Source organism: Spirulina sp. CCY15215, from assembly GCF_016888125.1.
Taxonomy (GTDB): domain Bacteria; phylum Cyanobacteriota; class Cyanobacteriia; order Cyanobacteriales; family Spirulinaceae; genus CCY15215.
Genome location: NZ_JACSWA010000426.1, coordinates 1 through 53378 on the forward strand (window position 1 = coordinate 1; position 53378 = coordinate 53378).

Here is a 53378-nt window from a genome sequence, read left to right on the forward strand (position 1 = left end):
TGTTAAAAGTGCAATACAAAAGCACCCTAATTAAACAACTCCAAGGCGGTAGCGAAACTAATATAAAGCCGTCCTTATAGGACGGGGTTTCTACCCAATTTTTCTGATGAATTCTACCAATAAAAAAGTTAAAATCGTCGAACCTGCTGGGATTTTAGATGGAACAAAAGCCAGCCAATTTCGCAACGAGATCGGTGAAAGCGTCAAAAATGGAGGTGCCGAGATAATTTTGATCGATTTTAAGGATGTCACCTTTATGGACAGTTCAGGACTGGGTGCTTTAGTTCTCGCTCTTAAAACTGTGAGAGCAGCAAGTGCTTCTCTTTGTATTTGCTCCATTAACGAACAAATTTCTATGTTGTTTGAGTTAACTAGCATGGATCGAGTATTTAATATTTTTCCCGATCGCAAAGCGTTTGAAGCAAAATTACCAAATTTGTAAAGTAGCACTAATAAGACTACCGATTTTAAAAAGAGTCATTTTACAAGGAGTCAGATCGCAAAATCCTCTCTCGATCGTTCGGGAGAGGATTTTATTTTATAGACTACTCCAACAGCCAGCCAAATAGTGCCTCTACCGTGAGTTTAAAGTCCTTAGCAAAGGGAAGTACGGGAAGAACTTGGTGAGGTTCGTCAAAGAGTTTAACTTGTTGCTGGGGGCGATAAACTAAGACTGTTTCCTCTCTCGGATCGATTAGCCAACTCATTTGGGTTTGATGCTGCAAACAATAGAGAATATTTTTAATGACCCTAGTTTGACTTTGATCGGGAGAGAGAATTTCTATTGTCCAATCTGGAGATGCTCGAAAAACATTGGCAATTGTACCATCCTCATCGCGAGGAATTCTCTCCCAAACAAATATGCAACTATCTGGAACGATCGATCGCCCGCCAAAAGTACAGCGTAGTTCAGTAAAAACTCTGGCAACTTTAGCGGGCTTAAGAATAGCATTAATTGCGGCGGAGAGTTCACCTTGAATTACACTGTGTTTTCCTTGTGGCATTGGTTTTTGTATAATTGTCCCGTCGATGTATTCCCTAGCGGGTTTTGTTTCTGGGAGTTTGAGAAATTCTGCCAATGTTAGAGACTTGGGAATAGCTTGTACCATAAAGATAAATCTCCAATGCGATCGCGCTCTATGAACTATTCTAATTATAAATCAAAGTAAAACAAATTCTCAATATAAATATTAATGACAATTAACGAGCTTCTCAACCCTTGGCAAAAATTCGGTATTAATTTAGGATTAGAACGCATTGAATTTCTTCTAAATCGTTTAGGAAATCCCCATCATTGCGTCCCGATCGCCCATATTGCAGGAACAAATGGCAAAGGTTCAGTTTGTGCTTATTTATCTGCAACTTTAACCGTTGCTGGCTATAAAGTTGGTCGTTATACTTCTCCTCATTTAGTTAGTTGGACAGAACGAATCTGTATTAATGAACGAGAAATTGAGTCTCAACAATTAGAAGCAATAGTAAAAGAAGTCATTGCCGCGATCGCGCCAGAATTTCCCCCCACTCAATTTGAAATATTTACCGCCGCTACATGGCTTTATTTCGCCCGAGAAAATGTTGATATTGCCATCATGGAAGTCGGTTTAGGAGGGCGATTGGATGCAACCAATGTTTGTGATTCCCCTCTCGTTACTATCATTACATCTCTCAGTCGAGAACATTGGCAAATTTTAGGGGATACTGTAGCTGAAATTGCCAGAGAAAAAGCAGGAATTTTGAAACCAAATTGTCCGGCAATTATAGGTCAATTACCAAGAGAAGCAGAACCCGTTATTAAAGAAAGAATACAAACTTTAAATTGTCCGAGTATCTGGGTTAAACCCGCAGAGAGAATTGCAGAAAATCGAGCCAAATCTAACAAGATTGAATATGAATTACCTTTGCTGGGAGATGTCCAATTAATGAACTCCGCGATCGCGATCGCCGCACTCCAAGTCCTGCAACAAAAAGGCTGGCATATCTCTCAAGCATCCATCCAAATTGGCATCGCTCAAACACGCTGGTTAGGTCGCTTACAATGGACGCAATGGAAACAACAGAAAATCCTCATAGATGGCGCACATAACCCCGCAGCCGCTCAAATGCTACGTCAATATGTGGAAACATTGAATACTCCGATCGCCTGGGTTATTGGCATTTTAGCCAGCAAAGATCAAAAAGGAATTTTAGCCGCATTACTACGACCAGGCGATCGCCTATATCTCGTTCCCGTTCCCCATCAAGACTATACTGAACCCAAGCAATTAGAAACATTAGCAAAACAAATTTGCCCAGAATTACTGTTTTGTCAAACCTACTTCGACCTTTTTCCCGCACTGAATGAAGCAATAACTACAGATTATGGGGTGGTTTTAGGAGGCTCCTTATATTTAGTTGGCTATTATTTGCAGAAAATGCGATCGCACCGAGACGCTTCTAGCATAAATACTTACTAGATTGCGATCGAATCTTGAAGAAAGTCCGAAAAAATGAGAAAACTCGCAGAAAATCGAACAATTTCCGTAATTTGCCATATACTGAGTATCAAAACGAACTGTTATCCTTTTTAAAAATCATTTATTCCTTCTCAATTTTGGAGTGTCGGTCATGTCGTCTACCTTTCAATTCCGTCAAATCGGGACTCAATTCCGCAAATCTTTAACAAAAGTCAAAACAATCGGGCAAAGTTGCGCGATCGGTATTAGTGCCGGGCTGATCTTCGGGGGAATGCCCGCCGCAGCCACAGACATCATCAATATTAAATATCAAGAAACCGAAATTACCATTCCTACTGGCTTTCTAGTCAATTTTGCTCAAACGGGAGAACTTCCTTCTGAGGTTAACAGCTTTTTAGAGAATATCAGTGAGGATATACCCTCAATCTTAAAGAATTTCCTAACTCTAGAAATTCGCCTCAGCCCGACTTTTGTTCAGGATGTCCTCGGAAGTTCTATTGGTGACTTTGTTCTTTTACAGGTCAATAAAGCCGTTAACACGGGTCAAGTTGATGATAATCTTGTCGGTCTGAAGGATGCGATCGAACTCTCTCTCGCAGGAGATAACCGCATTTCCCTCTTAGAATTGGTGCAACGTTATCCTGTCGATACTCTCAATCTTGACTTGAGCGGGATGCAAACAGTTTACAATCAGGTTAGCAATTTTATGGTTCAGATCGAACCTGCTTTAAATATAGCAAGAAATCTACTTGAACCTTTGATTTGTGACTGCGATAAATTGGCAGTTGATTCAGAAGGAAATGTTATTTCCGTCGAAAGTGGTGCGACTCTCGTTTCCGCAGAAACGGTCGAGAATTGCCGTGATGCTATGACAAACCTGTTGGAAAAAGATTCCCAAACCACAACAGATAATACCCAAGCCGATCGCGACGATGCAGACGACGCAATTGTTACCGTCGAGACTCAAGCCAACATCGCCGAATAAGACAAACTCTAAACAAGATGGGACGCGATCGCCCTTTCGCGTCCCGATATTAAACCAGCACCTACCTGAATGCTAAAGGAAATTGCACCCATGTCTTTGTTATCGCGATCGCCACTAAAATCCCTAGCTCAAAAACTAGGTCAAAAAACAGTTAAAGTCTTCTCTGTGGGAGGGATGTGCCTCTTAGGAGCAGGAGCGAGCTTTCTCCTCGGTACTCCTCCCACCGAAGCCGCAGAACAAATTGTCGTTAGCTACGGTCCCATTCAGCAAAGTTTTAAGGTTAAAAACTTAGAAGCCTTTGTTGAAACTGGAGAAATTGCTCGAGACGTAAAAATGCTCGTTCGCTATTCCGGTCAAGACCCAGAAACATTACGACGGCTGATGTCCTCAGAACTCAGTGTTGACTTTCTCTTTTTGTACGATCTTTTAAGTACCCTACCCGCAGAATACGCACTTTTTGAGTTAGGAAATATCATTCACACAAAATCTCACCGTGCCAATATTCAGGCTCTACGTTCCGCGATCGTTATGTCTGCACGAGATGATAACAAAATTAGTCTTTTGGACTTTTTCCAAAACTATCCCCTCGAGTATATGTACATTGACGGACAAAACTTAGCTCGCGTAGCTTCAGATGTTAACGGTATTATCAAGAGTGTGAGCGAATTTCTTGAAGTTCCTGTCGCTGTTATGCGGGATCTTTTAGGACCTTTGCTCTGTGAATGCGATCGCTCAAGAGTTGGACAATAAAAAAGAAGAAAAAAAGAGAGGGAGAGAAGAGATGAAAATGCTTTTCCCCTCCCATCTTCCTTTTTTAGCGCTTTTGACGTGCCATCTTCAGGAAAGAATCCATACTGGCTCCCGGACGGCGCTTGGCTTGAGTTTTGGTATAAAGTAAATAATCGGGAGCAAAAGTTGAGCCTTCCTCTTCACTGTCTGCTTGGGCTAGAGTGGTCGGTTTTTCAACTGCTGCCTTAATCAGTTCGAGCGTATCGGATGTACTTGGGTAAACTGCTGCCGGTGCTTCGGGTTGAACGGTTTCTTCTAGAGCCACAGCCTTTTTTTTGCCCTTTTTCTGACTAGATTTTTTCGTTCCACCTTTACTGGTTTCAGCTTCTACCGCAGGAACATCTTCCGATTTTTCAGCTTCGGCTTCAACAGGTTCTGGCTTTTCTTCTGTAGGGGGAGCGGAAACAGTTGGTTCGTTAGCAGAAGATGGCGAGGACTCTTCTAAATAATAAGACTTTCCTTGCAGCATTTTTTTGATATAGCCAATCATGGTGAATTTCTCCTTGTTTATAAGTCTCGAACAACAGACAAATTAAGGCTTTTCCTCGAGGTGAGACGCTGGGAATCAGTAATTTACCCTCATCGTGCTTCTCAACGCTAAAAATTCAAAAAACGCAATAAATCTTATAGTGAGTTTCATTTCAGCGCGATCGCCGCGATCGAAGTTACTTCTAGCCCAAAAATCTCTTTAAATAAAGGTTTTGAGATATTTTTCCCGCATCTTCCAGGGGGCATTCCTTTAGACTTCGTTCATATTAATTAATATTCTATATGAAAATTAGTAATATTTTGTAAACTTTTGTAAAAGTATTTATACCTATTGAGAGAGGACAAAAAGAGATGACAAAATTAGTTTAATTGCTCCCGAAGTAAAGATTTAACCAAACTTACGGGTATCTCTTGGCGCTGTAGGTGTCGGGTATAGTCAGCACTCAGGTAAGATTCATACTGAGAATCCCCCGCAATGTAAGCGCCGAAAAATGCTAAACCGAGGGCTTTCATATAATCGCGAGCGATCGCCGGATCGGGACCGATGACACGAGGAGGCAGGGCAATGTCATCAGAAGAGATACCCAGGGTCGAAAAGTGAGTGCCACCTTTTAACAAAATAAGATATTTATGGAGTGTAACGAGAGCCGTAAAAGGTAAAATTTGTTCGGCTAATGCAGGAGCAACAGTATCAGCACTTCCCGTTACGATCGCCGTAGGAATTTGGATCGATCCCATACCTGCATCCCCAAAAACACTGCTGGTAATGGGATTAATCGCCATAACTGCCGCGATGCGATCGTCGTGCAAGGTGTATTTTTTACCTGCAAGAGTCTGTGCCGGACATTGCAGTAAAAGAGACAAATTCAGAGAATAATTCTTTAATTGACATTGTACCTCCAGTTGCGGAAAGTTTAACTCGGCTCCAGCGAGAGCCAGTGCCGTATAACCGCCAAAAGATTGACCGAGAACCCCGACGCGCTGTGAGTCCAGACGATGACCGTATTTTTCTGCCAGCCGATCGAGTAAAAATCGAATATCGAGGGGGCGATCGATGAATTCCCGAGGAGGACTGATATCTTGAACCAAGCCTTTTGCTAAGTTTTGTAACTGTTGAGAATTACTGCCGGAATGTTCGGGGACAGCAACGGCAAAACCATGAGAGGCAAGGTGTTGAGCGAGATAAGAGTATGTTTCGCGATCGGAGCCTAAACCGTGGGAAATAATAATTAAAGGGGAGAGTTCGAGATTGTTGCGATCAGGAAGATAGAGATCCGCAGGAAAAGCCCGATCGCGATCGCGATCGTTAAGAATAAGAGTTATTTTCTTGTAAGTAATCTCCCCAACTACTTGCAAATCTAGGGGGAAATCTCCCTGCACTGCATCGGTATTGGACACTTCCGACTCGATCGCCGCGATCGCCTTTTGAGTCATTTGAATAGATCGACTCGCTTGGTTCAGCAGATCGAAAGCAGAAGCAGAATTGAGCAAAATTTCAGAGGTGGGAAACTTTTTGATGATATTTAAAGGGGTAAGCCCTTTTTCATCAGCAGAGGCTAAAATTAGCGCCGATCGCAGAGCATAAAATCCCGACTCTCCCGATCGCGTTTGTACCACCTTGCCAAGGAGATTTAAAATGGCTTCTCCTTGGGTGGAATAGAAGAATTGCGACACCGCAACCGTATCGATTTCGGCTTTGGCTGAGAGGACTTCCCTGAGTTGTTGTCGTTGATTTTTATCCAAGCGAGAGGTAAAGTCATCTAAATCTGGCGCGATCGTTCCTGCTTCGGCATAGCGTTCTAGGGATTCTCGCCTTAAGGTAAATTCCAGAGGACCGTAACGCAAAATAATTTTTTCGGCACTATAGGCTGGCATTGCCAAGGCGATCGCCAGATTAAAAGCCGTCAAACCCAAACTTGTCAAGCAAAAAGAAGTCGGCGATCGTTTTTCCATTTTCTCTAAAGTAATGGCTAAATTTGATACTTGTCGATCAGGCATTTACGGTTTACTCTTGACGGTTTAACGATTACTAATAAAAAAATGAGCGTTAAGAGTTTACAGGGAAGAGACTTACTCGAGTTAGCAGATTTGAGCGCTGCGGAACTGAAAAATTTACTCCAATTTGCCGCCGATCTCAAAAGTGGCATTAAAAAACCAACCTGCCGAAAAGTATTAGGATTGCTGTTCTACAAGGCTTCGACCCGCACTCGCGTTAGTTTTTCAACGGCTATCTATCAACTGGGGGGTCAAGTGATCGATCTCAACCCCAAAGTAACCCAGGTGGGACGCGGTGAACCCATTTCCGACACTGCCAGAGTTTTAGACCGCTATCTTGATATTTTAGCCGTTCGCACCTTCAAACAAGAAGATTTAGAAACCTTTGCCCATTACGCCAAAATCCCCGTTATTAACGCCCTGACAGATTTAGAGCATCCCTGTCAAATTCTAGCGGATCTGCTCACGATCCAAGAGTGTTTTGGCCAACTATCGGGAAAAACCATCGCCTACTTAGGAGATGGCAATAATGTCGTTCATTCTTTACTGTTGGGATGTGCCTTATCTGGGGTCAGTATTCGCATTGCTACTCCAGCCGATTATCAACCCGATCGCGCCATTGTTGAGAAAGGTAAAGCAATTGCTATTGATGGGGCAGAAATTATTGTCACCTCAGATCCCGTCGCTGCGGTTGAAGGGGTTCATGCTCTTTATACTGATGTTTGGGCGAGTATGGGACAGGAAGATTTGGCCGAAGAACGTATTCCCATCTTTCAACCCTACCAAATTAATTCCACTCTCTTGAGTCATGCCGATCCCGAGGCGATCGTCTTGCACTGTTTACCGGCACATCGCGGGGAAGAAATTACCGACGAGGCGATCGAAGGAAAACAGTCTCGAGTCTGGGATCAAGCTGAAAATCGGATGCACGCACAAAAAGCATTGATGGCCAGTTTATTGGGAACAGATTAGGCACAAAGGAAGAAGAATGAAGAAAGAATAAATAATTTTCCTTTCTTCCTTCCTTTCTTCTCCTATTACCGATTACCTAATCAAGTTTATCTTTCAAACTAACTGCTGTTTTTCCTGTTAATAACCACAAAAATGCTCGTCCCCCATCCCGCGCCGTTTTAGACAATGGTTCTGGTTTTCCTGCTGACTCCACAACTATTGGTTTGAGAATAATTCCTCGACTACCAAACACAATTTCTCCGACAATTCTGGCCCGGCGCATATGGTTTTTTGACGTGACTAAATAAACGCTTTTAACTCCTGCCATCTGTAATTGATCTACTGATGTCGTAAAATTGGTGACAGTATCCTGTGCCGTATAATCGAGGTGAATGCGATCGCCTTCTATTCCGGCTTTATCAAATACACCTCGCACATATCCTTCTGGACTTCCCGAAGATACCCAGATATCTAATTCGGGATTGTCTTTTGCTAATTCTGCGGCTTCCCACTCTCGTTTTTCCAGTCCTCCTAACACAAAAACATCATCGGGTTGTACCAAGACGCTTTGTAATTCTTTATAAGCAAAAAAAAGCGCAACAATTAAGGCAGGAAGTAACCAAAAAAACGATCGCCTTTTACCCTGTTGACAAGAAGTTGTACTGGGAAAAAACTGATGAGATGTAAACTTTAAAACCATTATCAGTTATCAGTTATCAGTGACTAATATTGATAAAAACAGGATTGATAAGAACAGGATTGATAAGAACGGGACTGGCCGGATTCGAACCGGCGACCTAGCGCTTCAGATTGGTGTGAGTTTCCCCACTCTCTGGACTATTCCTTCATCTTAGGTGTTTTTTCGCACCCTTAGATGGTAGCCGTTGTGTTGTAGGAGGTTTCAATTTTATAGAGCATACTGGGGTGAATATAAGGCCGAAGAAATGTACAAAATTGCTTTCCAGCTTTTGTTCCTAAGCGCAAACGATAAAAATTTCTCGTTTTACTTAATCCCCAGTGAATATCCCAAACTTCCGCAAAATAAGCTGTAATTATTTCACTTTCTATTTGAGATGTGCGGGTATTCAGGAAAATTTCTAAGGCACAAATGCGATCGCCTCTTCTTTTGAAAGATTTTGAGCCTTTATCCATGAACCAGATTGCTATTCCTTGAGGAGTCAAAAAATCAAGAAATTTGCGTGAAATTTTTTGACTTTGATTTTCTTCTCGGTACAGCCGTTTGATTAATATCCTCGTTAAAGGAATCAATTTAGGTTCGATGCGGAGGGCGATTTTTCCTGTTTTTAAGCTCTTGCGATCGCAAGATACAGGTTTCCGCGTAATGCCTTCGAGGAGACTTTTCTTAAACAGAAGATATTCCTCTTGTGGGAGAGAATGTTGAATGAAAAAATTATCGCCATTTTTTCTTCCCCATCCCAACAGCATTCCCGCTAAAATTCCCCGTTGCTCTTTTTTTGATGAGGCATTAAAGTCCATCTCCTTTAACTCTCTACAACCAGTCTCTGCACCTTCCGAAGAAATGAAGAATTTCCCCGACTTGGCTCAAGATTACCCTATTCCTTAAGGAACTTAGGCTTCCTTGAGTTTGACTACATTCACATCTGAAGTTTCCCTCAGACTGCCCGACAGTTCAGGAGGCGCTTGCTCTATCCTACTGAGCCACAGCCCCTTATCAGCGCGATCGCAACCCAAGGGGTGCAACCGCTTCTCCCAAAGTTCAGATTCATTGAGAGAATTAGTGCATATTCTAGCAGGACTTTTGGATTTTCTGTTAGAAATTCTTCGGAAAAATCGACGAAACCCTTGCCTTATGCTATGTTAAGGAAACAATAATCACGGCAAATCGACCATGTATGGAGCTAAAAAGCCACAACCTGATTCAGAGAATGAAGTTTGGAAATACCATCTCGATCGCTTTGCTGACGAGTATCGACATCAATTAGCTGCTTTGAGTTGGGGACTGCATTTACAAAACCCCGCCAGCAAGGAAACCTTGGGTTTAGATTTACAACCCACCCCGCATTTTGTCTTTTGTTCCCAGGAAGCGCTGGAAACCTTCAATCGCAATACAGACAACCAAATGCAGGAGGCGATCGGCTTGATTGATGCCCATAAACCCGAAACAGAGGTGCTGATTATCGCCATTGGTACGGGTCAAATTAAGCTCCTCTACTTTGAACCGGATATACCTCCTCCCATCTGTTTTGAGCGATCGCAGGAGACAACAGAGGCTCTTATCCCACAACTTGAGGAACATCTAAAAACTATACTGGAGAAAGCCGACTCTCCTTGAGAAAGAATTGTAGGCAGTTTATGGGGAATGCGATCGAGATCGCGACTAAAGGCGATCGAACTCTCAGACAAACCCTAGCTCTCTTGTTATCCTCCCTAAATTAGACTCGGTATAAATTCGGATAGTCTCGGTTTTATCGATATAATTAAACCAAAACCAACCTAAAATCTACCAAAAACCTTGATAGCAGAGATTGAAACTCGATACTGGTAGCAAGTTTTCCCAAATTATTCCTGACCTGACCTTGTTTGCCATGCAACTTGTAATTAGAGTATCCTAGCCCATCTCAATCGAGCGATCGCTGATCCCCAGCCAAGTCAAGTCACCCATTATTTGACCGTTTAACCCCCCATCAACATTACCTATGGCCAACCAATCCAATCGATTCACAATTAACTTTTGGGGAGTTCGCGGAAGCATTCCCTGTCCAGGTGTAGAAACTGTCCGTTATGGCGGTAATACCCCTTGTATTGAAATGGTCGTTGGCAGCGAACGCTTGATCTTTGATGGCGGTACGGGATTGCGAGTTTTGGGTCAATCGCTGCTGCGACAAATGCCCATAGAGGCACAGATCTTTTTTACCCATTCTCATTGGGATCACATTCAAGGATTTCCTTTTTTCACCCCTGCTTTTATTAAGGGAAATCGCTTTAATATTTATGGTGCTGTAGCCCCCAATGGTTCGACCATTAAGCAGCGCCATCACGACCAAATGTTACATCCTAATTTTCCTGTTCCCTTGCAAATCATGCAGGCAGAATTACAATTCTACGATTTGGATATTGGCGAAAAATTACTGATTGGGGAAGTGCTAGTTGAAAATGCTAAACTCAATCATCCAGGGGAGGCGATCGGATATCGCGTCAGTTGGCAAGGATTAACGGTAGCTTATGTCACCGATACGGAACATTTCCCCGATCGCCTTGATGAAAATGTACTGCACTTAGCTGAGAACGCTGATGTTCTCATTATTGATGCAACCTATACAGACGCAGAATACTACGATAAAAAGACGAGTAAAGTAGGTTGGGGACATTCAACTTGGCAAGAAGCTGTTAAAATTGCTCGTACTGCCAAAGTTAAGAAATTAGTCATCTTTCATCACGATCCCCTACACAATGATGATTTTTTAGATACTGTGAGCAAAGAGGTTGCAGCCGCTTATCCAGGGGCGATTTTAGCCCGGGAAGGCGAGTCCATTGAATTGATTCCCCTTGCCAAAAACCTACAGATGATTAGTTGATAGTTGATAGTTAATTAGATTACACTTATTTAATGATTTAATTGCCGCAATAGACAATCAAATCGATTTCTACGTCGCCCATTCCCGCTAAACCGACAACTCCTATTGTTGTTCGGCAGGGCATTTTTCCATCCTGAAAATAGGATGAATATATTTTATTAACGGTATCAAAATAGCGCATATCGGTAATAAAAACTCGCGCCATTACCGCTTTATCTAAACTTGTTCCTGCTTCCGCTAAAACTAACTTTAAATTTTCCATCACCTGTCTTACTTGCTCTGCGATCGCGTCAATCAACATCTCTCCCGTGTCTGGATCTTCTGAAAGTTGACCTGTCACAAACAGAAAATCTCCCGCGCGAATAGCATGGGGAAACGAGCCAAATAAAGGCAATTTTCCATCCTGAAGGATGATTCTCTCAAACATTATTCACATCTTCCTATTGACAATTATAATTAACATTACCATTCCCGTACCTCAGACAATTTTACGGCAATTCCCGTTTTATTGACCACAATGGCATCAGCGCGACCATTCCCAGTAATATCAGCAAAATCAGTACTGACGTTACCATAATAAATTCCTTGGATCCAGGTTTCATTCGGTGCAAATGCTGAACCGGTAGACCGTCTTATGGTTACGCCATCTCGATTAACCACAATAGCATCAGCCTTACCATCTCCCGTTACATCGGCAAAAAAAGCACCAATTTCACCAACATAAGCATTATCCGTCCAAGTTTCCTTCATGCCAAACCGATCGCCCCGCGATCGCTGCACACTAATGCCCGTATTCTTAACAATAATGGCATCGGCGCGACCATCTCCGGTTACATCTGCAAAATATATGCCGCGATCGCCAGCATATTCCCCCTCAACCCAAGTTTCATTGGCTAAAAATTTAGTTCCTGTCGATCGCCCCACACCAATGCCATTATCATTGACGACAATAGCATCGGCTTTACCATCTCCCGTTACATCCGCAAAAAATGTCCCTTTTGTGCCGTAATAAGGACTACCGACCCAAGTTTGAGGGGGGGCAAAATCTGATAATGTTGCTAGACTGACTCCAATGCCACTGTTATTGACAATAATGGCATCGGCGCGACCATCCCCCGTAACATCGGTAAAGAAATTTCCCTTTTCTCCTACATAAGCACGATTAAGCCAAGGTTCAACCTCGGCAAAACTATACCCAGTAGAACGCCTGATCGTAATACCCCTATCATTAACGGCGATCGCATCAGCACGACCATCCCCCGTAACATCGGCAAAAAAGATACCGCGTTCGCCATAATAAGGGCTATCCAACCAAGATTGTGTATTGCCAAATTGAGCGAGTTTTACTCCCAATATACTCAAAACGGCAACCCCAACAACAACAACGGCAGCAACTTTATAATTGATTTTCATGGGTCAAAGCCGTGCTACGAGAAAATATAGTACGAATGAATGCGAGGATGCAATTTTTCTGCAACGGGTTTGCCCTCGTGCAGATGTTGTTGGACAATGCGAGGTATATCTTCTGGGGAAAGGCGACAGTACCATGTTTCTTCGGGAATAATGCGGACATTAGGAGCCATATTACATTGTCCCAAACAATCCGACGCAACAACTTCAACATTATCAGGGAGATCCGCAGCTTGAAAGGCTTCTAACAATGCTTTTGCGCCTCGAGCCAGACAGGTACAATTCTGACAAACGAGAACAGTGCGTTGCTTTTGTGAGGAGTTCATTTTTGCTTAATTTAACAGTTTCCTTGTTCTTGTTCGCACGCTCCAATACTAACCCAACTGCTTGACCCATCTGCCCAATGCTCTTTTTTCCAAATGGGGGCATTATGTTTTAAAGTATCGATCGCATGACGACAAGCTGCAAAGGCTTCGGCACGATGAGGACAACCCACAGCAACTAAAACGCTTATTTCGCCTACTTTTAAGCGTCCGATGCGATGATGGATAACAATACGATTGGTATCCGGCCAAGTTTGGCGAATATCCGTAGCAATTTGTTGAAAAATTGCGATCGCCATTGGCTCATAAGCCTGATATTCTAGGAGCGTAACCGGTTGTCCGTCGGTGCGATCGCGCACTGTACCGCTCATGACGACAATGGCACCATTAGCAGCACTATCAGCCAAATGATAAACATTTTCGAGAGAGAGAGGGGCAAAAGTTATTTTTAAGCTATCTTCTGCGCGATCGCCCGCGATCGTCTGACTCGGGATAGACTGGGAATCAAAGACAAGACTCATAGCAAATGATCGTTGAGATGGGACTGATAACTTGTGCCTTGTTACGTTCTTCTATTCTAACAACGATCGAGAGATTAGATTCAATCAACAGCATTCAATGAATGGAGCAATGCAGCGTTATAAAACACTCAAAAAATTGGGAGAATGTCCCGATCAGAACACAGTTACATTTCTGGCATTAGATACCATTACCCAGAAAACAGTTGTTGTGAAAAAAATTAATTTATCAACAACAGAAGCAAACAACATTCTCATTAAACAATATCAGGACAGGGTTACAAGTTTACAAGAGCTAAAACATCCAGGGATTCCCCATTATCTTCATACTTATAAGGATGCAGATTCATTTTATGTTGTTCGAGAATACCTCGAACTCGGTTCTCTTGCTGAAATTGGAACGATCTCTTCGGATAACCTCAAAAAAATTATTCTTTCTCTCCTTGATATTTTAATTTATTTACAAAAGAAAGTTCCTCATGTTTTGCATCAAAACCTGAAACCGGAAAATATTTTTATCGATTCTCATTTTACGGTCTATCTCGTAGATTTTAAAATTACTGATCGCCTCCCTCATGAAATAGATGGGAATATTGGTTTTCTATCTCCGGAACAAAGAAGAGGACAAAAAAGTAGTAAATCAACAGATTTGTATAGTACTGGTGCTACAATCCTTTGTATTTTAACGAATACAAAATCCCAGAATATTACCCGACTTATTAATCAAGAAAATCGCTTTGTTTTCCGAGATAGATTGATTCATCTAAACTCAGATTTTTTGGATTGGCTTGAGAAAATGGTTAAGCTAAATCCCCAAGATCGCCATCTCTCAGCTATTAAAGCTAAAGCAATTTTCAAACAAATCTCCATTGAAAAAATACAAGAAGTTGTTTTGAAACATCCAGGCTTAATTTTTAAGTCTACAAAAATCAAAGAAAAACTAACTAAAACTCTCAGAGTTAAACGTTCACTTCCGACTTCAGTACAGGAAGGAATTTGGGAAGTTGCTCCCCATCCAGGGGATTTTGCAGCAACTCCTCGCGCTCATCCTTGGATTTCCATCACTCCTTCTCATTTTCATCGCTCTCAATCAAATTACAAGGTGATAATTGATACAAACTATTTGATTTTAGGACAACTTTACGAACGTTATCTAGTCTTACACACTTTTTCTCCTCAAGAAATAAAATATCTCATTCCTTTGCAAGTTAGAACCGCTAATATTGAGCAAGATTCTCGGCAAACGGCTGCACTTTTTCCTTCACCGAGACAGTTGTTTTTTCCAGCTTCAACAGCAAAACAAAAACAATCTTACGATCTCTCAGAAGACGAGATACAATTAGCACTGACTCGCTACGGGACTCCAACTTGGACAGAAGAAGATTTTCAAAACTTGCTGAAGAAATTGGGAGAAGCGGGATATGGTTGGTTGACCAGTGAAGGAATTTATCAACAATTGGAGAAGATGAAAGAGAGCTTTCCCTCTCATAATCCCTAAACAATAGGAACTTATTCTTTATTTCGCCAAATCCAGAGAAAATTGGTCAGCATATTAACAAAAACAGAAAAAGTTGTGGCAATAACTGGTGCAATAATAACTTCCCAAGTGTCGAGGATGAATGGCACTATCGTAATTTGCTCGATATCCACACCGTAAACGAGAAAATTGTAGATTCCAGTCCAAACAATAAAAGAACCGGCGATCGCGATATGATACTCCCCAAATCGCTTCCAAGTGGGACGAGGAAAACCAAATACCCAGCGATCGTTGATGAAAAAGCGCAAAATATTGGCAAACTCCGAAGTCGTCAAAGCAGCAAACCATGCGGGCAGATGAAACAGTTCGATCGCAAAATAGAGGAGAGGAATATTTAAACCCATAAAGGCCAAACCAACGATCCACCAGCGAACCATTGTATTATTTATCAGGGTTTTGGGGGAAAGGTTTTTCAGTTTGGCAAGCACGATCGCATAAAAGGTCAACAACTTAAAGTATCTTAATGGTTTGTGGGCAGTTTCCGATTTGGAGTAGCAATTGCAGCAATTCCTGCCACCTGAATTCCTTGCTCAACGAGGACTTTCGCCCCTGCTTTTAATGTATTTCCCGTGGTGCAAATATCATCCACCAGTAAAATCGGTAACTGGGGTCTTCTCTTTTGGAAGTCCTTCCCCAAGGCAAAGGCATCTTGCATCATTAATTCCCGCTCTTGAGGATTGAGGTCAAATAAGGGTTTTGTGTCTTTAATGCGTTGTAGACCTTGAGATTTTAACGAAAAACCCGTCTGACGGCAAAAACTGCGAGCGATTAATTCAGCCTGATCGAATCCTCTTTTTTGACGCTTTTCGGGGTTCATGGGTAGGGGAACAACGATCGCTTTGGGTAAAATAGAGGCACTATTGAGCCAAACTCGACCAAGTTCCTCTCCGAGAAGTTCCGCAATTTGAGGCTTATTTTCGTATTTCATGACGGCGATCGCCCTTTTGAGAACTCCCCCATAATGACCCCAAATAAAAAGCGGCGATTCTCCTTGCCAAGAGGCCGCGGGTTTGGCGACTTGACACCGTTGTAGTTGCCTGTGGCAGGCTTTACAAAGGATATCTTCTGCCGGGCGATCGCACAAAGGACAAGCATCTGCCAAAAATAAAGACCGGAAATTTTTCAACCAAGCAAAATGCACCTCGATCTCTCCCCTCGTACTGATGTATATGGAAAACCGCCTTGGGTTACAATGCTGAAGATAAAATATTGTTCGCTATTACACCATTAAACCCATGACTTCCGCAAATCCGGATAACAAGCACAAGGATAAAACACTTTCGGCAATGAAAAGTTTTTCAGAAAAATATGCTAAAAATACAGATACTTATTTTTGTATCGATCCGTCGGTAACAGCAGTAGTTATTGAAGGATTGGCAAAGCATAAAGATGAGTTGGGTTCCCCCTTGTGTCCCTGTCGTCACTACGAAGATAAGGAAGCAGAAGTCAAAGTAGCATTTTGGAATTGTCCCTGCGTACCCATGCGAGAACGCAAAGAATGCCATTGTATGTTATTCCTGAAACCAGAAGATGATTTTGTGGGGGATAAACAAGATATTGAGATAGAAGAGATTCTCAAAGTTCGGGAAAGTCTTACAGGGTCTTAATTAATCACCAGTTCTGAATTCTTAAATGACTCGTCAAGCATTTTTACAAGGGGTTGAGGAGTTCAATCGTCAAGAGTTTTATGCCTGTCACGATACCTTAGAAGCGCTTTGGATGGAAGCCTCGGAACCGTGCAGACAGTTTTATCAGGGAATTTTACAAATTGCTGTCGCTTGCTATCATTTGGAGAACTGTAACTGGCGAGGTGCAGTAACATTGTTAGGAGAGGGAACACGGCGTATTCGAGACTATCGACCAGACTACGAAGGAATCAATGTGACGCGACTGTTTGAGGAAAGCTGGGAACTCCTCAACAGTCTCCAACACATCTCTCCCGAGGCGATCGCCTCTTTTCGAGAAGAAGTCCTTCATTCTCAAGCCGACTCTCCCAGTTTTCCCAAAATTATCTCGATTTGAGCAACTCTAGGAAACTTGCCCGATTCCCCGAACGTCTCTTTTTCATGAGCAATGAATGATTATCAATTATCAATAACGTTATTTTCTTTATCTTCCCATGTTTGCCGTTATCAATCCCAAAAATCTTAACTCGCGCCGACTTTGGGGAATGGCGATCGCCCTTCCTCTCTTGGTTGTCGGAGGCAGTTTTTCCTTCGTGCAAAATGCGCGATCGGTAAAAGCACAGGAAGTCGGACGACAAATGGTCGTGCGATCGGATATTCAAGAAGCAAACCGTAGCACGGGAGTCATGACGGCTCGGGGTAATGTTCGCATTGATTATCCCGCTAGGCAAATGCAAGCAACTTCCGCTCAAGCACAATATTTTACCAATGACGGGGTAATCGTCCTCACAGGGAACGTTCACGTCCTCCAGGAAGGCAATAGTACGAGAGGAGAGGTTATTACCTATTACGTTGAAGAAGGGCGGGTTGTAGCGACTCCTCGAGCCGATAGCCAAGTTGAGTCAATTTATTACGTTTCCGATCCCGATGCTCCCACTTCTCCCGCTAAAGAACCCGCATTAGTTCCCTATAATCCTAAGCCTGCTTTCAAAGAACCCTACAGCAGTACGTCCAACAATGCGACGATTGCGCCCTCGTTACCCCCTCTAAACCCACCGAGAGACAATCAACCCGTAGAAGCAGTTGTTCCCGAGGACAGCTTATTTCCTCCTCCTCCCGTCGAAGAAATTATGCCGGAAGGCGATCGCTAATGGGAAATTGATAATTGATAATTGATAATTGAAATGATTCGATTAGAGAACGTACATAAGGCTTATGGCAAGCGATTAGTCGTCAATCGCGTTAATATTAGTGTTGCTCAAGGGGAAATTGTTGGCTTGCTCGGACCCAATGGCGCAGGCAAAACAACCACATTTTATATTGCTGTCGGCTTGGTTAAACCAAAACAAGGGACGGTTTGGCTCGAGGATCGCAATATTACTCGCCTAACCCTCAATGAGCGATCGCATCTCGGTATTGGTTATCTCACCCAACAAGCCAGCATTTTTCGAGATTTGACAGTGTGGGAAAATATTCAATTGGTACTCGAGCAAGGCAATGTTCCCCCAGAAGAGCATCCCAAGCGCCTACAAGAACTTTTAAGTGAGTTTCGTCTCCATAAAGTTGCCCGCACCAAAGGCAATCAAGTATCGGGAGGAGAAAGACGACGCACGGAAATTGCCCGCGCTTTAGCAACGGGACGCAACGGACCGAAATTTTTGCTTTTAGATGAACCTTTTGCGGGAGTCGATCCGATCGCCGTGACGGAAATTCAAAACCTTGTGGCCGGATTGCGCGATCGTAATATGGGAATCTTAATCACCGATCATAACGTGCGGGAAACCCTAGCCATTACCGATCGCGCCTACATCATGCGAGAAGGAGAAATTTTAGCCGCCGGCACAGCCGAGGAATTATACGACAATCGTTTAGTGCGAGAATATTATCTCGGAGAACAGTTTAAACTGTAATTTGCAAGAAAATTCTAAAACACAATGGTCGCAGGCAAATCCAAGTTTTCGTTTTATCGACTCCTTCATATTTCCGTGATGGATCGCTACATTGTTGGCGCAATTTTACCGCCCTTTTTCTTCGGGTTGGGAATGTTTTCCGCCTTGGGTATTGCAGTGGGAATTCTCTTTGATTTAGTGCGGCGAGTCACAGAATATGGCTTACCCAATTCCATCGCCTTTAAAGTCGCTCTTTTTAGTGTCCCGCAATTTATTTTATATTCTTTTCCTATGTCCATGCTCCTCGCGGCCTTGATGACCTACGGACAGTTATCAAGCGATAGCGAAATCGTGGCCATGCGGAGTGTCGGTGCCAGTGTTTATCGGATTGTCGTCCCCGCTCTGGCCCTAAGTTTAGTCATTACTGGGGTAACATTTATTTTTAATGATTGGATCGTCCCTTCTGCCAATTATCAAGCAGCAATTACCCTGGAAAAAGCACTCAATCAAGATAAACCCCTCTTTCAAGATAAGAATATTTTTTATCCTGAATATGCGACGGTGAAAGATGACTTTGGGAATCCCGAGAAGATTTTAAAACGTTTATTTTATGCAGAACGCTTTGATGGCCAAGAAATGCAGGGATTGACGGTGTTAGATCGCTCCGAAGGTAACGTTAGTCAAATTGTAACTTCCGAGGCTGCCACTTGGAATTTTCGGGAAAATAAATGGGACTTTTTCAATGGGGTGATGTACTTCATGTCCCCCGATGGCTCCATCGATAATTTTCTCCGTTTTAAGCGTCAACAAATTCAATTACCGCGAACTCCTTTAGATTTAGCTTCTCGGGTGCGGGATAATACAGAACTGAGCATTGCTCAAGCGCGATCGCAAATGAAATTTTTTCAACAGGCTGGAGACGATCGCGCGGTTCGCAAGCTAAGAGTTCGCATTCAACAAAAATTTTCTCTACCTTTTGCCTGTTTGGTATTTGGCTTGGTGGGAGCGGCTTTGGGGGTTCTGCCTCGCAATACAAGTAAATCTACCAGTTTTGGTTTGAGCGTGATTGTTATTTTCTGCTATTACACCCTCTTTACAGTCACGGGACAAATGGGGGTTTTGGGTTCGCTTTCTCCCCTTGTCGCGGCTTGGTTAGCAAATATTGTTGGTTTAACCGTCGGAGGAATTTTACTGCTGCGATCGGCAAGTTAACTGTCCAAAGTAAGGTGAAACAAACTATTCACGATATTATGTACTTTTGTGGAATTAGGATACCAATTTTCAAGATAAAGTGTTAAGATGGCGATCGAGAATAAAGAGCGGTGATAGACTTTTGTTTCAGTATTGACGGTTTTTCGATCTAGTATTGACAGGCTTCTCTCCGAAATCTTGGCTCACTTCATAATTGTGAATAACATTCTAAACAAAGGACAACACAGGTCATGTCGATTTATGTAGGCAATCTTGCCTATGAGGTCACTCAAGAGGATCTCACTTCAGTTTTCACTGAATATGGAACTGTTCAGCGCGTCCATATTCCCACCGACCGAGAAACTTCTCGTCCTCGGGGCTTTGCTTTTGTAGAAATGGGATCGGAAGCGGAAGAAGACAAAGCCATTGAAGCCCTTGATGAGGCAGAATGGATGGGTCGCGAACTCAAAGTTAACAAAGCGCGTCCTCGCAAGGAAAATGGTGGTGGTAGTCGCGGCAGCTTTGGCGGTGGCGGCGGTGGCGGCGGTCGCAGAAACAATCGTTTCTAAAACCGTTAATTACATTCTACATTTTTTCCCTGCAAACTTTTTATGTGTTTGGGGGGAATTTTTTGTGTTGCTTAAACTGGAGTAATATAAATTTAGATCGCCGACTTGATGCGCGATCGCCTTTTATCTTTTCGCGAAAAAAAGAGTGATATATGAAAATAGCTTTAAAATCTGCCTTTATCACCACACTTTTAGCAACAACGCTTTTGGGGTGCGGACAGTCCCCAGAAAGTACGGATACAAAATCTTCAGAAAGTAAAACAACCGAGAAATTTGTCGCTATTACCCAAATTGTCGAACATCCTGCCCTTGATGCAACCCGAGAGGGAGTTAAAGATGAATTAGCAGAGGCAGGATTAAAGGAGGGAGAAAACTTAAAATGGGAGTGGGAAAGCGCTCAAGGTAATCCTAGCACTGCTGCACAAATTGCCAGTAAATTTGTTGGCGATCGCCCTGATGTTATTGTGGCGATCGCGACTCCTTCCGCACAAGCTATCATTTCTGCAACAAAAGAAATCCCTGTTATTTTCACTGCTGTTACCGATCCCATCGGAGCAAAGTTGGTGGAAAATCTGGAAAAACCTGGAGAATTAGTAACAGGAGTTACGGATCTTTCTCCCATTGGCGAACAATTGGATTTAATCAAGGAAATTACACCGGAAGTAAAGCGCGTTGGTGTACTTTATAGTGCCGGAGAATCCAATTCTGTGAGCTTGGTAGAATTGTTAAAAAAAGAAGCAATATCTCGCAATTTAGAAATTGTTGAAGCAACTGCCGCACAATCGAGTAATGTAGCCACAGCAGCACAGAGTTTAATCGGGAAAGTAGATGTTATTTATGTTCCCACGGATAATACTATTGTTTCAGCTTTAGAGGCAGCAATTCAAGTCGCGACGGAGAACAAAATTCCTCTTTATGCAGGAGATACGGATTCCGTCGAACGAGGTGCGATCGCGGCACTGAGTTTCAACTATTATGATGTGGGCAGACAAACAGGAAAAATTGTTCTTGAAGTCTTAGAAGGTAAAAAACCGGGGGATATTCCCGTACAATCTGTAGAGAAACTACAATTATTTGTCAATCTCAAAGCAGCAGAAGCAATGGGAGTAGAAATTCCTGAAAGCGTTAAATCTAGAGCAGAGAAGGTGATACAATAAAGAAAATCTTGCAAGTTACAGAATCTAACTTGCAAGATTTATTTAGAGTTTATTGGGTTATGTTGAGTTTATTGGGTTATGTTGAGTTTATCCGTTAGCATCTATGCAGTAAGCGAGTTCCTCTTGATATTCAGAGGCAAGCTCGTCTACGTCTTCCTCAGTAATACTATCGAGTTCCTCTCCAGTCATAATAGCATCAAACCAACAAGCACAAGCTAATTCGCCTATTCCTTCTGCATCGCATCTGTCTAGCATTGCGCCATCAATTTCAATGGTACTTTCTTCTGCCCGAAGCGGAGAAGAAGTTAATGCCATCGCGCCAATACTAAACAATAAAACTGCGGCAAACGAGGTGGAGACTTTAAGATACCTTTCCATGGATTTCTCTCTTTTTTTGAGAAAATAATTTGTTTGTAGTCGATCGCTCCAATACTTGCTAAATACTGGATTGATTTGGGTTTAGTATTCTAAGCATGGCACAAGAAAAAAAAATTCGCTGAAATTTAATTCAAATCATTTAAAATTCAAATCAGTTTATAGTATTTATAAAGTTCAGATGAATATAATTGCGTTTTTTGGTGCAATTGAATTAGGTTTGCTCTACGCTTTAGTGGGCATTGGCGTATATTTATCTTTCCGTGTATTAGACTTTCCCGACTTAACAGTTGATGGTAGTTTTCCGTTAGGAGGTGCGGTTGCTGCGACTTTAATTGCTAATGGGATCGATCCTTATTTAGCGACAGGAGTGGCAATTTTTGCGGGAGGAATAGCGGGTTTGATTACGGCATTTCTCAACGTGCAGTTTAAGATACTGCACCTTCTCGCCAGTATTTTAACGGCGATCGCGCTTTACTCAATTAATTTACGCATTATGGGCAAACCCAATGTTTCTTTATTGGGACAGTCTACCGCGATCGCCCCTCTAGAAGAACTCTTGAATTTTATGCCTAGTTGGGTTGCAACACCCCTTATTTTATTGATTTTAGTATTATTAATTAAATTCTGCCTCGATTATTTTCTCAACTCAGAATTAGGTTTAGCAATGCGGGCAACTGGAACAAATTCAACAATGGCAAAAGCCCAAGGAATTTATACCGATCGCCTAATTCTTTTAGGCATAGCAATGAGTAATGCTTTAGTGGCTTTTGCAGGCGCTTTATTTGCTCAATTATATGGATTTGCGGATGTGACAATGGGGGTAGGAACGATTATTTTTGGCTTGGCTGCGGTCATTATTGGCGAGAGATTGATTACTAATTCTAGCGTGCAATGGGCAACATTTAGCGCAATTTTAGGAGCAATTTCCTATCGCATTGCTGTTGCGTTTGCCTTTAATTTAGATTTCCTCGGTTTTCAAACCCAAGACTTAAATTTAGTAACAGCAATTTTAGTGGGAATTGCCCTAATTTCCCCCAAATCTTTGCCCAAAAAGTTATCCTCAAAATAGAAAAATGATTCAATTAGAAAAGATTCAAGTTAAATTTAATCCCGATACACCTTTAGAAACCATCGCCTTAAAAGCAATTGATTTAACAATTCCAGAAGGTCAATTTGTCACCGTTATTGGCAGTAATGGGGCAGGAAAATCAACTTTATTAAATGTACTGAGTGGGGATATTATTCCCCAACAAGGGAGAGTTTTAATTGGCGATCGCGATGTCACCCACTGGCAAACTGCAAGGCGATCGCAATGGGTTGCAAGGGTGTTTCAAAACCCTTTAGCAGGAAGTTGTCCCGATCTAAGCGTAGAGGAGAATTTAGCATTAGCTTATCGTCGAGGTAAAGAAAGACGCTTACAACCGGCTTTGAATCATCGCTTACGAGAAATGTTTCGGGAAAAATTGGCAAGTTTGGGACTGGGGTTAGAGAAAAGATTGCGCGATCGCATGGGACTCTTATCGGGAGGTCAGCGTCAAGCCGTTAGTTTACTCATGTCCACTTTATCATCTCATCAAATTCTTTTACTTGACGAACATACCGCCGCCCTCGACCCAAAAACAGCCGCTTATATTCTACAATTAACCCAGCAAATTGTGGCAGAAAGAAACCTAACAACATTAATGGTAACTCATAGTATGGGGCAAGCGTTGGAGTTGGGAACTCGCACTCTCATGTTACACGAAGGAGAGATTATTTTTGACATTCAAGATAAAGCGCGATCGGGTTTAAAAGTAGGCGATTTACTCGATCTATTTCAGCAGCAACAACAAGAAAATTTAGCGGATGATGCCCTACTTTTGGGATAAACTTTACTAAAAAAAGAGATTTTAGTTCTAAAACTTTTTCCCGCGATCGCGTCGTGGAGTTTGTATTACTTTTTCGGAGTCATAAATTTTTGATAAGCCGTCATCTAGCGTGAATATTTCGACTTCAAAATTTCGTCTAGGAATGGAAGCAGAAATTGCGTACCTGCTTTTTTTTCTTCTTCTATTTTGCGATCGATTCTTTCTTGATTCCATTCACTCTCTTTTGAATGTTTCCCCGGAATTTCCAGCCATTCACAGAGAATTGAGGTATCGATGATTAATATTTTTTGCTTCATTTTGTCTCTCTAAAGTCTTTGCAAGCTATTTTCTAATAAACTTTCTCGAACAATTTCGCCTAACGATCCTGAAGAAATTAATTTAGCTAAATTATCCATATCTTCTAGAGGGATAATTTGACTTTCTCCAGTTTCCATATTGCGATACACAATCATAATAAAGGGCAGAAAATCTGGGATTAATTCATCGAGTAATGCGGGATTATGAGTAGTTAATAAAACATCAATCTGGCGTTTTTTTCCAATATCTCGTAACATCTCTAGAAGTAATCCGGCACGAGAAGGATGTAAACCATTTTCTACTTCTTCAATTACAACCAAACTATGTGCAGGTAGAGTGAGCATTGCTGTTAAAAGCGCCAAAAATTTTAAGATTCCATCAGACATTACTCTTGGGTAAATTTGAAGAGGTGATGCCTTTTCATTCAAAGTTTCCTCACAGTACAATATGGCATCTTCACCCCACGATCCAACAATTTCTACCCATACTTTTTGAATGTTGAATTCAGGGATTTGAGCAAGATAACGGCATAATTCATTTTCCAGACTCAATTTTTGATATTCGGGTAATGCTGCTATTACACCTGCTATATTTGAAGCATCCCGTTCTAAGTTTGGGGAAAGTTTAGAATAGTTTCTCATTTTAGAGGGAATCGGATTAAAAACAAAAATCTTTCGCAAGCGATCGAAGGTTTTTACATGAGCAACTTGAGCATTCTGGAGAGAATCAAAACCAGAACATAAAACTTTTTTTTCTACATATAGTGGATAAGATGGTTGTTCTGTCCACAATCTTTCATAAGTTTCGAGATGTTCTTGTCTAATTTCATAATAACTTGCATCAGGTAATAAAGAATTTATTTCAATTGGTTCGAGATGTTCTCTACTTTTTTCTGTAATCAAATTTATAGACTCGTGTTTTAAAGATAAACCTTTGTTTGTATCAATTGTTAAACTGTAAAGATAATCGGAATCTTGGTCTCCATCAATAACAACTTTCAAACTAAATTCATGTTCCGATTTTCGAGTTGCCCATTCAGATCCGCCTCTAATTTCTGATGTATTGCCGTTACCATTGAGTGCAGTTTCAAATGTTTCCTTTCTAGCAATGCGACTCAAAAAATCGAAAGCATCAATAATATTCGATTTTCCACTGGCATTTTTACCGATCAAAACAGTTATCGGATCGATATATAAATCGGCTTTTCGGAAACTTTTCCAATTTTCTAGAGTTAGTTTTTTAATCATGATAACCTTATAGCTTTATAAATAATTAATTGGTACAACTGAGAAGTAAACCAGTGAGAAAAAAGGGTTTGCACACGATCGCGGCAATAGCCAATAATCAGTCCCGCAAACCCAAGAATATTCCCTGCTAAAATTTCGCGTTTAGTCCTTTCTCTCCGTCATAAATCTAAATCGCAGAATTCAGATTTTAATTCGCGTTCCATCAAGGCTTGAACCGCTTCTTGAGGGGTAATGCGACCCCGTAGAAGACGATGAACTTGACGAGAAATGGGAACAGGAATGCCTTCGCGATCGGCAAGTTTCATCAAAACATTAGTCGTATTAACCCCCTCTGCGGTACCCACCAAATTTTCTAAAATTTCCTCTAAAGTTTTACCTTGAGAAAGGCCGTAACCTACCTGATAGTTCCGGGAAAGAGGACTATCGCAAGTTGCGAGTAAATCGCCCAAACCCGATAACCCGAAAAATGTTTCGGGATCGGCACCCAAATGCGCCCCTACGCGAATCATTTCCGGTAAAGCCCGCGTTAGTAAAGCAGCTTTGGCATTGGTTCCTAATTGCAGTCCATCGCAGACTCCCGAGGCGATCGCCATGACATTTTTTAAAGTTCCTCCCAATTCTGTGCCAATGGGGTCGCCATTCACATAAACTCGAAAACTATCACAGGAAAACAATTCTTGCACGATTTCTGCCGCTTGTTCGTTTTGGCTGGCTACAACCGTTGCAGCCGGCAATTCTTTCATAATTTCCTTAGAAAGATTCGGCCCCGATAAGACAACAATGGGATGATTGGGAAAGGCTTCTTGCCATATTTGTGAGGGAGTACAAGTAGTCAGAGGATCTAAGCCTTTGGTGGAGGTAACAAAGATAATATCCTCGGGAATTTCTAATTTTTGCAACTGTTCGACTACCGATCGCACTCCTTTCATCGAGACGGCTGACAGAATGACTTTCGCCCCGGCGATCGCCTTGTCCAAAGGTTCGGAACTACTGCGGGACCACAACCGCACGCGGTGATTGCTGCGTTCTGATACTTTAGCGAGAGCCGTTCCCCACGCCCCCGAACCAATCACAGTTAAGCGAGTCGGAAGATCGGGAGAAAAAGAAAGAAAATCAACTTGGTCTTGAGTTTCTCGGTTAGTGAGGGTTTCCAAGGCAGCAGAGTTTGTAGTCGCTGGATTAGTCATATAATTCTTTGAAATTCAACAAAAACCGAACCTGAATAAATTGTCTTCTGGGTAGAAGGATTGACGAGAGTTGCCAACAACATTACGATTGAGGTTTGGGCGTTGAAGTTGAAGATTTCAAGATAGACATCAAGAGAGATATCTAGATCGATCCTTAAACTCGCAACACAATCTTATGGTAGCGAATCCTCTCAGATTATTAAATTTAATCCATGACTTATCGCAATCCCATCCCGACAGTTGATATCATTATCGAATTAACCGATCGCCGCGATCGCCCCATTATTCTCATTGAACGGCAAAACCCTCCTTATGGTTGGGCTATTCCTGGAGGTTTTGTAGACTATGGGGAAACGATGGAAACAGCAGCCTTTCGAGAAGCCAAAGAGGAAATTAGCCTCGAGGTGGAACTTCTCGAACAATTTTACGTTTATTCCCACCCCGATCGCGATCCCCGCAAACATACTATAAGTGTTGTCTTTTTAGCCACAGCAACGGGAGAACCCAAAGCAGCAGACGATGCCAAAAACCTAGCCCTTTTCTCTCAATGGGAAATTCCTACAAATCTCTGTTTCGATCACGCGCAAATCCTGAAAGATTATTGGTACTATCGTAACTATGGAATACGCCCTCGTTTGATTATACGCTCTTAAATATACCAAAAAGATAATGGTAACGAAGAAAACAATTTCCTAAAGCCAGATTAGGAATATATAATAAATATGGTGGATTTGGAGAATTGCCGGATTTAGTTGTTTCCTCAACGAAATAAGTAGAAGAACGATTTACCTTATTTACAAATATAATATAGAGAGAAACTAAAAATGGATTCCGTTACAGAAAAAGCCAACAATTTGTTGATTGTTGATGATACACCTGCTAATCTCCGTTTGCTGTCTACCATGCTAGGGGGAAAAGGATATAAAGTTCGCAGCGTAATGAATGGACAAATGGCTATTAAAGCGGCACAAGCCAAGCCTCCTGATTTAGTTTTATTGGATATTAATATGCCGCAAATGAATGGCTATGAAGTTTGTACGCACTTGAAGGAGGATGAGAGGACGCGAGACATTCCTGTGATTTTTTTAAGTGCTTTAGATGATGTTTTGGATAAAATTAAAGCCTTTACCGTTGGGGGAGTGGATTATATTACTAAACCTTTTCATTTGGAAGAAGTATTAATCCGCGTACAAAATCATATTGCCCTCAAAGAAGCTAAAAATGAAATTGCCCGCAAGTCAGAGGTTTTAGAAGCCTTTAGCAATAATCTCAAAGCGTTACATCGTTTGGATACAACGGAGTATCAAGATTTTACCGCACAATTTGCAGATTATCTCGCGACGGGGTGTAAAATTCTCGGATTTCCAACGGGTGTTATCAGTAAGATTGAAGGAGATATTTATACTATTAAAGCCGCGCGATCGCCTTGGGATTTTCTTCAGCAAGATCGAGAATTTGCTTTAAAAGATACTTTTTGTATCGCAACCGTTAAAAGTAAGTCAACTAGCGCTTATGATAATATTAGTCAAATTCCTGAATTAGTCGATCATCCTTATTATACAAATTATACTTTGCAATCTTATCTCGGTACGCCAATTTGGGTCAATGGCAAAATTTACGGAACCCTGAATTTTTCTTCCCAGGAAATTCGCGTCCAAAAATTTGAGGTACAAGAAAAAGAAATTATTGAATTAATGGCGCAAAGTTTAGGGAAAGCGATCGCGGCAGATCAAATTGAAAATCAACGTCGGGAAGCCGTGAAAGCCTTACAAATAGAGCAGCAAAAATCCGAGACTTTGCTTTTAAATATTCTCCCACAAAAGATTGCTAAACGTCTCAAACAGGCACCAGAATCTATTGCTGAACAGTTTGATGAAGCAACAATTTTATTTGCTGATATTGTCGGATTTACTCAATTATCTACTCTGGTTAAACCTTTGGAATTGGTAAGTTTTCTCAATCAAATCTTTTCCGCTTTCGATAAATTAGCGTTAGAATTAGGAGTCGAGAAGATCAAAACAGTAGGAGATGCTTATATGTTAGCGGGAGGACTCCCCGTTGTGCGAGAAAATCATGTGGAAGCGATCGCCGATGCTGCCTTAGCAATGCTGGAAAAAATTAAAAACTTTCACTTATCCTTAACAGAGTTTGAGGGAAAACGCGATCGCCAATTTGAGATTCGCATCGGCATTCATCTAGGATCGGTGGTTGCTGGAGTTTTAGGAACGAGCAAATTTTCTTACGATCTTTGGGGCGATACTGTTAATGTAGCCTCTCGCATGGAGTCTACAGGAGAACCTGGTAAAATTCAAGTAACCGAAATTGTTTATGAAAAACTCAAAGATCTTTATCTGCTGGAAAAAAGAGGATTGGTCGAAATTAAAGGCAAGGGAGAAATGGTAACATACTGGTTATTAGGAAAAAATGTTGATAATAAACAATAACGAATTATGTTTCTAAGTATTGTTATTCCGACTTATAATCGCCAACCAATTTTAGCAAAGTGCTTAAGGGCATTAGAGTCTCAAGACTTGAGGTTTAATGGTATAATTGAAGGTTATGAAATTATAGTTGTTGATGATGGTTCAACGGATGGAACATTAGATTGGTTGCAAGCAGAAAAAACAGAATTTCCTCATGTTATAACTCGTTCCCAAAATCATCAGGGTCCCGCAGCAGCCCGTAATTTAGGGGTAGAAGTCTCTCGAGGTGATATAATTATTTTTATTGATAGCGATCTAGTAGTTACGGAAAAATTCTTACAATCTCATGCCGATCGCCTATTACAAGGAGAAAAAGAATATAATAGCGATCGCATTTTTACTTATGGTTGGGTGATTAATACTTGCAATTTCACAAATCCGACTTCAGAACCCTATAAAATTACTGATTTTTCTGCGGCTTATTTTGCGACGGGAAATGTGGCGATCGCCAAAAAATGGCTACTTGAAGCAGGTTTATTTGACACTCGATTTCAACTCTACGGTTGGGAAGATTTAGAATTAGGAGTACGTTTGAAAAAATTAGGTTTAAAGTTGCTTAAATGTCCCGAAGCCGTCGGTTATCATTGGCATCCTGCTTTTAGTTTAAAACAAATTCCTAGCCTGATCGATCGAGAAATTCAACGGGGACGCATGGGAGTTTTATTCTATGAAAAACATCCAACTTGGGAAGTCCGAATGATGATCCAAATGACATGGATTCATCGAATTTTATGGGGAATTCTTTCTTTAGGAGGATTGCTAAATGAAAAAACATTGGCTCCCTTTTTACAATGGCTTATCGATCGCGGTAAGCCTCAATTGGCGTTAGAAGTTGCTCGAATTTTCCTCAACTGGTATAACGTACAAGGCGTATATTCTGCTTATAATGAAAAGTAAATTTAAAGGTTTTATCGTTACAAAATCTGAAGATAATCAATTTATTGGTAACGTTGTCGAACAAGATTTCAGCGCACTTCCCGATGGGGATATTTTGATTCGAGTGCATTATTCTTCATTAAATTATAAAGATGCCCTTTCAGCCAGAGGAAACCGAGGAATCACGCGCAAATTTCCCCATTCCAGGGACAGATAAAGCCTTATTAAAAGCACGTTGGGCTGGTGCGATCGATACTGTCGGAGGAAACATTTTAGGTACGATCGCCAAATCCTTGCAATATGGAGGAATTGTCACCACTTGCGGTTTAGTCGCTGGCGATCGCATTACGACAACTATTTATCCTTTTATTTTACGAGGTGTGAGTTTAATTGGCATCGATTCAGTGCAATGTCCCCTATCTCTGCGTTTATTGATATGGGAAAAACTGGCCTCAGAATGGAAACCAGAAGGATTAGCAGAAATGGCTACCGCGATCGGGCTTTCTCAACTTCCCGAATATATTACCAAGATTCTGCAAGGACAAATAACCGGGCGAATTATAGTCGATGTTGTAAACTTGCAACTTTGAGATGCACCCGTTTTCTTTACTTTTTCTTTGATTTTTTCAACCATCCAAATACATCTCCCACAGTTAATTTTAAATCCTGAATTAATTCTGGAACCGGTAAAATTTGCTCCTCTTCATCTAATAGTTGGGGTTGCTGTTGTGGAGGATAAATTAAAATGGAATGTGCAGAAGGATCGATTAACCATCCCATTTGACTGCCATAATTGAGAGCGTGTAAAATTTTTCCTGTAACTTTAGTTTGGCTTTGGTCTGGAGAAAGGACTTCTACGATCAAATCCGGTATATCATTAAAAATATTGGCAATCTCATCATTTTCATCGACCGGTATTTTATCCCAAGCAAAAACCGTTACATCTGGCACGATCGCACGTCCTCCAAAAACACATCGCAATTCAGGAAAGGCTTGAGCAATTTCTGATTCTTCTACGAATTGATTAATTGTTGTGACTAACTTCGCTTGAATTTTACTATGCTTTCCTTGAGGCATCGGTTTTTGCAAAATTTGACCATTAATATATTCACTGGCAGGTCGAGTTTCAGGAAGTTTGAGAAACTCCTCTATACTTATCTTTTTAATGAGTGTTTGTACCATCGCTATTCTCCAAATTTAGGGTGCATCTCAGTTAAAAAAACACAGCAAGTGGGCAAGATTACCCGCACGACAAACTCCCTAGAGTTCTAAAACTAAACATTAAATCGGAACAATAATACATCTCCTTCTTTAACAATATACTCTTTTCCTTCACTGCGAACCAATCCTTTTTCCTTGGCTGCATTCATCGAACCAAAAGTAACAAGATCGTGATAACTAACCGTTTCAGCCCGAATAAAACCCCGTTCAAAATCCGTGTGAATAACTCCGGCTGCTTGGGGTGCCGTCATGCCAGCAATAATAGTCCAAGCGCGAGTTTCTTGTTCTCCCGTCGTTAAATAGGTCCGCAAGCCTAACAGATCGTAAGTGGCTTGAATTAAAGACTTTAAACCTCCTTCTTCAACTCCCAAAGCCTCCAAAAAATCCTTGCTTTCTTCTTCAGATAACTCAACTAATTCCGATTCAACTTGAGCCGAAACAACGACTACCTTAGCATTTTCTTTTGCCGCTACCTGCTCAACTTCTTTAACCCAATCGTTACCCGTAGCCAAGTCATCCTCCGAAACATTGGTGGCATAAATAATCGGTTTTAATGTTAATAAACCCAATTGTTTAATCAGTTCGCATTCCTCCTCAGTTAACCCGATTTGACGCGCCATTTTGCCAGCATCGAGGGCAGTTTGTAACTTTTCTAAAATCGTTAATTCTTCCTTCGCATCTTTATTCGTCTTTGCTTGTTTTCTCACGCGATCGATGCGTTTTTCAACCTGTGATAAATCTGATAATGCCAATTCTAAATCAATAGTTTCAATATCTCGCACCGGATCCACAGAACCCGCAATGTGAATAATATCTTCATTCTCAAAACAGCGTACCACATGAACGATCGCGTCAACTTCGCGAATATTGGCTAAAAATTGATTACCCAAACCTTCCCCTTTACTAGCCCCTTTCACCAACCCAGCAATATCGACAAACTCCATGCGAGTCGGTACAATTTGTTTCGACTTAGAAAGTTTTGCCAAAACCTTTAAACGCTCATCTGGAACCGCGACAACCCCTACATTGGGTTCAATGGTACAAAAGGGAAAATTTGCCGCATCTGCCTTAGCATTGGCAACGAGGGCATTAAATAGAGTTGATTTGCCTACATTGGGCAATCCGACAATTCCGGCTCTGAGCATAGGTGCGATCGCTAAAATAATATACCAATCTTCTATGATAACAGATTTCCATCTCAGAATTCCACTGGGTACCAGAAATTTTGAGTCGTCGGTCAATCTGTTTAACAGTAGATTCAAGTAGTTCTTTTGTTCAGCAGCTTTGACCTGCTACCCTTTTGCAATCTCCATTCTTACCGATTGTAAAAGGATCGGGTAAGATAGAAGATAAACCCATATTAATCAGTTTCCTTACCAAAATAGTAACAATGATAGATACACTACTTGACAAAATTGGGGATTGGAATCCGCAACTCTTACGAGAATTAAAAGGCCGATTGACACCGAAGAACATCATCATTTCTATAGGGATTTCTGCCATCGCGCAAATTTTATTATTCTATCTACATCTTGAAAGTAATTCTGATTTTCATGTCAGTGCTTTGTACCTGTTTATTACCTTAAGTATTGTTGGCATAATTAGCTTATTGGTCGTGGGAAGCTATTTACTGATTGAGGACTTATATCGAGAAGAAAAACAAGGAACTCTTAACTTTGTCCGCTTGAGTCCTCAAACCAGCAAAAGTATTTTACTGGGTAAACTTATTGGTGTTCCCATCTTGGTTTATTTGGCATTTTTCTTTGTGTTTCCCTTGCATTTTGGCTTAGGAATTTATACAGGAATACCTATACATCTTATCTTGGTTTTTTATAGTATTGTTGCTGTTAATTGTTTCTTGTTTTATAGCGCCGCTTTACTACTTGCTTTGGTTCAAGGTGAGATAAAATACTCCCCTGCATTTTTAGGAAGTATTTTGATGTTTGGCTTTTCGTTCATCTTTGCTCTAAAATTCTTATATGATACGAAGCCTTTACCCATTAGTGCTTTCAATTGGTTTGCTTTATTTTATCCAGGCTATATCCTGCCTTATTTAGTCAATCAAACACCCTATTCTTTCAGTCTTTTTGATGGTTTAAGTAACAACTATTTCTCAAATTTAACTTGGTTTGGTGTGTCTTTTTGGAGTAATCCAATAACGGCTTGTCTGTTTACTTTGATTAGCTACAGTTTGGTGATATCTTGGTTATGGCATGGACTCGATCGCCGCTTCCACAATCGCAGTATTTCTCCTTTAAGTAAAACACAGAGTTACTGGTTGAGTGGTAGCATTATTGTCATTTTGATTGGATTTTCTATCCCAAACCCTATAGATAGGGAGAATGGGTTGAAGTATTTGTTTGAAAATTTTTCAGCTATTTTAATTCTCCAATTCTGTCTATTCTGTGGATTAATGGGTGCTTTGAGTCCCCATCGCAAAACTCTACAAAATTGGTCGCGCTATCATCATCAAAAAACCAAGAAAAATTTACTTTGGGATTTAATTTGGGGAGAAGAAAGCCCCGCAACTCTGGCGATCGCGTTAAATTTGCTTTTGACTTCTACGATTTTCCTCATTACAATTTTTATCTTGCCTTTCGGTGAATATTATCGTCTGCAGCTTATAATTTCCGTGTTGATAAGTAGTGGCATTATTTTACTCTATAGCAGTCTTGTCCAATGGATATTACTGCAAAAATTCAAACATCGGGTAGTTGTGGCGATCGCCACGGTAACAGTTTTATGCTCTATCCCTGCATTATCGATAATCTCTATTTTACCAGAATTGTTTGTTCTAGAATCTGGTAAAACTTTATTATCTATTGTTGGTCAAAGTATTGCGATCGCGCTAATTAATCTACAAATAGCGCGACAATTACGCCATTTAGGAAAATCTGAGATGCAAGAACTACTATCAGAAAATTCTCGATCGAAGCAGTATTTATCTGGTATTGGTTAGAAAGACTAGAAAGAAAAGATATATGGTTAAGTGTAGCCTTAAACTACACTATACTCGCGATCGCCACACCCTAAATGTATATTATAAATATTGGCGATCGCGCTAAAGGGGTAAAATTAGAAACATTAATTAAAGCGAATTTTACTTTCGCTTTGACTTAAATGGGAAGTATCTCCTTCTAACTCCACAATCCATTTTTCAGAATCTTTAACAACCTTAAATAAACAACACAAAGGAACTCTAAAATCAGGACATTCCGGTACTAATCCTCGAATTGTTCCTAATACTGATGAACCATGACCAACTAATAAAATATCCTCAGAGAATTCTGAGACTAATTGTTGCACGGTGCGAGCAGTTCTGTCCATAACTTCTGCTTCATTTTCGGGAAATTCTGGAATGACTCGAGATTGGTAACGCAGATCGATTCTAGGATATTGTTGTGCTAATTCTTCTCGAGATAATATCTCAGGCATTTTTGACATCCAATCAGGATTTAACCACTCACCCAGTCCCGCTTCTAATTTAATCGGTAAATCGAGAAAATAGGCGATTTCATTGGCTGTTTGTACTGTGCGAAGAAAGGGAGAGGCAAAAATATGCACAATTTTCTCTAATTGTAAGCGTTTCCCTAACTCTTTTGCTTGTATGAATCCATCTTCTGATAAAGGGGGATCGTAGCGATGTTCTGCTGTTTCAAACCACTCAGGGTTAACAAAATCAAAACGGTTTGCGTGTCTTGCTATCCAAATAGTTTGTGTCATTTTTTCTCTTTTACCAAGTCTTAACGATTTGTTGCAATTCTACTATATCTAAATAATCCCAAGCAAAGGCTTTTCGTAAAAGATGATCAGGAATAAATTTATCATATTTTTGTCGCTGAGGGGAATCGATAAACGCAGTAATATCTTCTGAGGTCAAGTTTTGTTGACATAAATTTACAATTGTTTCCTGAATCGCGATCGCCTCAGTTTTCTCTCCTGATGTCAATAGTAAATAATAAGGAGATAAAGATTTCCTAATTTTTAGGTTCATAAAGTCCCCCATTACAAAGTATATCCATTTTTCCAAAGTATTAAAAGTTTTTGTTCCCATCCAAGGAAAAATGCAATAAAGATTGCGATCGAGAGGATGAATAATTTCGCGATCGAGATCGTAGCGTCGCGCTAAATTTCGCGCTTCAGTCAATCTTGTTTTTGCACCTGGTAATAAATAAGGATAATCATGTTCTGCAAATAAAATTGTTCTCATTTTCTGCAATATTTTCGTGTGAATTTTTCCCATACCGCAACCGCGCCAAGCAATATTAGCGATACCAGAAACAGGTTTAACCCAAATATTTCTTTTGCCATAATCGACATCAATAACTTGCCATGTTCTCCCGGCCAGAGAAAATTGTTTCCCAAGAGGAGGAGGTGTAAAAATACTGCCAATTTCTCCTGCTTCTCCTCGGACAACGTATTCCATCGGTGCATCAAAAACTGCATAAAATTGAAAGTTACGCACGATTTTTTCGCCGATTAATCCTAAAATTAAAGTGTTATTTTCTGTGACTTCAAGATGTTCTAAATTTTCCCAGTAATTTAAAAGTTGTTGAAAATCTCTCGGGGAGACATCCTGAAAAGCGGGTAAACTTAGCACTTTATTAGCAAGTTCTTGATGCGATCGCTCTCCACAAGAAGCTAAAATACTCAGAGTTTGATGATATAATAAACTATAAGAGTATTTTGGCAATTGAATGGGTTCGAGCCAGCGATCTTCGAGATAAAGTTGAATAATTGCGATAGTTTGTAACAGTTGCCAAGGAATTAAATCTGGTAAAAATTCATCCCCCAATTGTTCTTTTTCCGAACAAATAAAGCGCATATCGGCGGGCATTTCTCGCCGTCCCGTGCGTCCCAATCTTTGTAAGAAACTGGAAACAGATAGAGGCGAATTTAATTGGATAACTCGTTCCAGTTGACCGAGATCGATGCCTAATTCTAACGTTAAAGTTGCCGCAGTTACCGCATAAGTATCCGATCGCATCGCCGTTTCTGCATCTTCTCGTAGGGAAGCGGAAATACTGCCGTGATGAACGTGGTAAATATCCGGTGCATTCTGCGATCGCGCTAAAGATCGCAAGTTAGCAATAACAGATTCAGTATCGGTACGACTATTGGCAAAAATCAAGGATTTGCTGTTTTTTGTAATCTCAAATAGATAGCGATAATAAGGATCTGTGGGTTCAATTTCAGAAGCGAGAGGAAAGTGTTCTACCGCTAAACGAACCTTGCGAGAATCATCTGCAATTTCAGGGGCGATCGCGGCTAAATTTGTTCCCATTTGTAACCATCTTTTGGCTATTTTATAATCTCCCAAGGTGGCAGATAAGCCAATACGACGAGGAACTTTATTAATAATGCGAGAAAGGCGAACAAGTTGGCATAAAATTTGATAGCCTCTTTCTGAATCCATAAAAGAATGAATTTCATCAATAACGACGAAACGCAAATCGCCAAAGAGTCGAGAAATTGTAGAATAATGATTGATTAATAAACTTTCCAGAGACTCCGGTGTAATTTGCAGAATACCAGAAGGAGATGCAAGGAGTTTTCGCTTGCGACTTGATGGTATATCCCCATGCCAAGCAAAAACGCGGGTATGACTTTGCACTAGAAGATCGTTCAGACGTTCAAATTGATCGTTAATGAGGGCTTTAATGGGACTAATGTAAAGAACTCCAATTGTTTTTGGAGGCTCTTCGTCAAGAAGCGTTAGAATTGGTAAAAATGCGGCTTCGGTTTTACCCGATGCTGTGCCAGTAGCAAGCAAGAGATGAGCATTCGTTTCAAAAATAATCTGACAGGCAGCAATTTGTACATCCCGCAATTGTTGCCAACCCTGATTGTAAATATATTCTTGAATAAAAGGGGACAGGCGATCGAAAGTTTTTTGCGGTATCGTTTTTTGAGACATAATCAACTTCAAAGTTTAAACTTAAGCATTTTAATTAATCTTTACCAAGTTCTCATAACTTTATGATTGCCTTAATACTCGTTGTTATTATTGTCCTGATTGGTTCAGCATTTTGCTCTTTGACAGAAACTGCAATTCTATCTGTTTCCCCGATTAAAGTTCGACAACTCGGACAGTCAAAAAAGCGATCGGAATTGGCACTTTTTGCTATTCGCACTCGTGTGCATCGTTCAATTGCGACTATTGTTATTCTCAACAATATTTTTAATATTGTCGGAAGTATTTTGATTGGTAGTATTGCTACAACGGTTTTTGGTGATGCTTGGCTGGGAATATTTTCTGCTTTTTTAACCTTACTCATTATCATGTTTGGGGAAATTATTCCTAAAACGGTAGGAGAGCGTAATGCTTTCCTGATCGCGCTATGGGTTGCTATTCCAGTAACAGGATTAGTTTTTATTCTAGCACCTCTCGTCTGGTTTATCGAACGGGCAACTTCGCCTTTTCTGCAAGGTAAAAAGAAACCAACAACTAATGAGGCAGAAATTAAGTTTTTAGCGAGAATAGGACATCAAGAAGGCATTATTGAGGACGACGAAGCAGACATGATCCAGCGCGTTTTTCGCTTAAACGATCTTCTGGCTCACGAAATTATGACCCCGCGAACAGTGATGACTTATTTGCGAGGAAATTCAACCTTAGAAGAAGCTAAAGATGATATTGTGCGATCGCAGCACAGTCGTATTGTTGTGATTAATGAAACAATTGATGAAGTTGTTGGTTTAGCCTTAAAAAATGAATTATTAGTTGCACTTTTAGAAGGCAAAAAAGAGAGATCGATCGCCAGTTTAACTCGCAAGGCTTTCTTTGTTGCTGAAACCATGAAATCCGATAAATTATTACAAGAATTTCAGAAAAAACACGAACATCTATTTGTGGTTGCTGATGAATATGGCGGCGTTTCAGGGGTGGTCACTCTTGAAGATGTCCTCGAAGTTTTAACGGGAGAAATTGTCGATGAAACCGATCGCACTACAGACTTGCAAGAAATTGCCCGTAAGCGTCGCAAGCGTATTTTAGGAGAAAGTTGAGTATTTGTTATGAGTTGAGTAGGGTGCATCTCAAAGTTGCAAATTTACAAAGAATTAGGAATAGATGCCGACTCTTTTTCCTAAAACTCAGACAAACAAATTCACCAAACCCTCTACAAAGCGATCGCGTTCCATAGGTAAGATAGTTTTCCCTCCTAAAACTTCTTGTAGTAGGACAAAATAAATAATTGCCCCGATAAAAGATCGCGCTAAAACTTCTGCATCTTTCCCCGCAAATTCAGCATGGGAAGCAAAATATTGACTCAAGGTTTCTAAGATAGGTTTAGCTAAATTTTCGATATAAGGATGGGACAATTCTGGAAATCTCCCAGACTCGGCAATGATCGTTCGTAAAAAGGCTTGCATTTGCTGATCTTGCCCGGCGTTTTCTAATACTTTAGTAGCGAGGAGATGCAAAAATACTTTGGGTTCTTGTTGTAATATTTTATCATTGAAGGGATTAAAAACAGTACGATATTTTTCTTCTGCCAATCGTTTCACTAAGGCAACAAATAAGCTCTCTTTATCCTGAAAATAGCGATAAACTGTTGCTTTGGAAACTCCCGCCGTCGCCGCTACACCGTCCATATTCGTCGCGGCATAGCCGTGGGTCAAAAACTCGGTCATTGCGCCTTCTAGGATGGCTGTGGCTTTCTCTGTGGACTTTTGGCGACCTGGGGAGTTGGTTTCTTTGGGGGACATCTCTTGACTTTATTGGGCTGAGTGGTTTAATCTTAAAACAGATAAAACGAAACCGTTTAGTTTTATTATAAGGGAATTGGGTCAACTATTCAGTAGAGGGAGGCACAAGTGCTTCATAATGGAACAGCAGATCGTCCCCGATCCTTCAAAGCCTTGGGTATTGTGGTTTTGACGGCGCTTTTGAGTGCCGGAGGAGGAGTATTCATTACCTCCAGAATGAACTTATTTCAACCGGCGATCGAAGCCCCTGCCGTAGCCTTGCCAGAAATTGTAACCGTGACGGGACTGGGACGACTAGAACCGCGCGGGGAAGTAGTACGCCTATCTTCTCCCTCCTCAGCAGAGAGTAATCGAATTGAGAGATTATTGGTTGAGGAAGGGAGTTGGGTGAGAAAGGGGGAAACCATCGCCATTTTGGATAGTCGCGATCGCCTAGAAGCTCTTTTAAATGAAGCGAGAGAAAAAGTAAGAGTGTCCCAAGCCAATCTTAATCGCATCCAAGCGGGAGCGCAACAAGGGGCGATCGAGGCACAACGCGCTACTATTTCTCGCATTCAAGGGGATCGCCGCACCCAACTGGAGGCACGAGAAGCCGCCATCTCTCGCTTGCAGGCTGAGTTAAATAATGCCAAAGTTGAATACGATCGCTATCAAAGCCTATACAACGAGGGGGCTATTTCCGCCAGCAATCGAGATAGCAAGCGCTTAACCTTCGATCGCCTGCAATGGCAGCTAGAGGAAGCCAAGGCAGAACGCGATCGCGTGGCATCCTCCCAACAGGAACAATTACGAGAAGCAAGAGCAACCTTAGATCGTATCACTGAAGTGCGTCCAGTAGATGTGGAATTTGCTACCGCCGAACTTAACGCCGCCCGAGCCGCCGTCGATCGCGCTCAAACCGACTTAGATCGCGCTTTTGTGCGATCCCCCCAAGCCGGACAAATTCTCAAAATTCATACCCGACCCGGCGAAATTATTGCCAGTGAAGGCATTGCCGAGATCGGACAAACCCGAGAGATGTATGCGATCGCGGAAATTTACGAGAGTGATATTAGCAAAATCAGAACGGGTCAACCTGCGATCGTCACCAGTAATGCTGTACCTGAAGAATTACGCGGAACCGTCGAACACATTGGCCTGCAAGTCTTGCGCCAAGATGTAATTAATGCCGATCCCTCTGCTAATATCGATGCAAGGGTTATTGAAGTGAGAGTTAAACTTGATGAAACCTCCAGGGAAAAAGTTCTCGGATTAACCAATTTACAAGTCACGGTGGCGATCGAACTATGAAAAAACTTTTTACAGCCTTAACCCATCGCACGCCTTTAGGATGGTTGCAACTCAAGCACGATCTGACTCGCTTACTTACGGCCATGTCGGGTATTGCCTTTGCAGATATCCTCATTTTCATGCAGTTCGGCTTTTTGAATGCCCTACTGAGTAGCAATACCTTACTCCATGAAAACTTACAAGCAGATATCGTCATTATGAATACCCAAGCGCTGAATTGGGGAGAATTATCCACCTTTCCTCGACGGCGTTTGTATCAAGCCCTTGATATTCCAGGCATTGAATCCGCAGACGTTCTTTATGTGAACTCCGTGCAGTGGAAAAACCCCCAAACCCAGCAAAAAACTTCAGTGATGGTTATCGGCATGAACCCCGATCGCTCTGCTTTTGCCCTGCCGGAAATTACGCAAAAATTAAATGAGATTAAACTCCCAGATACAGTATTATTCGATCGCGCTGCCCGAGGAGAATATGAGGAGGCGATCGCCAAAACAGAACTGGGCGAAACCGTGACTGCAGAAATCGAACGCCGCACCGTCTCTATTGGCGGACTATTTAGCATGGGGGCTTCTTTTGCAGCAGATGCGGTGATTATTACCAGCGATCAGAACTTTTTGCGCTTAATGCCAAAACGACAGCCTGGGACAGTGAGTTTGGGCTTATTAAAGATCGAACCCGGGAGCGATCCGGTGCAAGTGAGAGCGATGCTTGATGCTCATTTACCTGACGATGTAAAAACCCTAACTATTGAGGAGTTTATTAACAACGAGAAAACTTATTGGGCGACCAATCGTCCTATTGGCGTTGTTTTTGGCTTTGGTGCCGCGATCGGATTTGTGGTGGGAGTGGTGATTGTTTATCAAATTCTCTCGACAGATGTTAATGCACATATAGCAGAATATGCCACCTTTAAAGCAATGGGTTATCGCAACTCTTATTTACTCGGGGTGGTATTTGAAGAGGCAATTATTTTAGCTGCTTTGGGCTTTTTTCCGGGGCTGGGAATCTCAATTGGTTTATATGCCTTAGCGCAAAAAGCAACAGCTTTACCGATGCTTATGACGACAACCCGAGCCATTGGCGTGTTAATTTTAACGATTGTTATGTGTGGTATTTCTGGCGCGATCGCCACCCGAAGATTACAAGCGGCAGATCCTGCTGATATTTTTTAATTGTTATTTGCTTATCTTCCATGATGAATAAAACACCCGTTATTGCCGTTGAAAATCTCGATCATTACTTTGGTCAAGGACAACTCCGAAAACAAGTTCTCTTTGGCATTAATTTGGAGATTTATGCTGGAGAAATTGTCATTATGATGGGTCCTTCAGGATCGGGAAAAACAACGCTTTTAACCCTTGTTAGCGGTTTGCGTTCTGCCCAGTCGGGAAGCCTAAAAATGTTAGGAAGCGAACTATGTGGGGCAAGTCAAGAACAGTTAGTACAAGCGCGTCGTCATAATGGTTATATTTTCCAAGCACATAATTTACACCAGAGTTTAAGCGCCCTGCAAAATGTACAAATGGGATTAGAAGTACACGGAACATTGACGCGATCGCAGATGCGCCAAAAAGCAACAAGTATATTAGAAGAAGTGGGTTTAGGGGAATATATAGAAAAATACCCCGATAATCTTTCTGGAGGACAGAAACAACGAGTCGCGATCGCGCGGGCATTAGTCGCCCATCCTGCTATTGTACTCGCCGATGAACCCACCGCCGCTCTTGATAGTAAATCCGGTCGAGATGTGGTGACATTGATGCAAAAGTTGGCACGAGAACAAGGCTGTACAATTCTCCTTGTTACCCACGATAATCGCATTTTAGATGTTGCCGATCGCATTGTTAAAATGGAAGATGGGCGCTTAACTGCGAATTCGACGGTTAATGCTGTTGCTTAAAATTGAATTATAATCAAATGTTACTCGACAATAACTGGAGGTAACAAATCTCGGACAGTAATGCTCAAATCGGGAAATTGTAATGGCGAAATTTGTCCGTCTTCCTCAAGTATTATCTCATTTTGATATCCGTGGGAGGTTGGGTCTTGGAAAATATGTAAACAACGCTTATTAATATCCAAAACCCAGTAATCTTTAATGCCAACCTTTCCATATTCCCGCGTCTTAATTTCCCGATCTGTTTTGCTTGTTGTATCGGCAATTTCGATGATTAAATAAATTTCACTGACGCAGGGATGATGTTCCAGATAACGTAAAACATCAGGCATTACAACAGCAACATCGGGTTCTGGTTCAGAATAATTGCTCAAAGTTATGGGTAATTGTGTCCTGACTAAAACCTGTTTTCCTAATCTTTCCTCCAACAACAATCGCGTTAAAGTCAATGCTGTCGCATGGGGTGTTTTTTGAGGACTCATTTTTTTAATAATCTGTCCGGCGACTAATTCTACAGATTCATCTATTCCTAATATTCCCACTTCAGCCATGTAGTGGTATTCCTCCACTGTCCAAAGACGTAATAAAGAAGATTTATCTATTATTTTTTCTCTTGTTTGTTGCATAATGCTAAGAGGGCGAAAAATCAGTAATGAAGAATTAGAATTTCCTATTCTATGTTTTCGTTTTCTACATTTTACCATCTTATTATCTATTTTATGTTCCTCTATCCTAAAAAATCCAGCATTTTGTATCAAAACGATCAATTTAAGATTTTCCTAAGAGCTAGAATGGTATAGATTAACAAATCGTTAAGCGCTTAACCTTGCAACAGCTATCTCAACAACGCGATACTATTCAATTTCCGGTTCAATTTCCCGCTAAGACCTTCCGGTTGAATAATGGCCTGACCGTTATTCATCAACATCTCCCAAACACCTCCGTTGTTATGGTAGATGTCTGGGTGAAAGCGGGAGTCAGTGTGGAACCCGATCCCTGGTACGGAATGGCACATTTTTTAGAACACATGATCTTTAAAGGGAGCAAGCGCGTTGCCCCAGGGGAATTCGATCGCGAAATTGAGAATCGCGGTGGAGTCACCAATGCCGCTACCAGCCACGATTATGCCCATTTTTTCATCACCACCGCAGCGCAATATCTCCCGGAAACCTTGCCCTACTTTGCCGATATTCTCCTGCACGCCAGTATTGAAGACGAAGAATTTGTGCGGGAGAGAGAAGTGGTGGTTGAAGAAATTCGCTCTTGTCAAGACGATCCCGACTGGTTAGGCTTTCAGGCTTTGTGCGAAACAATTTACGGGGAATCAACCTACGGACGCTCAATTTTAGGTACAGAGGAACAAGTACGCGATCGCACCCCCAACCAAATGCGCTGTTTTCACAAAACCTACTATCAACCCGAAAACATGACCATTGCGATCGTAGGGGGAGTCGATCGCGAAACGGCGTTATCCTTGATTGGCGATACATTTACTGGGTTTACCGTCCGTTCCGAATGTCCTACTCGTACCTTTTGTCCCCAACCTGTTTTAACAGAGATTCGCCGCACCGAGTTACGCTTACCTCGCCTCGAACAAGCTCGCTTAATGATGGCATGGACGGCTTTTGGTATCGACCATCTCAATGAAGCCGTCGGTTTGGATATGATATCGGTGTTATTGGGTTGTGGTCGATCGTCCCGTTTGGTGAGAGAATTGAGAGAAGAACAGCGTTTAGTCTGGGATATTGGTAGCGAGTTTTCTTTGCATCGGGACTCGAGCCTATTGACCATTAACGCTGATTTGGAAGAACAACATCTAGAGACCGTCGAAAGGAAAATTTGCGATCGCCTAGAACAACTACAAACCGTGCCGATTTCCGAAAGCGAATTAAATCGGGTCAAACGCTTGCTCTTAAACGATTATGCCTTTTCCACGGAAACCCCTGGTCAATTGGCAGGATTGTACGGGTATTACAGCACGATCGCAACGGTAGAACTATCTGTCACCTATCCCCAACACATCCAAAAAATGCAGGCTTCAGACTTACAGGCGATCGCTAAACAATACCTCTCTCCCGACAAATATGCCGTCACGGTCATGAAAAATCTGGGAGAGTAACATCTGAAAAATAACGAACAGGAAAATAATTCTCGATCGCTTATAATTCATAATTCATAATTCATAACTCATAACTTATAATGTCAACTCAACGCACAATTTTAAACAATGGAATTACTGTTATTACCGTGGAAAATCCGACGGCGGATATTATTGCCGGGAGATTGTTTCTGAAAGCAGGAGGGCGTTGGGAATTGCGGGAAAAAGCAGGGATTTCTCACTTATTAGCAGCAGTAATGACAAAAGGAACAAGTCATTTATCTTCAGTAGAAATCGCCGAAAAAATCGAATCCGTAGGGGCGGTGTTAGGGGCTGACGCATCCACAGACTATTTTTCCGTTGGTTTTAAAACCGTTACAGAAGATTTTCGGGAAATTTTTCAACTGGTGGGAGAAATTACGCGATCGCCGAGTTTTCCCTCAGAAGAAGTAGAACTCGAACAGTATTTAACGATACAAAATATTCGTTCTCAACAAGAACGCCCCTTTAATGTCGCTTTTAAGCAGTTAAGAGAAGCCATGTACGCGGAACATCCCTACGGTACATCTATTTTAGGCAGCGAAGAAACTGTCGGGAAATTGGGGCGCGATGACTTACAACAGTATCACCAAACCTTTTTTCGCCCAGATAATTTAGTTATTTCTCTCTCGGGGCGCATTAAACACGACGAGGCGATCGCGATCGTTACCGATGTTTTCGGAGATTGGCAAACCCCGAATTCTCCTCTCCCAGAACTCACAATCCCTTTAGTTACCTCTCAACCCACCTCTAACAAAAATCCCCAAGATAGCCAACAGGCGATCGTCATGTTGGGCTATTTAACCCCATCTGTTCGCAAAGAAAAAGATTATACCGTCCTCAAACTCCTGAATACTTATTTAGGGAATGGTTTATCCAGCCGTCTTTTTGTCGAATTGCGGGAAAAACGAGGACTCGCTTACGATGTCTCTGCTTTTTATCCGACTCGTCTCGATACCTCTCAATTTGTCGTCTATATGGGAACCGCCCCAGAAAACACCGCGATCGCCCTCGAAGGACTACATCAAGAAGTGAAGCGACTGGGAGAGGTTCTCCTCACCCCAGAAGACCTACAAGGGGCTAAAAATAAACTTTTGGGTCAATATGCCCTCGGTAAGCAAACTAACTCCGAAATTGCCCAAATATTGGGCTGGTATGAAACAATTGAGGTGGGTATTGATTTTGATACTCAGTTTCAAGAAGCTATCATAGAAGTTACTATCGAGCAGGCCTTGGAAACCGCACAGCAATACTTTCGCGGCGACCCTTATATTTCCTTGGTTGGACCTGAAGCCTTTATCAATGAACAATTTTGAGGAGGAAATTAGGGAAATGCGATCGCTTTTTATGGGAACTTTTATGCGTCAATATTGGCAGTTTATCTCTACTGTTCTCGGTGTTATTTTTCGTCATCCCATCACAGGTGCAACCCTGATTCCCCTATTACCCGACGATCGCATTATCCTCGTTCGTCGCCGAGATACAGGAACATGGGGACTACCAGGGGGAATTATTGATTGGGGAGAAGACTTAAAAACCGCAGCAAGAAGAGAATTAAAAGAAGAAACAGGATTAGAATTAGTTGAATTTGGTCGTTTAGTAGGGATTTATTCCTCCCGCGATCGCGATCCAAGAATTCATTCAATTAGTATCTTATTAGAAGTTCACGCCACAGGAACTTTAAAAGTAGAAGATACCCTCGAAATTTCAGAAGCGCGTGCTTTCTCCCGAGCAGAATTGCCATTAGGAACCCTCAGTCACGATCACGATCGCCAACTTCAAGATTATCTCAATGGTTTAACCACCATTGCTTAATTCCCGACGAAAACCTTTTTCTTCAAGCGAAATGGTTAGCATTTTGGACAGTGCATTGATTCAAGATCGGAAGAGTATTATTGTGGGGATTGCTGATAGTCAAAAAACAGCAAGGAAAAATTACAGTTAATTCTGTACTTAGTGAGAGGACTGTATTTAATACTACAATCACTGTCAAATTATAGATATAGAATTGAATGGGATATTTTAATTTATCTGTTGTTTAATGTTTAATGAGTAAAAACGAGTTATGAACGCACACCCACATTTGCTAGGTTATCAAATCACAGAACAACTCTACACAGGTAATCGCACCTTAGTCTATCGAGCCATCCGTACCAGCAACCAACAGCCCTTCGTCATCAAAATCCTACGAAACGAATATCCTAACTTTACTGAACTGCTTCAGTTTCGTAACCAATATACTGTTGCCAAAAATCTCAACTTTCCTAGCATTATCCAACCCTTAAATTTAGAAACCTACCGCAATAGCTATGCCCTAATTATGGAAGACTTTGGTGGAGTCTCCCTATCTGTTTATCTCAAAATAGCAACAGAAGAAAGCAAAATCTATAAATCTTTACCTTTAGTTGAATTTCTTAACATCGCGATCCAACTTACAGATATTCTCCACTATCTCTACCAAAATAGAGTAATTCACAAAGACATTAAACCCGCCAACATCTTAATTAATCCAAATACCAAAGAAATCAAATTAATTGACTTCAGCATTTCCTCTCTACTACCGCGAGAAACCCAAGAAATCCAAAATCCCAATATCTTAGAAGGAACATTAGCCTATCTTTCCCCAGAACAAACAGGCAGAATGAATCGAGGCATAGATTATCGTAGTGACTTTTATTCCTTGGGAATAACATTTTATGAACTATTAACAGGAGAATTACCATTTGTCTCAGAAGATGCGATGAAATTAGTGCATTTTCATCTAGCAAAACACCCAATACCTATTCATCAAATTAATTCAGAAATCCCTCTAATTCTCTCAGAAATAGTCAGCAAACTGATGGCAAAGAATGCTGAAGACCGCTATCAAACTGCCTTGGGAATCAAATATGATTTAGAGATTTGTTTAGAGCAATTACAAACCACAGGTAAGATAGAATCTTTTGAAATTGGCAAGCGAGATATAAGCGATCGCTTCATTATCCCTGAAAAACTCTACGGTAGAGAAAAAGAAGTTAATCAACTATTAGCAACCTTTGAAAGAGTTAGTAATCCCCCCCAGACCCCCCTTGGTAAGGGGGGAGGTGCAGCCGAAATGATGCTAGTAGCTGGTTTCTCTGGCATTGGAAAAACAGCAGTAGTTAACGAAGTCCATAAACCCATTGTCCGACAACGGGGTTATTTTATTAAAGGCAAATACGACCAATTTCAACGCAACATTCCCTTTAGTGCCTTCGTGCAAGCCTTCCGCGATTTAATGGGACAATTATTATCAGAATCCGACACCCAACTGCAAACCTGGAAAAATCAAATATTAGCAGCTTTGGGAGACAACGGACAAGTCTTAATTGACGTAATTCCCGAATTAGAAAACATCATTGGCAAACAGTCACCAGCCATAGAATTATCAGGCAGTGCTGCTCAAAATCGCTTTAATTTGCTGTTTCAAAAGTTTGTCAAAATCTTCACAAGCATTGAACATCCCTTAGTGATGTTTTTAGATGACTTGCAATGGGCTGATTCAGCCTCAATGAATTTGCTAAAATTATTGATGCAAGATACAGAATATTTATTAGTCTTAGGAGCTTATCGCGATAATGAAGTCTCACCAGTACATCCATTTATTTTAACTGTAGATGAAATTATCAAAACTGGGGCAACAGTAAATACAATTACCTTGCCACCCTTAACGGAATTAGATTTGAATAAGTTGGTAGCAGATACGCTAAATAGCGAGTTATCTCTTGCCCAACCTTTAACTAAATTAGTCTATCAAAAGACTCAGGGTAATCCCTTTTTTGCTACCCAGTTTCTCAAAGCCTTACATGACGATAAATTAATTAGTTTTGATTGGGATATCCAACATTGGGAGTGCGATATTGCTCAAGTCAATACCTTGGCGCTAACTGATGATGTCGTAGAATTTATGGCATTGCAATTACAGAAATTGCCAAGAGAAACTCAGGAAATGCTCAAATTAGCGGCTTGTATTGGTGCGAAATTTGATTTGAATACCTTGATAATTGTTAGTGAAAAATCTGCAAGAAAGACAGCTAAATCTTTATGGAAAGCCTTACAAGAAGGTTTGGTGATTCCCACAACCAAAATCTATAAATTTTTCACCCAATCAGATAGCGAAGAAGTATTTAAGGCCACCGGCAATCCCACGTATCAGTTTTTACATGACCGGGTTCAACAAGCAGCTTATTCACTCATTGCCAGCGATCGAAAACAAGCAACTCACCTCAAAATCGGCCAATTGCTCCTAGCACATCAATCCTCCAAGGAGCAAGAAGATAACATTTTCAATATCATCAACCATCTCGTGATGGGAATTGATGCCGATCCGTCTTCTATTCCCGTAGCTCAACTGGCAGAACTGGCCTTCTTGGCAGGCATGAAAGCCAAACTCTCCATCGCCTATCATGCTGCCATCGACTACTTCAACTTTGGACTTTCTCGACTTCCCCAAGAGGCTTGGAATACGCACTATCGCCTCATGTTCGATCTCAACCGAGAAAAAGCGGAATGCGATTATTTGGTCGGTCGGTTTGAAGAGTCCGAATTAATACTCAACCATGCCTTAAAACAAGTCACAGATCCCATAGATGCTGCCCGAATTTATGGGATTTTGATGACCCAGCGTACCACTCAAGGAACGGATGTCTTATCTGGTGTTGATGCAGGTATCAAAGGCTTGGCGGTTTTGGGAACGATCGTACCCACCGATGCCGAGGCTTTAGTGTCTCTCGTCAAGGAAGAATTACAGCAAGTCCGAGAAGCATTTACGAAGGTTTCTCCTCAAGTGCTTTTAGAGTTGCCACCCATGAGAGATCCCGTAAAGCAAAGCTGCATGAAGCTCCTTTGTATCTTATGGTCTGCGGCTTATGTGGCCGGCAATCCCAACCTCAACTGGCTGACGACCCTACGCATGATTAACTTATCTCTCAAATACGGACGAGCAGAAAGTTCGAGTTTTTCTTATTGTTCTTACGGTATGACCTTGGCTTATGAAGGTCGTTATCGAGAAGCCTATGAGTTTGGCACCGTTGCCCTAGAAGTTGACCGGACTTTCCATAACACCCAATTCATTGCTAAAAATAATAATCACTTTGGTCATGCGATCGCTCCTTATATCCGTCCCATTGCAGAGAATTTATCCTTATACCAACAGTCCTTTGAGATTTGCACTGAATTAGGCGATTTGATCTTCGGTGTCTGGGCGATTGCCTTTATGGTCTGGGCTCATCTTTTTAAAGGGAGTCCCCTACCTCTAATCGAAGAGCAAATTGAGAAATATATTGATTATGTCCGGGGAGTAAACGATCGCAATATGCTGTCTGCTTTCGAGCTTAAACAGCAATTCGTGCGAGAACTCATTGATGATAAGGCGGAGGATGGGTCGTTGACCTACGAAGGTTTTCTTAATAGCCCTTTACTGGCGCTTTGGCGGCAAAATTATTACAATCACGGGATCAACTGGTACGGTTTTCTCGTTTTACAACGGCTTTATCTCCAAGGAAATTACCAACAAGCTTTACAGGTGGCTCAATCCATACAATCTACTTTGCCTGCTAACTTTGGTTTTTTTCCGATCGTTATTTATCATGTTTACTATCCTCTGAGTTTGACTGCTATATATGAAGAAGTAGATAGTGCTACTCAAGCATTTTATTGGCAGCAAATACAAGAACAACAGCAAGTGTTGTATAAGTGGTCTCAAACTTGCCCGCAGAATTTCCTGCACAAATATCAGTTAATTTCGGCGGAGATGGCTCGGATCGAGGGCGATCGCTTGCCAGCATTAGAATTATACGACGCAGCGATCGCCGGAGCCAAAGAAAACGAATATATCCAAGAAGAAGCCTTAGCCAACGAACTAGCAGCTAAATTCTATCTCGACTGGGGTAAAGAAAAAGTTGCTGCTGGTTATATGCAGGAATCTTACTACTGTTATGCCCGATGGGGAGCTAAAGCCAAAGTTACTGATTTAGAACAACGCTATCCCCAACTCCTCGCACCCATCCTACAACAACCTCGTATTACTAATTCCTTCAAGGAAACATTGATACGAGGAACAATCTCTGCTACTCATACCTCTAGCAGTGTCTCTGAAGCCTTAGATTTGGCGACTTTACTTAAAGCCTCTCAAGCAATTTCAGGGGAAATTGAACTAGATAAACTCTTAATTACTCTCCTAGAAATAGTCATTGCCAATGCTGGGGCAAGTAAGAGTATCTTACTACTCAAACAAGATGGTTCGTTAAAATTAGTAGCCATCGTAGAAAAGGGAAAGTTACCGCAAATATTACCATCAATTCCCCTAGAATCAAGTCAAGATATAGCGATTAATTTGGTGAATAATGTTCAGCATAATTTACGACCATTGGTATTAGCAGATGCTCGGATAAGTCCTCAGTTTGTGGCAGATAGTTACATTCAAAAACACCAACCAAAAAGTATCCTTTGTAGTCCAATTATGAATAAAGGGGAATTAATAGGAGTTTTATATCTGGAAAATAACTTAACTGTGGGAGTATTTACCAACGATCGTATTGAAGTGCTAAATCTGATTTGCTCACAAGCAGCAATTTCCCTAGAAAATGCCCGTTTATATCAAGCAGCACAACAAGCCTTAACCGACCTAAAACAAGCCCAACTCACAATCGTTCAAAGCGAAAAGATGTCAGCCTTGGGTGGCTTAGTCGCTGGAGTTGCTCACGAAATTAACAACCCCGTTGGTTTCCTCAGTGGTAATATTATCCCAGCCTTAAATTACATCAAAGATATCTTTGGATTGCTCGATTTGTATCAACAAAAATATCCCCAACTAGAGCCAGAAATTGAAGAAGAAATAGAAACGATCGATCTTAACTACATCCGAGAAGACTTCCCGAAATTAGTCAATTCAATGCGGGAAGGAGTAAACCGAATTAAAGATATTAGCACTAGCTTAAGAACTTTCTCCCGCGCTGATAAAGATCATCCTATTGCCTGCAATATTCACGATGGTATTAATAGCACTATTATGATCCTCAAACATCGCCTCAAAGCTAATGAAAATCGCCCGGAAATCAAAGTCATTAAAGACTATGGTGACTTACCACAAATTGAATGTTATGCCGGACAATTGAATCAGGTATTTATGAATTTATTGAGTAATGCCATTGATGCACTGGAAGAATCAAACCAAGGGCGTAGCTATCAAGAAATTGCCAATAAAATTACTATCAAAACTGAGTTATCATCTGATCAGAAACAGGTAATAATTCGGATTAAAGACAATGGAATTGGCATGAGTGCAGAGGTGCAGGCAAAGATTTTTGAGCATTTATTTACTACTAAAGGTGTGGGAAAAGGTACGGGATTGGGAATGGCGATCGCCCGTCAAATCGTGGTAGAAAAACATAGCGGAAGGATTACTTGTATGTCAGAATTGGGCAAAGGTACGGAATTTGCGATCGCACTCCCTATTTCTCCAGAATAGTTTTATCGTTAAGCAAAGTTCTGCATTTACAAACCATCAGGAGTCCTGCGATCGCCCCTAAAAAACCATTACTAGAAAAGAAGGAACATTCATGCTACCAGATAAAATTATCCAATCCAGCACTAAAATACTTAACAAACTGCCCCTCCGTACCGTTCTGATTATTCCCTTTGTCGCACAAATCGTTGGTGCAGTAAGTTTAGTTGGCTATCTTTCCTTTAGAAGCGGAACAAAGGCAGTAGAAGACCTTGCCAATCGACTCATTGATGAAACCGGCGATCGCATCGCAGAAAAGCTGGATGTTTATCTAGCAACGGCCAATCTAGTCAATCAAATCAATCTCGATTTAATCCGCACTAAAAACCTGGATGCCACCGATCCCGATCGCTTGGGTCAGCATTTTTGGCGACAATTACAGCAATTTGATGCCGTCGATTATATCTATTTTGCCAACGAACGCGGCGGCATTGTCTCCGTCGGACGCGATTCAACTTATGGCTTTAATCTCTCCATCACCGAAGGCTTTGTTAGCGGTGATTTTAAACGTTATGCTCTCGATAAAGCCGGAAATCCTCAAACCCTCATTAATACTAGACCGGATTTCGATCCGCGCCAACGGGGGTGGTACAAATCAGCAGCCGCACTCCAAACTCCCGTTTGGAGCGAAGTCTATGCGGGTGCCTTGGAAGCATCCCTGGGAATCAGTGCCGCTAATGCCGTCTATGACGATCGCCTGGACTTAAAAGGCGTTTTGGGAATCGATTTACTCTTGGTGCAAGTGTCTGAATTTTTGCGAAATTTACAAGTCAGTCAGTCAGGACAGATTTATATTATCGAGCGATCGGGGCTAATGGTTGCCGCTTCTAACGAAGAGGGTTTATTCGTAACCGACACCAACACGGAAAATCCAGAACGACTCAATGCAGCAGATAGTCCTAATCGAATTGTGGCAGAGAGTGCCAAATTCCTGCTCTCTCGCTTTGGCGAATTCTCTCAAATTACCGAAGACTCCCACATGACCCTCAACATCGATCGCGAGGAGTATTTTTTGAAAATCATTCCTTTTCAGGACGAAGGTGGGTTAGATTGGCTTGTGGCGATCGCCGTACCAGAATCCGACTTTCTCGCAGAAATTAACGCCAATACCCAGACGACAATTATCCTCTGCGTAGCCGCCTTAGCACTGGCTGTAGCGATCGGCATTCTCACTGCCCGTTGGGTAGTACAACCATTACTGTATCTCAACCAATCTGCCCAAGAACTCGCTCGCGGTCAATGGGAAAAACAACTGACAACCGAACGACGAGATGAGGTAGGCGAACTAACCAACGCATTCAATGAAATGGCTGGTCAACTCAAAGAATCCTTTACCACCCTAGAACAACGAGTTGCCGAACGAACTGCCGAACTAGAAATCGCCAAAGAAAAAGCCGAAGTGGCCAACCAAGCTAAAAGTTCCTTCCTCGCCAACATGAGTCACGAATTGCGATCGCCTCTCAATGCTATTCTTGGCTTTACTCAGATTATGACCCGCTCTCAAACCCTCCCCAAAGAACACCAAGAAAGCGTCGGCATTATTAACCGCAGTGGCGAACATCTTCTCACCTTAATTAATAACGTTCTCGACCTCTCCAAAATCGAAGCCGGACGCATTACCCTCAACAAGAAAAACTTCGACCCTCATTGTCTCCTCAACGACATCCACGATATGTTCCAACTCAAAGCAGCAGACCAAAACTTGCAATTGTTATTAGAACCAGCACCCGATCTCCCCCGCTATATTCGCACTGATGAAGTCAAACTTCGCCAAATTCTGATTAACTTGATTAATAATGCTCTCAAGTTTACCTCTGCGGGAGGTAT

Annotated in this window: 50 protein-coding genes and 2 pseudogenes; 31 read left to right on the top strand and 21 right to left on the bottom strand. The window is 41.5% G+C overall.

All coding sequences use genetic code 11. The annotated features are described in order from the left end of the window. The first annotated feature begins 106 nt into the window (after positions 1-106). The gene (locus JUI58_RS12425; protein ID WP_204104108.1) at positions 107-442 is read left to right on the top strand and encodes an STAS domain-containing protein; all 336 of its coding nucleotides are present in this window, start codon (positions 107-109) and stop codon (positions 440-442) included. A gap of 103 nt (positions 443-545) precedes the next feature. Here the strand turns inward: JUI58_RS12425 and JUI58_RS12430 are convergent, their stop codons facing one another. Beyond that, positions 546-1109, bottom strand: coding sequence for a Uma2 family endonuclease (locus JUI58_RS12430; RefSeq protein ID WP_204104109.1), 564 nt, complete (start codon positions 1107-1109; stop codon positions 546-548). 84 nt (positions 1110-1193) lie between these two features. On the opposite strand from JUI58_RS12430, the gene JUI58_RS12435 reads away from it, so the two are divergent. From JUI58_RS12435 to JUI58_RS12445, 3 genes are all read left to right on the top strand, one after another. Further along, the gene (locus JUI58_RS12435) at positions 1194-2453 is read left to right on the top strand and encodes a folylpolyglutamate synthase/dihydrofolate synthase family protein (protein ID WP_204104110.1); all 1260 of its coding nucleotides are present in this window, start codon (positions 1194-1196) and stop codon (positions 2451-2453) included. 151 nt (positions 2454-2604) lie between these two features. Continuing rightward, positions 2605-3438, top strand: coding sequence for an alpha/beta hydrolase (locus JUI58_RS12440; RefSeq protein ID WP_204104111.1), 834 nt, complete (start codon positions 2605-2607; stop codon positions 3436-3438). A 90-nt stretch (positions 3439-3528) separates the two neighbouring features. Continuing rightward, positions 3529-4188: an alpha/beta hydrolase gene (locus JUI58_RS12445; RefSeq protein ID WP_204104112.1), complete on the top strand. Its 660-nt coding sequence runs from the start codon at positions 3529-3531 to the stop codon at positions 4186-4188. A gap of 64 nt (positions 4189-4252) precedes the next feature. On the opposite strand, the gene JUI58_RS12450 is transcribed toward JUI58_RS12445, so the two are convergent. Beyond that, positions 4253-4717 carry a hypothetical protein gene (locus JUI58_RS12450; protein WP_204104113.1) on the bottom strand — a complete coding sequence of 155 codons (465 nt, stop codon included), beginning with the start codon at positions 4715-4717 and terminating at the stop codon, positions 4253-4255. A 359-nt stretch (positions 4718-5076) separates the two neighbouring features. Then, the gene (locus tag JUI58_RS12455) at positions 5077-6714 is read right to left on the bottom strand and encodes an alpha/beta hydrolase (protein WP_204104114.1); all 1638 of its coding nucleotides are present in this window, start codon (positions 6712-6714) and stop codon (positions 5077-5079) included. Between the two features lie 42 nt (positions 6715-6756). Between JUI58_RS12455 and argF the strand changes: the two genes are divergently transcribed. Beyond that, the gene (argF, locus tag JUI58_RS12460) at positions 6757-7683 is read left to right on the top strand and encodes an ornithine carbamoyltransferase (protein ID WP_204104115.1); all 927 of its coding nucleotides are present in this window, start codon (positions 6757-6759) and stop codon (positions 7681-7683) included. Between the two features lie 76 nt (positions 7684-7759). Here the strand turns inward: argF and JUI58_RS12465 are convergent, their stop codons facing one another. Continuing rightward, positions 7760-8362: a YdcF family protein gene (locus JUI58_RS12465; protein WP_204104116.1), complete on the bottom strand. Its 603-nt coding sequence runs from the start codon at positions 8360-8362 to the stop codon at positions 7760-7762. Positions 8363-8532: 170 nt separating this feature from the next. Further along, entirely contained in the window at positions 8533-9159 is a 627-nt protein-coding gene (locus JUI58_RS12470; protein ID WP_204104117.1) for a DNA endonuclease, read from the bottom strand. 373 nt (positions 9160-9532) lie between these two features. On the opposite strand from JUI58_RS12470, the gene JUI58_RS12475 reads away from it, so the two are divergent. Beyond that, positions 9533-9976, top strand: a complete 444-nt coding sequence (locus JUI58_RS12475; protein WP_204104118.1) for a hypothetical protein — start codon at positions 9533-9535, stop codon at positions 9974-9976. A 364-nt stretch (positions 9977-10340) separates the two neighbouring features. Beyond that, entirely contained in the window at positions 10341-11219 is an 879-nt protein-coding gene (locus JUI58_RS12480; RefSeq protein ID WP_204104119.1) for an MBL fold metallo-hydrolase, read from the top strand. A gap of 37 nt (positions 11220-11256) precedes the next feature. Here the strand turns inward: JUI58_RS12480 and JUI58_RS12485 are convergent, their stop codons facing one another. From JUI58_RS12485 to JUI58_RS12500, 4 genes are read right to left on the bottom strand one after another with little or no spacing between them, the layout of a single operon-like run. Next, on the bottom strand, positions 11257-11646 hold the full coding sequence (locus JUI58_RS12485; protein WP_204104120.1) for a RidA family protein: 390 nt from the start codon (positions 11644-11646) through the stop codon (positions 11257-11259). Positions 11647-11681: 35 nt separating this feature from the next. Then, the gene (locus tag JUI58_RS12490; protein ID WP_204104121.1) at positions 11682-12632 is read right to left on the bottom strand and encodes a VCBS repeat-containing protein; all 951 of its coding nucleotides are present in this window, start codon (positions 12630-12632) and stop codon (positions 11682-11684) included. Positions 12633-12646: 14 nt separating this feature from the next. Further along, complete coding sequence (locus JUI58_RS12495; RefSeq protein WP_204104122.1) at positions 12647-12955, bottom strand: (2Fe-2S) ferredoxin domain-containing protein; 309 nt, start codon at positions 12953-12955, stop codon at positions 12647-12649. 11 nt (positions 12956-12966) lie between these two features. After that, positions 12967-13473, bottom strand: coding sequence for a molybdenum cofactor biosynthesis protein MoaE (locus JUI58_RS12500; protein ID WP_204104123.1), 507 nt, complete (start codon positions 13471-13473; stop codon positions 12967-12969). A gap of 97 nt (positions 13474-13570) precedes the next feature. Here JUI58_RS12500 and JUI58_RS12505 point away from each other — a divergent pair, with 97 nt between their 5' ends. Beyond that, the gene (locus JUI58_RS12505) at positions 13571-14968 is read left to right on the top strand and encodes a protein kinase (RefSeq protein WP_204104124.1); all 1398 of its coding nucleotides are present in this window, start codon (positions 13571-13573) and stop codon (positions 14966-14968) included. An 11-nt stretch (positions 14969-14979) separates the two neighbouring features. Here the strand turns inward: JUI58_RS12505 and JUI58_RS12510 are convergent, their stop codons facing one another. Together JUI58_RS12510 and JUI58_RS12515 are read right to left on the bottom strand one after the other, a co-directional pair. Then, on the bottom strand, positions 14980-15456 hold the full coding sequence (locus tag JUI58_RS12510) for a GtrA family protein (protein WP_204104125.1): 477 nt from the start codon (positions 15454-15456) through the stop codon (positions 14980-14982). A gap of 11 nt (positions 15457-15467) precedes the next feature. Further along, on the bottom strand, positions 15468-16148 hold the full coding sequence (locus tag JUI58_RS12515) for a ComF family protein (RefSeq protein ID WP_348539882.1): 681 nt from the start codon (positions 16146-16148) through the stop codon (positions 15468-15470). A 94-nt stretch (positions 16149-16242) separates the two neighbouring features. On the opposite strand from JUI58_RS12515, the gene JUI58_RS12520 reads away from it, so the two are divergent. The 7 genes and pseudogenes from JUI58_RS12520 to JUI58_RS12550 all read left to right on the top strand — a co-directional run bounded on the left by JUI58_RS12520 (position 16243) and on the right by JUI58_RS12550 (position 21438). Further along, a complete protein-coding gene (locus JUI58_RS12520; protein ID WP_204104126.1) occupies positions 16243-16614 on the top strand; it encodes a ferredoxin-thioredoxin reductase catalytic domain-containing protein in 372 nt (123 codons plus the stop codon). A 25-nt stretch (positions 16615-16639) separates the two neighbouring features. Next, the gene (locus tag JUI58_RS12525; RefSeq protein ID WP_204104127.1) at positions 16640-17029 is read left to right on the top strand and encodes a DUF309 domain-containing protein; all 390 of its coding nucleotides are present in this window, start codon (positions 16640-16642) and stop codon (positions 17027-17029) included. 148 nt (positions 17030-17177) lie between these two features. Continuing rightward, positions 17178-17561: pseudogene (locus JUI58_RS27745) on the top strand (LptA/OstA family protein); the annotation flags it as partial. Between the two features lie 255 nt (positions 17562-17816). Then, positions 17817-18542 (top strand): LPS export ABC transporter ATP-binding protein, encoded by a 726-nt coding sequence (gene lptB / locus JUI58_RS12535; protein WP_204104128.1) that lies wholly within the window; start codon positions 17817-17819, stop codon positions 18540-18542. Positions 18543-18566: 24 nt separating this feature from the next. Further along, positions 18567-19733: an LptF/LptG family permease gene (locus JUI58_RS12540; RefSeq protein WP_204104129.1), complete on the top strand. Its 1167-nt coding sequence runs from the start codon at positions 18567-18569 to the stop codon at positions 19731-19733. A gap of 230 nt (positions 19734-19963) precedes the next feature. Continuing rightward, the gene (locus tag JUI58_RS12545; protein ID WP_204104130.1) at positions 19964-20281 is read left to right on the top strand and encodes an RNA-binding protein; all 318 of its coding nucleotides are present in this window, start codon (positions 19964-19966) and stop codon (positions 20279-20281) included. Between the two features lie 152 nt (positions 20282-20433). Then, positions 20434-21438 carry an ABC transporter substrate-binding protein gene (locus tag JUI58_RS12550; protein ID WP_204104131.1) on the top strand — a complete coding sequence of 335 codons (1005 nt, stop codon included), beginning with the start codon at positions 20434-20436 and terminating at the stop codon, positions 21436-21438. 87 nt (positions 21439-21525) lie between these two features. On the opposite strand, the gene JUI58_RS12555 is transcribed toward JUI58_RS12550, so the two are convergent. Beyond that, positions 21526-21816, bottom strand: a complete 291-nt coding sequence (locus tag JUI58_RS12555) for a hypothetical protein (protein WP_204104132.1) — start codon at positions 21814-21816, stop codon at positions 21526-21528. Between the two features lie 178 nt (positions 21817-21994). On the opposite strand from JUI58_RS12555, the gene JUI58_RS12560 reads away from it, so the two are divergent. Beyond that, a complete protein-coding gene (locus tag JUI58_RS12560; RefSeq protein WP_204104133.1) occupies positions 21995-22885 on the top strand; it encodes an ABC transporter permease in 891 nt (296 codons plus the stop codon). 4 nt (positions 22886-22889) lie between these two features. Then, entirely contained in the window at positions 22890-23684 is a 795-nt protein-coding gene (locus JUI58_RS12565; protein ID WP_204104134.1) for an ABC transporter ATP-binding protein, read from the top strand. Between the two features lie 104 nt (positions 23685-23788). Here JUI58_RS12565 and JUI58_RS12570 read toward each other — a convergent pair whose 3' ends face one another. The 3 genes from JUI58_RS12570 to JUI58_RS12580 form a co-directional block, all read right to left on the bottom strand. Further along, on the bottom strand, positions 23789-23980 hold the full coding sequence (locus JUI58_RS12570) for a hypothetical protein (protein WP_204104135.1): 192 nt from the start codon (positions 23978-23980) through the stop codon (positions 23789-23791). A gap of 9 nt (positions 23981-23989) precedes the next feature. After that, positions 23990-25228, bottom strand: coding sequence for an ATP-binding protein (locus JUI58_RS12575; RefSeq protein WP_204104136.1), 1239 nt, complete (start codon positions 25226-25228; stop codon positions 23990-23992). A gap of 158 nt (positions 25229-25386) precedes the next feature. Then, complete coding sequence (locus JUI58_RS12580; RefSeq protein ID WP_204104137.1) at positions 25387-26415, bottom strand: NAD(P)H-dependent glycerol-3-phosphate dehydrogenase; 1029 nt, start codon at positions 26413-26415, stop codon at positions 25387-25389. 212 nt (positions 26416-26627) lie between these two features. Here JUI58_RS12580 and JUI58_RS12585 point away from each other — a divergent pair, with 212 nt between their 5' ends. The 4 genes and pseudogenes from JUI58_RS12585 to JUI58_RS12600 all read left to right on the top strand — a co-directional run bounded on the left by JUI58_RS12585 (position 26628) and on the right by JUI58_RS12600 (position 30364). Next, on the top strand, positions 26628-27068 hold the full coding sequence (locus tag JUI58_RS12585; RefSeq protein ID WP_204104138.1) for an NUDIX hydrolase: 441 nt from the start codon (positions 26628-26630) through the stop codon (positions 27066-27068). A gap of 171 nt (positions 27069-27239) precedes the next feature. After that, positions 27240-28859 carry an adenylate/guanylate cyclase domain-containing protein gene (locus JUI58_RS12590; protein WP_204104139.1) on the top strand — a complete coding sequence of 540 codons (1620 nt, stop codon included), beginning with the start codon at positions 27240-27242 and terminating at the stop codon, positions 28857-28859. Positions 28860-28865: 6 nt separating this feature from the next. Further along, on the top strand, positions 28866-29795 hold the full coding sequence (locus JUI58_RS12595) for a glycosyltransferase family 2 protein (protein ID WP_204104140.1): 930 nt from the start codon (positions 28866-28868) through the stop codon (positions 29793-29795). Beyond that, positions 29782-30364, top strand: a pseudogene (locus JUI58_RS12600) (hypothetical protein). The gene JUI58_RS12595 and the pseudogene JUI58_RS12600 overlap by 14 nt, the downstream one beginning before the upstream one ends. Positions 30365-30380: 16 nt before the next feature. On the opposite strand, the gene JUI58_RS12605 reads toward JUI58_RS12600, so the two are convergent. Continuing rightward, positions 30381-30956 (bottom strand): Uma2 family endonuclease, encoded by a 576-nt coding sequence (locus JUI58_RS12605; protein WP_204104142.1) that lies wholly within the window; start codon positions 30954-30956, stop codon positions 30381-30383. A gap of 92 nt (positions 30957-31048) precedes the next feature. Next, entirely contained in the window at positions 31049-32140 is a 1092-nt protein-coding gene (gene ychF / locus JUI58_RS12610; protein WP_204104156.1) for a redox-regulated ATPase YchF, read from the bottom strand. 245 nt (positions 32141-32385) lie between these two features. Here ychF and JUI58_RS12615 point away from each other — a divergent pair, with 245 nt between their 5' ends. Continuing rightward, complete coding sequence (locus tag JUI58_RS12615) at positions 32386-33954, top strand: hypothetical protein (RefSeq protein WP_204104143.1); 1569 nt, start codon at positions 32386-32388, stop codon at positions 33952-33954. Between the two features lie 125 nt (positions 33955-34079). On the opposite strand, the gene JUI58_RS12620 is transcribed toward JUI58_RS12615, so the two are convergent. Beyond that, positions 34080-34718 (bottom strand): histidine phosphatase family protein, encoded by a 639-nt coding sequence (locus JUI58_RS12620; RefSeq protein ID WP_204104144.1) that lies wholly within the window; start codon positions 34716-34718, stop codon positions 34080-34082. Between the two features lie 10 nt (positions 34719-34728). Further along, positions 34729-36912, bottom strand: a complete 2184-nt coding sequence (locus JUI58_RS12625) for a DEAD/DEAH box helicase (protein WP_204104145.1) — start codon at positions 36910-36912, stop codon at positions 34729-34731. A 62-nt stretch (positions 36913-36974) separates the two neighbouring features. Here JUI58_RS12625 and JUI58_RS12630 point away from each other — a divergent pair, with 62 nt between their 5' ends. Further along, the gene (locus JUI58_RS12630) at positions 36975-38003 is read left to right on the top strand and encodes a hemolysin family protein (protein WP_204104146.1); all 1029 of its coding nucleotides are present in this window, start codon (positions 36975-36977) and stop codon (positions 38001-38003) included. An 87-nt stretch (positions 38004-38090) separates the two neighbouring features. Here the strand turns inward: JUI58_RS12630 and JUI58_RS12635 are convergent, their stop codons facing one another. Beyond that, positions 38091-38705 carry a TetR/AcrR family transcriptional regulator gene (locus JUI58_RS12635; RefSeq protein WP_204104147.1) on the bottom strand — a complete coding sequence of 205 codons (615 nt, stop codon included), beginning with the start codon at positions 38703-38705 and terminating at the stop codon, positions 38091-38093. Between the two features lie 108 nt (positions 38706-38813). Between JUI58_RS12635 and JUI58_RS12640 the strand changes: the two genes are divergently transcribed. The 3 genes from JUI58_RS12640 to JUI58_RS12650 are packed head-to-tail and all read left to right on the top strand — an operon-like array spanning position 38814 to position 41895. Next, on the top strand, positions 38814-39995 hold the full coding sequence (locus JUI58_RS12640) for an ABC exporter membrane fusion protein (protein ID WP_204104148.1): 1182 nt from the start codon (positions 38814-38816) through the stop codon (positions 39993-39995). After that, positions 39992-41167 (top strand): ABC transporter permease DevC, encoded by a 1176-nt coding sequence (gene devC / locus JUI58_RS12645; RefSeq protein ID WP_204104149.1) that lies wholly within the window; start codon positions 39992-39994, stop codon positions 41165-41167. Before JUI58_RS12640 ends, devC begins: the two co-directional genes overlap by 4 nt. A 23-nt stretch (positions 41168-41190) precedes the next feature. Next, complete coding sequence (locus tag JUI58_RS12650; RefSeq protein WP_204104157.1) at positions 41191-41895, top strand: DevA family ABC transporter ATP-binding protein; 705 nt, start codon at positions 41191-41193, stop codon at positions 41893-41895. Positions 41896-41915: 20 nt separating this feature from the next. Here JUI58_RS12650 and JUI58_RS12655 read toward each other — a convergent pair whose 3' ends face one another. Beyond that, entirely contained in the window at positions 41916-42518 is a 603-nt protein-coding gene (locus JUI58_RS12655) for a Uma2 family endonuclease (protein WP_204104150.1), read from the bottom strand. 200 nt (positions 42519-42718) lie between these two features. On the opposite strand from JUI58_RS12655, the gene JUI58_RS12660 reads away from it, so the two are divergent. The 5 genes from JUI58_RS12660 to JUI58_RS12680 all read left to right on the top strand — a co-directional run. Further along, the gene (locus JUI58_RS12660; RefSeq protein WP_204104151.1) at positions 42719-44011 is read left to right on the top strand and encodes a pitrilysin family protein; all 1293 of its coding nucleotides are present in this window, start codon (positions 42719-42721) and stop codon (positions 44009-44011) included. Between the two features lie 80 nt (positions 44012-44091). Beyond that, on the top strand, positions 44092-45345 hold the full coding sequence (locus JUI58_RS12665; RefSeq protein WP_239121436.1) for a pitrilysin family protein: 1254 nt from the start codon (positions 44092-44094) through the stop codon (positions 45343-45345). A gap of 43 nt (positions 45346-45388) precedes the next feature. Continuing rightward, positions 45389-45844, top strand: a complete 456-nt coding sequence (locus JUI58_RS12670) for an NUDIX hydrolase (protein ID WP_204104159.1) — start codon at positions 45389-45391, stop codon at positions 45842-45844. Between the two features lie 250 nt (positions 45845-46094). After that, entirely contained in the window at positions 46095-51515 is a 5421-nt protein-coding gene (locus tag JUI58_RS12675; protein ID WP_204104152.1) for an ATP-binding sensor histidine kinase, read from the top strand. Positions 51516-51606: 91 nt separating this feature from the next. Further along, positions 51607-53378, top strand: a 1772-nt coding sequence (locus tag JUI58_RS12680; protein WP_204104153.1) for a histidine kinase dimerization/phospho-acceptor domain-containing protein, incomplete at its 3' end; no start/stop codon positions are given.

Coding starts and splice junctions, on each gene's coding strand:
- JUI58_RS12425 (WP_204104108.1), top strand. CDS start 107: ATGAATTCTACCAATAAAAAAGTTAAAATCGTCGAACCTGCTGGGATT.
- JUI58_RS12430 (WP_204104109.1), bottom strand. CDS start 1,109: ATGGTACAAGCTATTCCCAAGTCTCTAACATTGGCAGAATTTCTCAAA.
- JUI58_RS12435 (WP_204104110.1), top strand. CDS start 1,194: ATGACAATTAACGAGCTTCTCAACCCTTGGCAAAAATTCGGTATTAAT.
- JUI58_RS12440 (WP_204104111.1), top strand. CDS start 2,605: ATGTCGTCTACCTTTCAATTCCGTCAAATCGGGACTCAATTCCGCAAA.
- JUI58_RS12445 (WP_204104112.1), top strand. CDS start 3,529: ATGTCTTTGTTATCGCGATCGCCACTAAAATCCCTAGCTCAAAAACTA.
- JUI58_RS12450 (WP_204104113.1), bottom strand. CDS start 4,717: ATGATTGGCTATATCAAAAAAATGCTGCAAGGAAAGTCTTATTATTTA.
- JUI58_RS12455 (WP_204104114.1), bottom strand. CDS start 6,714: ATGCCTGATCGACAAGTATCAAATTTAGCCATTACTTTAGAGAAAATG.
- argF (WP_204104115.1), top strand. CDS start 6,757: ATGAGCGTTAAGAGTTTACAGGGAAGAGACTTACTCGAGTTAGCAGAT.
- JUI58_RS12465 (WP_204104116.1), bottom strand. CDS start 8,362: ATGGTTTTAAAGTTTACATCTCATCAGTTTTTTCCCAGTACAACTTCT.
- JUI58_RS12470 (WP_204104117.1), bottom strand. CDS start 9,159: ATGGACTTTAATGCCTCATCAAAAAAAGAGCAACGGGGAATTTTAGCG.
- JUI58_RS12475 (WP_204104118.1), top strand. CDS start 9,533: ATGTATGGAGCTAAAAAGCCACAACCTGATTCAGAGAATGAAGTTTGG.
- JUI58_RS12480 (WP_204104119.1), top strand. CDS start 10,341: ATGGCCAACCAATCCAATCGATTCACAATTAACTTTTGGGGAGTTCGC.
- JUI58_RS12485 (WP_204104120.1), bottom strand. CDS start 11,646: ATGTTTGAGAGAATCATCCTTCAGGATGGAAAATTGCCTTTATTTGGC.
- JUI58_RS12490 (WP_204104121.1), bottom strand. CDS start 12,632: ATGAAAATCAATTATAAAGTTGCTGCCGTTGTTGTTGTTGGGGTTGCC.
- JUI58_RS12495 (WP_204104122.1), bottom strand. CDS start 12,955: ATGAACTCCTCACAAAAGCAACGCACTGTTCTCGTTTGTCAGAATTGT.
- JUI58_RS12500 (WP_204104123.1), bottom strand. CDS start 13,473: ATGAGTCTTGTCTTTGATTCCCAGTCTATCCCGAGTCAGACGATCGCG.
- JUI58_RS12505 (WP_204104124.1), top strand. CDS start 13,571: ATGAATGGAGCAATGCAGCGTTATAAAACACTCAAAAAATTGGGAGAA.
- JUI58_RS12520 (WP_204104126.1), top strand. CDS start 16,243: ATGACTTCCGCAAATCCGGATAACAAGCACAAGGATAAAACACTTTCG.
- JUI58_RS12525 (WP_204104127.1), top strand. CDS start 16,640: ATGACTCGTCAAGCATTTTTACAAGGGGTTGAGGAGTTCAATCGTCAA.
- lptB (WP_204104128.1), top strand. CDS start 17,817: ATGATTCGATTAGAGAACGTACATAAGGCTTATGGCAAGCGATTAGTC.
- JUI58_RS12540 (WP_204104129.1), top strand. CDS start 18,567: ATGGTCGCAGGCAAATCCAAGTTTTCGTTTTATCGACTCCTTCATATT.
- JUI58_RS12545 (WP_204104130.1), top strand. CDS start 19,964: ATGTCGATTTATGTAGGCAATCTTGCCTATGAGGTCACTCAAGAGGAT.
- JUI58_RS12550 (WP_204104131.1), top strand. CDS start 20,434: ATGAAAATAGCTTTAAAATCTGCCTTTATCACCACACTTTTAGCAACA.
- JUI58_RS12555 (WP_204104132.1), bottom strand. CDS start 21,816: ATGGAAAGGTATCTTAAAGTCTCCACCTCGTTTGCCGCAGTTTTATTG.
- JUI58_RS12560 (WP_204104133.1), top strand. CDS start 21,995: ATGAATATAATTGCGTTTTTTGGTGCAATTGAATTAGGTTTGCTCTAC.
- JUI58_RS12565 (WP_204104134.1), top strand. CDS start 22,890: ATGATTCAATTAGAAAAGATTCAAGTTAAATTTAATCCCGATACACCT.
- JUI58_RS12570 (WP_204104135.1), bottom strand. CDS start 23,980: ATGAAGCAAAAAATATTAATCATCGATACCTCAATTCTCTGTGAATGG.
- JUI58_RS12575 (WP_204104136.1), bottom strand. CDS start 25,228: ATGATTAAAAAACTAACTCTAGAAAATTGGAAAAGTTTCCGAAAAGCC.
- JUI58_RS12580 (WP_204104137.1), bottom strand. CDS start 26,415: ATGACTAATCCAGCGACTACAAACTCTGCTGCCTTGGAAACCCTCACT.
- JUI58_RS12585 (WP_204104138.1), top strand. CDS start 26,628: ATGACTTATCGCAATCCCATCCCGACAGTTGATATCATTATCGAATTA.
- JUI58_RS12590 (WP_204104139.1), top strand. CDS start 27,240: ATGGATTCCGTTACAGAAAAAGCCAACAATTTGTTGATTGTTGATGAT.
- JUI58_RS12595 (WP_204104140.1), top strand. CDS start 28,866: ATGTTTCTAAGTATTGTTATTCCGACTTATAATCGCCAACCAATTTTA.
- JUI58_RS12605 (WP_204104142.1), bottom strand. CDS start 30,956: ATGGTACAAACACTCATTAAAAAGATAAGTATAGAGGAGTTTCTCAAA.
- ychF (WP_204104156.1), bottom strand. CDS start 32,140: ATGCTCAGAGCCGGAATTGTCGGATTGCCCAATGTAGGCAAATCAACT.
- JUI58_RS12615 (WP_204104143.1), top strand. CDS start 32,386: ATGATAGATACACTACTTGACAAAATTGGGGATTGGAATCCGCAACTC.
- JUI58_RS12620 (WP_204104144.1), bottom strand. CDS start 34,718: ATGACACAAACTATTTGGATAGCAAGACACGCAAACCGTTTTGATTTT.
- JUI58_RS12625 (WP_204104145.1), bottom strand. CDS start 36,912: ATGTCTCAAAAAACGATACCGCAAAAAACTTTCGATCGCCTGTCCCCT.
- JUI58_RS12630 (WP_204104146.1), top strand. CDS start 36,975: ATGATTGCCTTAATACTCGTTGTTATTATTGTCCTGATTGGTTCAGCA.
- JUI58_RS12635 (WP_204104147.1), bottom strand. CDS start 38,705: ATGTCCCCCAAAGAAACCAACTCCCCAGGTCGCCAAAAGTCCACAGAG.
- devC (WP_204104149.1), top strand. CDS start 39,992: ATGAAAAAACTTTTTACAGCCTTAACCCATCGCACGCCTTTAGGATGG.
- JUI58_RS12650 (WP_204104157.1), top strand. CDS start 41,191: ATGAATAAAACACCCGTTATTGCCGTTGAAAATCTCGATCATTACTTT.
- JUI58_RS12655 (WP_204104150.1), bottom strand. CDS start 42,518: ATGCAACAAACAAGAGAAAAAATAATAGATAAATCTTCTTTATTACGT.
- JUI58_RS12665 (WP_239121436.1), top strand. CDS start 44,092: ATGTCAACTCAACGCACAATTTTAAACAATGGAATTACTGTTATTACC.
- JUI58_RS12670 (WP_204104159.1), top strand. CDS start 45,389: ATGCGTCAATATTGGCAGTTTATCTCTACTGTTCTCGGTGTTATTTTT.
- JUI58_RS12675 (WP_204104152.1), top strand. CDS start 46,095: ATGAACGCACACCCACATTTGCTAGGTTATCAAATCACAGAACAACTC.